Genomic DNA, 57,671 nt, shown 5'->3' on the forward strand with positions numbered 1-57,671 from the left:
TCCTACATCGTGGGCAACTTCATCCTGGCTCGCGGGGGTGATGATGCCTGGCGCTGGGTGCTGGCAAGCGCCGGTGTGCTGGGTGTTCTGCTGTTCATCATCCGCCTGAAAACGCCTGAATCGCCACGCTGGCTGATGAGCAAGGGCCGCTTCGATGAGGCCGAGCGCATCATCAAACAGGTGTACGGGCCGTCCTTCTCCCTGGCCAACATGCCTGAGCAGGTCGCGGAGCAGAAGGTGTCGCTAGGCGCGCTGCTGCGCTCGGGTTATGGCAAGCGCATGCTGTTTGTCGCGGTGTTCTGGAGCGCCGCGGTGGTGCCGATGTTTGCGGTGTACTCGTTTGCACCGGTGGTGTTGCAGGCACTCAACCTCAAAGGTGACTGGGCTTCCTACGGGTCGGTATTGATTACCTTGCTGTTCGTGGTCGGCTGCATTGTCGCCACACGCATGATCGACACCCTTGGCCGGCGCCCGCTGATCATCCACAGCTTCCTGTGGTCCACCCTGGCACTGTTGGGGCTGGGCGTATTCTCCAACGGCTCCGAGGTGCTGGTGCTGGTGCTGTTCGGTGCCTATGCGCTGTTCATCGGCGGGGCGCAAGTGCTGGAACTGGTGTACCCCAACGAACTGTTCCCTACCGAAATTCGTGCATTTGCGGTGGGCATGGGTTCGTCCATGTCGCGTATCGGCTCTGCCGCCGGTACCTGGCTGGTGCCCATTTCGTTGCAGAGCATTGGCATCGGCAACACCATGCTGGTCGCTGCGCTGGTCTCGCTTGCCGGGTTGGTCGTGTCGGTATGGCTGGCACCTGAAACGCGCGGCATGAGCCTGGAGGCCGCGTCTTCGCTGCAACGTTGATCTAACTCAACAAGCCCCCGCAGGCCTGCCTGCGGGGGCTTTTTTTCGCCCGTCAGAAAGCCCGGCAAGGGGCGATCAACACATAACTTTGCAATTCATTACATTTCCTGTTGACATTTTTTTGGCTCAATGCTGTAGAATTGACGCACTAAGTTGGTGCAAGTGTGCTGTTTGCCGTTTTTTTGACATGCGTCAGGAAAAGTCTGTCGCAATCGCGCATCATCTTTCGAATCCGTTTCAATTTTTAGAATTAGAGCCACTGTTTTGACGAATGGAATGCCGTTGTTGGCTATTTCCGGCATGGGTGCCGAAAGCAGCCAGCTTCATGTACAAGGACTGTACTGGCTGGCGTGTGATACCACCGAGGATGCCACTTTGCTGTGCCGTCAGGTGCTCGCGGGCATGCCCGAGCAGGTTCGGGCTGCCCTGATTGCCGACGCACAAACCCTGGGTGATGTGCCGGGTGCGCTCGATGCAGCGCAAGGGCCGGCCGAACTCGCCCTTTACCAAGCCAACCCACAATCCGCCCTGCGCCTGGTCGAAGACCTGCCGCACATCGACGCGCCTGGGCGCGCGCTGGTTCTGCTCATGCCCGCCGAAACCTGGGCGGCCGATAACGTCGCCCATTGGTGCGATACCCTGCGCCCGGCGTTGCTGGCCGAAGGCGCGCTGTTGCTGGTCATCAGCAGCGGGCAGGGTGCCGGGCTGGTCGAAAGCCTGCGCGCATCCAACCAGGGCGTGGATGGGCTGGCCCAGCTCTACCGGGGCAAAGGTGGGCTGCGGTACCTGCAGCATTTCTGGAGCAACCCGCTGGGCAAGTCCGGTACCCAAGACATTGAGTTGGCGCGCCTTGACGCGGGGTTTGCCGTTAACGGGGCGCTGCAGGTGCCGTCCGACGCCGGTGGCGACGAGTTGCTGTACCTGGCCCAACGCCCGGTACTGGAAGGCGCACCCGCTTTTTCCGAACACTGGCAAGTCAGCGAAAGCCTTGAAGAACTCAGTGCCAAGGCCAGCCGTGCGGTGTCGGCTACGGTGATTTTTGCCATGGATGGTGGGCAGCGCGTGGACAGCCTGGCGCGTGAGCTGCACCGCCTGCGCCAGTTGCGTGGCAATGCCTTGAAGCTGGTGGTGCGTGAAATGGCACCGACCCTGCGTTACCAGGACGAGCAACTGTTGCTGGCCTGCGGGGCCACGCAGATCGTGCCGTTCGGTGCCAGCCTGTCGCGTTTCCTGACCATGATCGAAAGCATCCAGGGTTACATCTGGCGCCGGCACCTGCCCGTCGACTTCGATGCCCTGCTTGCCCGGTTGCGGCCATTGGCCGTGTGCGGGCTGGTGGCGCCGCGTGTGTTTGCCGGCGCCGTACAGGCCATGTGGCACGGTGTGCGCAATGGCGAGATCGTCCACCAGTTGCTGGTGTTGCGCCCGGCCCCCGGCCTTACGCCATTGCAGGCGTGCTCGCGCACGGTGTTCCGCCGCGATGGCGACATTGCTTGTGTGGTGGGTGAGGTGCTGTTCCTGTTCCTGTTCGCCTGCCGGTCCGAAGGTATCGAGCAAGCCCTTGACCACATCTTCCAGTTGTCGTGGAAGGAGCTGTTCATCAGCCAGGAGGTGCTGGCCGGCGTCGACAGCCTGGGTACCCCGGCTTTCCTCGAAAGTGCTTCACCACAGCCGCCCCGGCTGGGTGCATTGGCGCAACAGCCTGAGCAATCGAGGTCGGCCCTCACGCCACGCCGGGTCGCTCTGGGCAAGCGGGCGGCCCCATGAACTTTGTACAACTGCTGCAAGTGATCGGCATGACCGCGCTGGTCACCACGGCCCTGGCACTGCTGGTGTTGCACCTGCGCAACGCGTTGCGCGGCTGGTTGCGCCGCCGCCTTCCTCCCCGTTACCTGAAACCGCTGGGCGTACGCCGTCGCGTTGTACGCCAGGAACCCCGCAATGACTAATACCACCGCCACCCTCCCGGTACTGGCCCGCTGGCCTGGACTGGGAGGGTGGAACCTCTATTTTCTGGCCAAGTTCCTGCTGGTCGCCCTTGGCATGCTCGACTTCCAGGCGCTGCCGAACCTGTTGTTCGCGGCGTTTCTGCTGGTGCCCCTGCCGGGCACATGGCTGCGTGTTGCACGGCAGCTGCTGGCGGTGCCGATCGGCGTTGCATTGTTCTATCAGGACACCTGGTTCCCACCCTTCAGCCGCCTGCTGGCACAGCCGGGGGTGCTCGACTTCTCGTGGGACTACCTGCTGGAGCTGCTGGGCCGCTTCATCAACTGGAACGTGCTGGGTGCATTGGCGCTGCTGCTGGTGGGGTATCTGTACCTGCGCCACTGGCTGCGCCTGAGCACCCTGAGCCTGCTGGGGCTGGTGTGGCTCGCTATCGGCAGCTTGCCGTTGCCGGGCGCGGGCCAAGTGCCCAGCGCAACCGCCAGGGTCACGGCCGAGCCGGTGCACGCCAGTGCCGACAATGCCACGCTCGACCGCTGGCTTGAGCAGTTCTTCACCCGCGAGCAGGCACGGGTAACGGCATTCCCGGCGCTTAAAGCCGATGAGCAACCGTTCGACCTGCTGGTGATCAACATCTGCTCGCTGGCCTGGGATGACCTGTCGGCCGTCGGGCTGCGTGACAATCCGCTGTTTTCACGGCTTGACGTGATCTTCGACCAGTTCAACTCGGCCACCTCGTACAGCGGGCCGGCGGCGATCCGTGTGCTGCGTGCCAGCTGCGGGCAGTCGTCCCACGCGGGCCTCTACCAAGGTGCGCCGGAACAGTGCCTGTTGTTCCAGAACCTGGCCAAGCTCGGTTTCCAGAGCAATACCTTGCTCAACCACAGTGGCCACTTCGACAACTTCATCGGCGACATCACCCGGCAGCAGATGCCGCAGCCCGGCATGCGCAACACCGACTTCCCGCGTGCACTGGTCGGCTTCGACGGCTCGCCGATTGCCAGCGACCTGGACGTACTGCGTCGTTGGTGGGGGCAGCGCAAAGGGAGCGCGGCCCAGCATGTGTCGCTGTTCTACAACAGCATCAGCCTGCATGACGGCAACCGTATCGTCACCGCCGATGGCGGTACCCGAGTGGCCGATTACGCCACCCGCGCCAACCGCCTGTTCGGCGAACTGGGCACCTTCCTCGACGAACTGGAGCGCAGTGGCCGCCGTGTGGTCGTGGCCATTGTTCCCGAACATGGCGCGGCATTGCATGGCGACCGCATGCAGCTTTCCGGCATGCGTGAAATCCCCACGCCGTCGATCACCCATGTACCGGTGGGCCTGAAGTTCATCGGCATGGGGCAACCTGCGCGCAGCGAGCCGCTGCGGGTCTCGGCACCCACCAGCTACCTGGCGCTGTCCGAACTCGTTTCACGCGTGTACGCCGGCCTGGGCCAGCAGCAGGTTCTGGATGTGCCCGGCCTGCTGACCGACCTGCCAACCACCGAACGGGTTGCGGAAACCTCCGGGGCACAGGTTGTGAACTATCAGGGGCGCAGCTACATGCGCCTGCAAGGCCAGCCCGACTGGCAGCCGATTCCCGAGGAGCGCCCATGAACACTGGCAAGGCAGACCCGTCCGACCGCAGCGACGATATCGCCCAGCTGCGTCAGCACCTGGCCATGCCAGACCTCAACTACCAGGACATTTCCATGCTGGTAGGGGTTCAGCAGGCGTTGCAGCGTTGGCCGTTGCTGGGTGAAAGCTGCCGGGCCAATACCCAGGGTACGTTGAACAAGGCCAGGCCCAAGCATGAAGGGGTATCGTCATGACCAGCCTGGCCCTGCACGGCGTACGCGGGGGGCTTGGACGCAGCGCCTTGCTGGCGGCGCTGGGCTATGCGTTGCAGGGCGTGGGCGAGCGCGTGCTGCTGATCGACCTGTGCCCAAGCAACTTGCTCGGGTTGCACTTCAACCTGCCGCTGGATGTGCGGGAGGGCTGGGCGCTGGCCGAGCGGGAAGGGCGGCCGTTTGGCGATGCCGTGTATGAAGTGCTCGATGGCTTGTGCCTGCTGCCGTTCGGCAACCTGCCCGGCGGCGTGCGGCTACCGATGCCTGACGCGCAGGCTTGGCGTGCGCGCCAGGCCGAGCTGGCCGAGCATTTCGACTGGTTGTTGTTCGACCTGCCGCAACTGCCGGCCGAGGTCGTTGGCCACGCTATCGAGACCGATGTGCAGGTACTGGTGGCCGAGGCCGAAATGGCCAGCCATCTGCTGCTCGGGCGCCAGCCAGTCGAGCGTTACGACATGCTGCTGGTCAACCGCTACGACCCGGCCAGTCGCCTGCAAAGCGACTTGCTGATGGTATGGCGCGACCTGTTCCGTGATCGCTTGCCGATCCAGGTGGTACACCGTGACGAAGCGTTTCTCGAAGCGCTGGCATGCAAGGCGCCGCTGGGGCACTACGCGCCACAGAGCCTGGCTTGCCGAGATGTACAGAGCCTGGCGGTGCGCTGCCTGACGAGGCGCCAGCCGTGAGCTTCAACCCCCTGTCGGTCTACTCCGGGTTCAGGGCGCACGGCGCGCGTCTGCCGGTCGCCTGGCTGTTTACCCTCGGCGTATGGTTGGCATTTCTGTTCCTGCGCCTGGAGTCGCCCGCCTGGCAGGCACTGTTGGCCGAGCGCCGCCGGTTGTACCCGCAACTGGCGGGCAAGCGCCCGAGCCTGGGGGACCCGGTACGGTTGTTGATCCAGAGCCTTTGGCTGCTACTGCGGCGGCAACCGGCGCAACGCCAACCAGGGTTGTTCCAGCGCGTCTCGGCCATCGTGCGTGATCAGCTGCGGCATGCGCGGCAGGTTGCAGGCCATTGCCGCAGCCTGTTGATCGGCAGTTTGCAGCGCGTGCCCGCGCAGTACCGTGGCAGTGCTTTCAGGCGTGCAGCCTCGGCACGCCTGCGTGGCTTGAGCGTGTTCGCCAGGCGCATCTTCTACAGCGTACTCACGCTCTGCGCGATCGGGCTGGCGCTTTTGTGTGTGACCGAGCCTTTTGGCTACATGGCGCAGCTGATGTTCATCTGCCTGCTGTTGGGCATCGCCATGCTGGTGCGGCACATGCCGGGGCGTTTCCCGACGCTGATGCTGATCGTGCTGTCGACCATCATCTCTTGCCGTTACCTGTGGTGGCGCTATACCGCCACCCTGAACTGGAACGACACCACCGACCTGGTGTGCGGGGTGATCCTTCTGGCGGCCGAAACCTACTCGTGGTTCGTGCTGATCCTGGGCTACATCCAGACCAGCTGGCCGCTGCAGCGCAAGCCGGCGAACCTGCCAGCCAACCCGCAGCACTGGCCGACCGTCGACCTGATGATTCCCACCTACAACGAGGATCTGTCGGTGGTACGTACCACGGTACTGGCGGCCCTGGGCCTGGACTGGCCACGCGAGTGCCTGCGCATCTATATCCTCGACGATGGCCGCCGAGACGCGTTCCGCGCGTTCGCCGACGAAGTAGGGGTGGGCTATATCGTGCGCCCCGACAGCAAGCACGCCAAGGCCGGCAACCTCAACCATGCGCTGGGCGTAACCGGCAGCGAGCTGATCGCGATTTTCGACTGCGACCACGTGCCGGTGCGTTCCTTCCTGCAAATGACGGTGGGCTGGTTCCTCAAGGACCCGAAGCTGGCGCTGGTGCAGACGCCGCACCATTTCTTCTCGCCCGACCCGTTCGAGCGCAACCTCGGTTCGTTCCGCCGTCGCCCCAATGAAGGGGAGTTGTTCTACGGCCTGATCCAGGACGGCAACGACATGTGGAACGCGGCGTTCTTCTGCGGCTCGTGTGCTGTGCTGCGCCGCACTGCGCTGGAAAGCATCGGCGGCTTTGCCGTGGAGACCGTCACCGAAGATGCCCACACCGCCTTGCGCATGCACCGTCAGGGATTGACGTCGGCCTACCTGAGCATCCCGCAGGCAGCGGGCCTGGCCACCGAGAGCTTGTCGGCGCACATTGGTCAGCGCATTCGCTGGGCCCGCGGCATGGTGCAGATCTTCCGCACCGACAACCCGCTGTTCGGCCGTGGGCTGAGCCTGTTCCAGCGGGTGTGCTATGCCAACGCGATGCTGCACTTCCTGGCCGGCCTGCCGCGCCTGGTGTTTCTCACTGCGCCCCTGGCGTTCCTGTTGCTGCATGCCTACATCATCTACGCGCCCGCGCTGATGATCCTGCTGTATGTGTTGCCGCACATGATCCACGCCAGCCTGACCAACTCGCGCATGCAGGGCAAGTACCGGCAAACCTTCTGGGGGGAGGTGTACGAGACCGTGCTGGCCTGGTACATCGCCCGCCCGACCACGGTCGCACTGTTCGCGCCGAAGAAGGGCAAGTTCAACGTCACCGCCAAGGGCGGCCTGATGGAGCAGGAGCAGTTCGACTGGCGTATCGCCCAGCCATACCTGTGGCTGGCGGCACTCAACGTGGCTGGCCTGGGCTTTGCGGCATGGCGCCTGTTCACCGGCCCGGCGGCAGAAATCGGCACGGTGATCGTCAGCTCGTTGTGGGTGATCTACAACCTGCTGATCATTGGCGCTGCCGTTGCCGTGGCCGCCGAGGTGCGCCAGGTGCGCCGCGCCCACCGGGTGCAGATGCGCCTGCCGGCAGGGCTGGTGCTGGCCAGCGGTCATGCCTACCCATGCACCCTGGTCGATTACTCCGATGGCGGTGTCGGCCTTCTGTTGCACGCAGGCCTTGCGCTGCAACCCGGGGAGCAGGTGCGCCTGCTGCTCAACCGTGGCCAGCGCGAATTCGCCTTCCAGGCCCGTGTCACCCGCACGGTTGGGCAGCACGTTGGCCTGGTGTTCCACGACCTCGGCCAGCAGCAGCGCATCGACCTGGTGCATTGCACCTTTGCCCGCGCCGACGCCTGGCTTGGCTGGAACGAGCAGCATGAGGTCGAGCGCCCGCTGCGCAGCCTGATCGATGTGCTGAAGCTGGGCGGTGTCGGTTACCTGCGCCTGGTCGAGCACATGCCGCCTTGGGTGCGCGCGTGGCTACGCCCACTGCGCACGCTGGCGCTCTGGCTGGCCAGCTACTGGCCCCGCACACCGCGGGCTGCCCCTTCCTTGAACCTTGTTGATCGAGACGCACAATGACTGGTTATTACGCGCGTACCTGGAGCCTGGCGATGGCGCTGCTGGCTGGCCTGTCGCAGAGCGCCACTGCCGCCTCTGTAGCCCCGCCTGCCGAGCCAGCCGTACCGAACTGGCCGGTGACGAAAACCTTCGAGCAGTTGGGGCATGCGTCCGACAGCCTGCTGCTGGGGGTGCGCAACAGTGAAAATATCGAGTTTGGCGTACGTCGCGACCGCCTGGCGACCGACGCCAGCCTGCAACTGGACTACACACCCTCGCCGGCATTGCTGCCGAACCTGTCGCACCTGCGCGTCTACCTCAATGACGAGTTGATGGGCGTGGTGCCTGTGGCGCAGGAGCAGCTCGGTCAGCGCGTGCGCCGTGAGCTGCCGCTGGACCCGAAGCTGCTCAGCGATTTCAACCGGGTACGCCTGGAGTTTGTCGGGCATTACACCGACATCTGCGAAGACCCGGCACACAGCGGCCTGTGGTTGAACCTGAACCGCAAGAGCCAGGTGCAGTTGCACGAGCAGGCGCTGGCGCTGGAAAACGACCTGGCGTACTTCCCGCTGCCGTTCTTCGATGCGCGTGACACCGGCAAGGTAGAGCTACCCGTGGTGTTCAGCGGCGTGCCGAGCCTGGGCGAGCAACGTGCGGCGGCGATCCTGGCGTCGTACTTCGGCAGCCAGGCCGGCTGGCGCAAGGCAAGCTTCCCGGTGCTGTACAACCGCCTGCCCGCGAGGGCGGGCACGCCACAACCAAGCATCGTGTTCGCCACCAACGACCGCCGCCCGGCCTTTCTCGCCGACCTGCAGCAGTTCCCGCCGGTCGACGGCCCGGTACTGCAGATGATCGACAACCCTGACGACCGCTGGAGCAAAGTGCTGCTGGTGCTGGGGCGCAACGACGAAGACCTGGTCAAGGCTGCGTCGGCGCTGGCAGTGGGCAACAACCTGTTCCGTGGTGCGCGGGTGAAAGTGAAGCAGATGACCGCCTTGCAACCGCGCAAGCCCTACGATGCACCCAACTGGACGCGCACCGACCGGCCAGTGCGCTTTGCCGAGTTGCTGGATTACCCCGAGCAGCTGCAAGTCAGTGGCTTGCAACCGCGGCCGGTGACGCTGGAGCTGAACCTGCCGCCTGACCTGTTCGTCTGGCGCAACCAGGGCATCCCGCTGCGCACCCTGTACCGCTACACGGCGCCGGCGGTAACCGACGAGTCGCGCCTGAGCATCAGTGTGAATGACCAGTACATCACCAGCATGCCACTAGTGGGCAATGACCGGCGCAGCGGCACCCTTGAAGAAATGCGCCTGGCGGTACTGTCTGGTGACAGCACTGCGTTGACCGAGAAGTCGCTGGTGCCAGCGTTGAAGATCGGCGACCGCAACCGCCTGCGCTTCGCTTTCAGCTTCGCCAGCACCTTGGGCAGTGCCCAGCGCGACCGTTGCCAGACCACCCTGCCGGTGGATGTGCGTGCGGCAATCGACGACAACTCCACCATCGACCTGTCCGGTTACCACCATTACATCGCCATGCCTGACCTGCGCGCATTCGCCCGCAGCGGCTTCCCGTTCAGCCGCATGGCCGACTTGTCCGAAACACTGGTGATCATGCCGGCCAAACCTACGCCAATGCAGGTGGGCACCTTGCTTGACACCATTGGCGGGGTTGCCGGGCAGGTGGGTTACCCGGCGCTGGGCCTGCAACTGGCGGATGACTGGAAGCAAGCCGCAGCAGCCGACGCCGATGTGTTGCTGATCGGCACTCTGCCAGAGGCCCTGAGCGATGCGCCCAACCTTGGGCTGCTGCTGAGCGCCCAGCGTGACTGGTTGCTGCAAGGCCGCAGCACAGGGCTGGCTGGCAACCCGCGTTTCGATACCGCGCCTGTAGCAGCCAGCAGCCGTGTCGCCGTCAGCGCGCAGGCGCCGATTGCGGCCATCACCGGTTTGAAATCGCCGTTCCACGAGCAGCGCAGCGTCGTTGCCCTGTTGGCCAGCAGCGACAGCGACTACGCCTTGCTGCGCGATACGCTCGGCGATGTGGGCAAGCTGGATGCGGTGGCCGGTTCGGTGACGCTGGTGCGCAGCAGTGGCGTGAGCAGCCAGTTCGTTGGCGAGCATTACTTCGTGGGGGCGTTGCCGTGGTGGTTGCTGTTGTGGTTCCACTTGTCCGAGCACCCTGTGCTGCTGGCGGCGATTGCAGCCGTTTGCGTGGTGCTGTTTGCCTTCCTGCTGTGGCGTGCGCTGCGCTGGGCAGGCAAGCGTCGCCTGGGTGAGGCGGGGTGATGATGCGCCAAATGCTGGTAGGGCTGGCCACCTTCGCGCTGCCCGTGCTTGCCACCGCTGCACCGGCCTGTGCGTGGCCCGCCTGGGACCGCTTCAAGGCCGAGCTGGTGAGTGTGGACGGCAGGGTCATCGACCCGAGCGACGAGCGCTTGATCACCACCTCGGAAGGGCAGAGCTATGGGTTGTTCTTCGCGTTGGTCGGCAATGACCGAAAGACCTTCGACCAGTTGCTGCGCTGGACTCGCAACAACCTTGCCGAGGGTGACCTGGCCCGCCACCTGCCTGCCTGGCTGTGGGGCCGTAAGGGCCAACAGCAATGGCAGGTGCTGGATGCCAACAACGCCAGCGATGCCGACCTGTGGATTGCCTACAGCCTGCTGGAGGCAGGGCGTTTGTGGCACGAACCGGCCTACACGCAACTGGGCCAACGCCTGCTGTGGCGCATCGCCGCGCAGACCGTGCGCAAGCTGCCTGGCCTGGGCGTCATGCTGCTGCCGGGTGACTACGGCTTCGAGAATGCCCAGGGCACGCGCTTGAACCCGAGCTATCTGCCGGTGCAACTGTTCGACCGTTTCAGCCTGGTGGACCCGCTGTGGGGGGAGCTGGCGGCCAATAGCCGGCGCTTGTGGCTGGTGTCGTCGCCAAAGGGCTTTGCCCCGGACTGGCTACTGTGGACGCAGGCGGGTGAACTGGCAGCGGACCCGCAACACGGCAGTGCCGGTGACTACGACGCCATCCGGGTTTACCTGTGGGTCGGCATGCTGGCCAACGACGCCCCCCAGCGTGCCGAGCTGGTGGCCCACTATGCCCCGATAGCGGCAATGACCACCCGTGACGGGCTGCCGCCAGAACGTGTGGATGCGCACAGCGGTGCTGCCAGTGGGCACGGCCACACAGGATTTTCCGCAGCCTTGCTGCCACTGCTGGCGGCTTCGCCGGAACACGCGGCGGGCCTGGCAACGCAGCGCCAGCGGCTGCAGGCGCAGCCCGTTGAGGCCAAGGCGTACTACAGCCAGGTGCTGGCATTGTTTGGCCAGGGCTGGGATCAGGGCCGATACCGGTTTGATGGGCACGGCCGCCTGTTACCCGCCTGGAGCGCGCCATGCAACGAATGATCGGCGTGCTGATGCTGGCGACGGTGGCTTGCCAGGCCGTCGCTCAACCCAAGGATGCCGGGGAGCAGCGCCAATGGTTGCTGGACCAGGTGCGCCGTGGCGAGGCGCTGCACCGTGACGACCTGGTGCGTGATGCACTGGGCCGCCTGCAATTGCTTGAGCCGCGTAACCCTGACGTGCTGCTGGCAGCCTTGAGCCTGGCACTGCGTGAAAAGAACAGCACCGAGGCCGGGCAGCTGGGCGCCAGGATCAACGCCTTGGCACCGGGTAGCCTGCCAGCGCGCCAAGCCACGCGGCTGCTCGCGTTGCAACAGCCGGAAGCGGTGCGGCGCTTGCAGCAGGCGCGCCTGCTGGCCGTTACCGGGCGTAATCAAGAGGCGCTGGCGGTGTATGAGCAACTGTTTGCCGCTGAGCCGCCCAGCCTTGAACTGGCCCTGGACTACTGGCGCGTGCGCGGCAACCTGCCAGGCCAGAGGCTTGAAGCGATCAGGCAGTTGCAGCAGCTGGACCAGCAATACCCCGGCAACGCTGGCCTGCGTCAGACCCTGGCCGGCTGGTTATTCGGTGAAAAACGTGACAGCGAAGCGCTGGCGCTGCTCGATCAGTTGGCGCGCGACCCCGGCGCACGTGATGCAGCCGCCCAGCGTGAGTTCGATTACCTGTCCGGGCAGGCAGTGAGCAGCGCCAGTGCGGCGGGTTGGCAAGCCTTCATCAAGCGCTACCCGGCTTCGCCGCTGTTGGCGCAGGCCGGCGCCAACCTGCAACAACAGCGAACGCTGTTGGCCGACCCGTCCTGGCAGGCGGGTCAGCGGGGCAAGGCATTGCTGGACAAAGGCCGGAATGCCGAAGCCGAAGCGCAACTGCGCCGGGCACTGCGCCGGTACCCGGAGGATGCCAGCCTGCACGGCGCTCTGGGCTATGCGCTGATGCGCCAGGGCCGCTATGAAAACGCCAATGCCGCGTTTCGTGCGGCGGGCACCAAGGAACAGGACACCTACTGGATCAGTCAGTGGAAGGACCTGGAATCTTCCAGCCAGTATTGGGCGAAGCTCGGCAAAGCTGAGCGCGCCTTGCAGGCCAACGACCTGCGCGGCGCCCGCGCACTTTACCTGCAGGCGCGTCAGCAACGGCCGAAAGATGAATACGCCTTGCTGGGCCTGGCCGATGTTTCGCTGGCCGAGGGCGATGCGGCCGCTGCAGAGCGGCAGTTCCTGCAAGTGAGGCGGATGGCGCCAGATAATGAAAGTGCCGTGCGTGGCCTGATGCGCGTGTACCAGGCGAAGTCGCCCGAGAAGGCGCAGGCGTACCTCGACAGCCTGCCGCCACGCCAGCAAGCACAGTTCGCCAGCCTGCGCCGCGGCCTGGAGCTTGCGCGCCTGCGCCAGCAAGGTGACGCCGCGCTGCAACGGCAAGACTGGCTGGCGGCCAGCAACGCGCTGGGCGAGGCCACTGCCTTGGCCCCCGATGAGCCTTGGCTGGTTTATCAGTTGGCCAGCAGCCTGCGCCACCAGGGCCGCACCGCCGAGGCCGACGCGGCATTCGCCAAGCTGGTGCAGCACCAGCCACAAGACCCGGCAACCCGCTATGCTCACGGCCTGTTCCTGGAGTCCAGCGACCGTGACGCCTTGGCCCTGGACAGCCTGGGCACCGTGCCGCAGGGGGCCTGGAACGTCGACATGCAGGCGCTTGCGCAGCGTATCCAGCGCCGCCTGGCCCTGGCCTCGGCGCAGCAGCTGCAGGCACAGGGCCGTAGTGCTGAAGCGACAGCCATGCTGGAAGCCAGCCTGGCGCGTGGCGAAGCCAGCCCCGACGAATTGAGGCTGTTGGCCGAGTGGGCGGCCGCACGCGGGGAAACTGACAAGGCGCAGGATTATTATCAGCGTGTGCTGGCCATGCAGCCCGACCGCCCTGATCCGCTGCTGCGCCGCGACCTCGCCCGCCTGCTCGTGCAGGACGACCCGCAAAAGGCGCTGGACCTCTACGCCGGCGCAATGGCCGATGCCCAGTTGCTGGACCGTGCCGCCGTAGCACCACGGGATGACCGCGCACTGAGCCTGGCCAGCCGAGAGCAGGCCACCGATGACTGGCTGGCGCGCAGCCTGCGCAGTGACGTCGATGCGCTGTATCGCCAGCACAATACCCATGTGACGCTGATGCACGACTACGGCTGGCGGCAGGACGACGGTACGCCCGGCACCTCCGAGCTGAGTACCCAGTCGACCCTGTTGCATGTCGATACCCCTTGGCAGGGCGGTACCGCCTTTGCACGGGTAGAGCGCATCGGCATGGATGCGGGGTCGTTCGAGCAGAACGACCAGGGGGGATACACCCCCGACTTCGGTAGCTGCCAGTTTGTCGGCCAGACCGCTGATGGCAAGTCGCTGCCTGCCTGCACAGGCGGCTCGCAGAGCGCTGACGGCAGCGTAATGGCGCTGGGTTGGCAGGGCAACCGTTGGGCATTCGACCTGGGCACCACCCAAGGGTATGCAATCAACAACTGGCTGGGTGGCGCAACGGTCAACGGCGACCTCGGCCAGGTTGGCTGGTCGCTGACTGCATCCCGGCGGCCGATGAGCAACTCGCTGTTGTCCTTCGCCGGGGCACGAGATCGCCCGACCGGTGTACGTTGGGGGGGCGTCACGGCCAATGGCGCCACGCTCGGCCTTAGCTGGGACCAGGGCGGCGACAACGGTGTCTGGGCCAGCCTGGGGCATCACTGGCTGTATGGCGAAAACGTTGCCGACAACCAGCGCACCCGGGCCATGGCTGGCTTTTACCACCGCGTGGTGGAAAAGGCCGACGAGCGCGTGCGCGTTGGCCTGACGCTGATGCACTGGCGCCACGACAAGGACCTGGGCGGTTACAGCCTGGGGCAGGGCGGCTACTACAGCCCGCAGCGCTATACCTCGGTTGGCGTGCCGGTTAGCTATGCCTGGCGCAATTACGACTGGTCGGTGTTGCTGGAAGGTTCGGTGAGTTGGTCCCAGGCCCACAGTGGCCGCAGTCGCTTGTACCCGGATGCGCACGTCAATCGCAAAGTGCTGGCGCAGTATGATCTCGAGTCCAACATCGATGCCATGAACGAAGCCAGCGACAGCCGCGGCCTGGGTTATCGGTTGCGTGGCCTGTTCGAACGGCGGTTGAGCGACCAGTGGGTGCTGGGTGCAGGGTTTGACTGGCAGCACAGTGACGACTATGCGCCTAGCCATGGCATGCTCTATTTGCGCTACCTGTTCGAGCCATGGCGCGGCAACCTGGCCTTGCCGGTAACGCCGCTGGAACCGTACAGCGAGTGGCGTTGAGAAGGTGACCTGGCAAGCGCGGCTCCCACAGGGGGCGGGCGGATGACCCCGCAAACACGCAGCTCCAGGTTGACAGCAGGTATGCCGGCCCACCATTATCCGGTCATACCTAAGCAACGGGCCTTCTCAAATGTCCACAACCAACCACGCTATCTCCGCTTCGGGCTTCATTGCCCAGGCAGGCGCGTGCGTTGCCGTTGCCAAGAAATCCAAGAAACAGCCGCTCATCTGACCGAGGCGCGCTGTCTCGTCAGGTGGGCTGACGAGACAGAAGGCGCCAGGTATCCCTGCCAGAACGCTTCGACTCTCCACCCTCTGACGCTGACTTTCGGTCAACATCAGGAGTTATTGAATGTCGAATTTCCGTGGTATCTGGATCGCCCTCGTCACCCCATTGCGCGCCAATGAAGTCGACTTTGACGCCCTGGAAACGCTGGTGAAGAAGCTGCTCGAAGACGGCGTGACCGGTTTTGTCGTGTGCGGTACCACGGGGGAGGCAGCGGCGCTGTCCAAGGCCGAGCAACTGGCTGTGCTGGATGCCGTTCTGGGCTGGGTGGAGCCGGGCAGGGTGGTGATGGGGCTGTCGGGTTACAACCTGCGCGAACTGTTGACGTTCCAGGCAGAAATCCAGCGGCGTGACGTGGGTGGGCTGCTGGTGCCGGCACCTTGCTACATTCGCCCATCACAGGCCGGCATTGAAGCCTTCTTCAACGCCGTGGCGGATGCCGCCAGCGTCCCTGTAATCGTGTACGACATTCCCTATCGCGCCGGCGTGCGGATTGAGCGCGAAACCCTGCGCCGGATTGTACGGCACCCGCGCATCGCGGCAGTCAAGGATTGCAGCGGCGACAGCGAAACCACCATGGCCCTGATCCAGGATGGCGATGCCCAGGTGCTGGCTGGGGAAGACCTGCAAATTTTCAACAACCTGTGCCTGGGTGGGGCAGGGGCCATTTCGGCCTCGGCGCATGTGCATGCCGACCTGTATGTACGCATGCTGCGGCAGGTCGACAGCGGCGACTGGGTGGCCGCACGTGGTACGTACTATCAGTTGCTGCCCTGGATCAGGATGGCGTTTGCCGAGCCTAACCCGGCGGTGGTCAAGGCGGCTTTGCAGTTGCAGGGGTTGATGACCGACGAGCTGCGTGAGCCCATGCAGCCTTGCACCGAAGCCACCCGAGGCAAGCTGGCGGCTGTATTGGCGCTGCGCGGTGGCTTGGAGTAGGGCTTGTACAAAACCTGAAAGCTGGCGCGACTACTGTGGGAGCGGGCGTGCCCGCGAAGCAGGCTGCGCGGAGGATGGCACGGGCTTCGCCCGTGTTCGCGGGCACGCCCGCTCCCACAGGGATTTGCGCCAGCTTTCAGAAATTGGGCAAGACAGTTGCTACCAAAGCGATCACGCTGGCTTTCCGGTCTGCGTTTCATCTGCCGGTTGAGGCAAGGACTCAGTTCACCATCACTGCATCCAAGGCCTGTTCCAGTGTGCTGACCGTGCGCTCGATATTGTGCAGTTTTTCGAGCCCGAACAGGCCGATGCGGAAGGTCTGGAAGTCTGCCGGCTCATCGCATTGCAACGGCACGCCGGCGGCGATCTGCAGGCCGTGGTCGGCAAATTTCTTACCATTCCTGATGTCGGCATCATCGGTGTAGCTCACCACTACGCCTGGGGCCTGAAAGCCGGCTGCGGCCACACTCTTGAACCCTTTGCCGGCAAGCATTGCGCGCACCTTGTCGCCAAGGGCCTGTTGTTCGCTGCGGACCTTGTCGAACCCGTAGGCTTGCATCTCGCTCATCGCGTCGTTGAACCGCGCGAGCGAATCGCTGGGCATGGTCGCATGGTAGGCATGCCCGCCCTGTTCATAGGCCTGCATGATCTGCAGCCACTTTTTCAGGTCGCAGGCAAAGCTGCTGCTTTGCGTCTGCCCGATGCGCTCGAGGGCCAACGCACTGAGCATCACCAGCGCACAGCAAGGGGAGGCGCTCCAACCTTTCTGCGGAGCGCTGATCAACAGGTCGATGGCGCACTTGTGCATATCCACCCACAGCGTGCCCGAGGCGATGCAGTCCAGTACGAACAGGCCGCCCACCGCATGCACGGCGTCGCCTATGGCCCGCAGGTAGTCGTCGGGCAGAATGATCCCTGATGAGGTTTCAACGTGCGGCGCGAACACAATCTGCGGCTTGTGTGCCTGAATGGCTGCCAGCACCTCGTCCAGCGGCGGTGGCGCGTATGCAGCCTGGCGGCCGGGGTCGACAGGTCGGGCTTTCAGCACCGTGGTGGCTGCCGGGATGTTGCCCATCTCAAGGATCTGGCTCCAGCGATAACTGAACCAGCCATTGCGTATCACCAGGCATTGCTGGCCGGTGGCAAACTGTCGTGCTACCGCCTCCATGCCGAACGTACCGCTACCGGGGACTACCGCAACAGCCTCGGCGTTGTAGACCTGCTTGAGGGTGCTGGAAATGTTCCTCATCACCCCTTGAAAGGTCTGCGACATGTGATTGAGCGAGCGGTCGGTGTAAACCACCGAGTACTCGACCAGCCCCTCAGGGTCAATACTGGGGTAGAGCTTTGACATGGGTGACTCCTTGGCAGAGATGTCCATGGTATCGACCCTGCCCTAAGCTTTGGTAAATGGCAAGATGGGGCGCGACTGATTGCAGGGAGATGGCCAGCCACCGAACGAATGCTGATCCCTTAAAGAGCATTGTCTTCGGCAGTAGATTGACTACGCTCTGTTTGGATAAGCAATAAGGACTGTTTAGATGGGAAGGAAGTTGAATGCCGCCGCAGTGCTCTTGCTGGCAATGGGTTTGAGCCCAATGTTGTTGGCCGATCCCGGAAAAGCGAAAGGTCATGACAAGGGAAGCCAACACAGCAACCAAGGGCATCAAGGCAACGGTAATGAGTGGCACAGTGGGCCTTCGGTCGACGTGGGCGGGGTGCGTGTCATCCTCAACGATAATCGCGGTTACTGGAACCCAGGCGCCTCTCTGCCTCCCGGCATTCAGAAGAATCTGGCGCGCGGCAAACCTCTCCCGCCCGGAATCGGCAAGAAACTGGACAGCAGGTTGATCGGACGACTTCCCCATTACGATGGCTATGAGTGGCAACAAGCCGGCGCTGACCTACTACTTGTGGCTATTGCCTCGGGTGTGATCTATGAGGTGCTGCACAATGTGCTGGATTGAAGTCGTCCGCTTGTCCTGCTATGAGTTACGCGCTGAACGGGCAGTTCCAAAGCGTTGAGGCATAACCATATACCCTTTAATTCTTTGTCGCCTGCGACCCTATGTTTTCAACTAGCGCCTTTTTGAGCGAGCGCTGTCCGTGGAGCACTGTGAAGTAGTCGTCATCGGTCTGGGCGCCATGGGCGCCGCCACCACGTATCAATTGGCCAAGGCGGGTGTCGATGTGGTGGGCATCGACCGCTTCCATCCCCCGCATACCTTTGGCTCAAGCCATGGTGATACGCGAATTACCCGATTGTCCGTTGGGGAAGGTGCGCAGTACGTGCCTATCGTGAAACGGGCCCAGCAGATCTGGCGAGACCTGGAAGCGCAGTCCGGCGAGTCATTGTTCGAACAGTCCGGCTTGCTCGCCCTGACTTCCAGCCCCGACTTCGACCCCGAGGATAAGACCGACTTCACCCTGCGCACCGTAGGGTTGGCCCAGACCTACGGGATCGAACACGAAGTGCTCGACGCCGAGCAGATCCGCCAGCGCTTCCCGCAATTCGCGAACGTAAACGACAACGCGATCGGTTACTTTGAGCCAGGGGGTGGTTTCGTGCGCCCTGAGCGCTGCATTGAGGTGCAGTTGCGTTTGGCAGTGCAGCACGGCGCGACCTTGCACACAGGCGAAACGGTTACCCAGATCAGCTCGGATGAACAGGGCGTGACGGTCACGACCGACCTGCGCACGGTGAAGGCCCGCAAGCTGGTGTTCAGCGCCGGGAACTGGGCCGGCGGGTTGTTGGGTGAGCCCTTCGACCGGTTGCTGAGTGTCTACCGGCAGAGGCTGTTCTGGTTTGAGCTTGAAGACGGCTCGGGCCTTGAGGGCGCGTCGCCCACGTTCATCCTCACCCATGGGCGGGGGGACGACAAAATCAACTACGGCTTCCCTGCGCAGCCCGGCGAGGGCAGCCTGAAAATCGCCACGGCCCAGTACCACACGGTCTCGCAGCCCGACCTGCTGGACCGCACTGTTTCTGCCGTGGAAGAACTCGAGATGTATCAGCAGCAGGTGCAGGGCCGCATTGCCGGGGTCACACACAAGGTCCTGAAGTCGGCCGTTTGCGCCTACACCGTCACCCCGGACCGGCATTTCATCATCGATCAACACCCCACGCTCAAGCACACCCTGGTGGTGTCCGCCTGCTCAGGCCACGGTTTCAAACACTCAGCGGCCCTGGGCGAGGCTTTCGCGCAGTGGTGCACACGCGGCACTACCGACCTTGATCTGTCCTCTTTCACCCTTGAACGATTCGAAGGAAAACATCTGTGAAACGTATTGCACTTTCCCTTGCCTTGCTGGCTGCCTCCCTCGGTGCTGCACAGGCCGAAACGCTCAAGATTGCCGTAGTGCCTGTGCCTCACGCCGAGATTCTGGAGTTTCTCAAACCTGAGCTGGCCAAGCAGGGCGTTGAGCTGGAGGTGAAGGTATTCACCGACTATATCCAGCCGGATCGTCAGGTTGACGAGGGGCGGTTGGATGCCAACTACTTCCAGAGCAAGCCGTATTACGAGGCCTACAAGAAAGACCGCCCGAGCAGCGACCAGGTACCGGTTGTAGCCGTTCACATCGAACCGTTCGGTGCTTACTCGAGCAAGGTCAAATCGGTCGCCGAGCTGAAAGATGGCGCGACCGTTGCCATTCCTAACGACCCCACCAACTCTGGGCGCGCATTGCTACTGATCGCCAAGCAGGGCCTGATCACGCTGAAAGACCCCAGCAACATCATGGCAACCGCCGCCGACATCACCAGCAACCCGAAGCACCTGAAGTTCAGGGAGCTTGAAGCGGCCATGCTGCCGCGCGTGCTGGGCCAGGTGGACATGGCGCTGATCAATGCCAACTACGCGCTGGAAGCCAAGCTGGTGCCGCACAAGGACGCGCTGTTCATCGAAAGCTCGGAGTCGCCGTACGCCAACTACCTGTACGTGCGCAGGGAAAAAGCCAGTGACCCGGCTGTGCAGAAGCTTGGGGCCTTGTTGAACTCGCCTCAGGTCAAGCAGTTCATCCTTGAGCGTTATCACGGCGATGTGGTGCCGGCGTTCTGATCGCTTGGCTAGACATCGCAGTGGATGGCACCGGCTCGGGAGCGCTACGCGCGCGTTGGTTTAGCCCTGAATGAAAAGACGCCTGCTGTTTCCAGCAGACGTCTTTGGCTGCTCAGTCGGCACCGTGCCCGACGGTGATCAATAGTTCCAGAACCCTGCGATCCAGCGGAACCCATCTCCGTCCACCGCCACACGCCCTACAGAGGGGAATGGCAAGTGTGTGGCAACGAACAACTCGCCACTCGCTGCGGCAGCTTGCAGCAGGGCCACTCGTACCCGTACCGACTCATCAGGATCGTGCTCGAAGCCGTTGTGCCAATCCGGGTGATCAAAGGCTACCGGGAATAGTGCATCGCCGGCGAATGTCAACCGCTCTGCGCCCGAGTTGAGATACACCACGCAATGCCCCGGGGTATGGCCGCCGGTAAGGCTGGCGACCACACCGGGCGCCACTTCATGCTGGCGTTCGAACGTGCGGATCCTGCTGCCATAGGTTTGCATGAACGCCGTGGCCGTGGACCGCAGCACGTCCGGCACCGGCTGTGGCATGTCTGTCTGCGAGAAATCCGGTGCGGCCCAGAAGGCGACCTCGGTCGCGGTGACATGAATTTTCACGTCCTCACGCAAGCGGTTTTTCACCTCATCCACCAGCAGGCCGCCGATATGGTCCATGTGCATGTGGGTAATGACGATATCGGTGATCGATTCCAGCGCGATGCCGGCAGCCGCCAGCCGTTTCGGAAACTGCCCGGCCCGCGGGAAGCCGGGGAACTGCCCACCCAGCCCTGCATCCACCAGGATCACCTGCTGACCGCTGCGCACCAGCAGGACGTTCAGGGCCCAGTCGAAGTTTTCCGGCCCCAGGAACATGTCCTTGAACCAGGCCGCGCGGGCAGCCGGGTCGGCGTTGGTCGACATGGTCTGGGTGGGCAATGGCAGTACACCGTCACTCACCACCAGCACATCGATGTCGCCGACTTTCACGGCATAGCGCGAGGGCACCAGTTCTTCAGTCTCGCTCGGGACGACAGTGTTCATTGGCATTGTCATGGTCGTTCTCCTGCTCGAATGGATAGGTTCATGCCACTGGAATCGACGGGTCGGCAGCGGCCAGGGCGGTGGCGCGTTCGGCGGCCGGTGGGTAGATCCATACGGTGTTGATCTGGGTCTTGAGTTCCTTGGCTTCGCCTTTCACCAGTTTCAACTGGCGGTCCCAGCCTTCGCTGTACACGGCGCCCCATGCACCCAGGTCCAGGCAGGTCACGTACTTGGGCTGGCGATAGGGAGTGGGAGCCACACCCAGCAGGTCGGCGGCGGCATTGTTGCCGGCATGGCGGCCGAGGCAGATGGCGTGCTGGCAGGACATCACCGCGAAGTTGCCGATATCGTCAGTGGCGGCATAGGCCACATCGCCCGCGGCGAATACATCGTCAAGGCCACGCACCTTGAGGTTGCCGTCCACATGCAGGCGGCCCTGGTGGTCGCGTGCGCTGGTCAGCTGTTCGGTCAGCGGGCTAGCGCGCATGCCGGCGGTCCAGACCACGGTCTGGCTTTCGATACGCCGGCCATCAGCCAGGGTTACGCCCTCGGCATCCACCGCCGCTACGGTGGCGCCGACGACCCATTCGATACCCAGTTCGTCCGAGGCTTCGATGATCGAAGGCCGGATACCTTCACCCAGGGCGGCGCCGATGCGCTCGCCACGGTCGATGAGCACCACCCGGGTCTTCTCGCCTTCGCCCAGTGCTGCACGCAGGCGCGCAGGCATTTCGGTCGCGGTCTCGATACCGGTGAAGCCGCCGCCGGACACCACCACGGTATTGCGGGCGGCGCTGGCGGGCCGTTGGCCCAGTGCCATCAGGTGCTGCTCCAGGCGCGCGGCCGACTCGATCTGGTCGACGTCGAAGCTGTGCTGGTTCAGGCCAGGCACAGGTGGCCGCGCCAGCTGGCTGCCGCTGGCCAGGATCAGCCGGTCGTAGGCCAGCTGCGCCGGTTGGCCCGCTTCGTCGCGGTAGCTGACGCGGCGGGCCTGTTCGTCGATGCTGTCGGCGCTGCCCTTGACGAAGTGTACGTCCACGGCATCGAACAGCGCCTTGAGCGGGGCGAACATGCTGTGCACATCGGCTTCGTAGAAGCGCGGGCGGATGCGCAGTTCGGCTTGCGGGGCCAGCACGGTGATCTGTACGTCCTGGCGGTCATGCATATCGAGCAGGCGCGCAGCGCTCAGGGCGCTCCAGAGGCCGGCGAAACCTGCACCAATAACCAGAAGTTGCTGTTTCATGATCGTGCTCCTGACGTGAACGGGTAAGGGTTCTGAACTTCAGCCTTGGCGAGACGCTGTAGGGCCAGTCGTTCGCTGTAGGTTGATGTTAAGCAGGGGCAGGGGCGGGCACACTTCTCCATGGGTGTGCAACGGATTACGCATGGGGCGTAAGAGGGTATACGAAGGTATCGAGGCAGCTGTTCAGTGGTGCAGGGCAGACGCGATGCAGTCCAGCAGTTGCTGGGCTTCGAATGGCTTGGGCAGGCAACTGACCACGCCCGGCATGCCCGGGGTGATGCGCGAGCGCTGGCCGGGGTGGGCGCTGATGAAGATCACCGGGATGTCGAACCCCCGTACCTGCAGTTGCGTCAGCAGTTCGACGCCGCACATGCCGGGCATCTGGATGTCGGAGATCAGGCAGCCCGCCTGACCAGGGCCATCAGAGGCGAGGAAATCACTGCCGCTGGCAAAGGTGCGGGCACGGTAACCGGTGGCACGCAACAGGCCGTCGAGCGCATCGCGCAGGGACTCGTCGTCGTCGACGACGGCAATCAGCGTTGCGGTGGGCTGCTTCATGCGCGCATGGCTCCTGGCGGCCTGTGCCATGGTATCCAACATACCCCGTCGTGCAGGCGGCAGAAGTATACCTTGGTATAACCGGGCAATACCTGCGTCTGGTATTGCAGTTTGCAGTGGCCAAACCGATGAAGCTTGCCCAACAATAGGCTAGATTTTTCATCTGCCAACGACGCGGCGTCATTGCTCAGGGAGTACACATGGCCTTACAGGGCACGCATAGCTCGAATGAGCCGATGGTGTATATCGTCGATGACGACGAGGCCATGCGCCTGGCCCTTGACGGGCTGTTCCGCTCAGTGGGTCTGCAGGTGCAAAGCTTCGGCTCCACCCAGGACTTTCTGGCCTTCCCGCGCAAGGCTGTACCCGGCTGCCTGGTGCTCGATGTGCGCCTGCGGGGTGAGAGCGGCCTGGCCTTTCAGGCGCAGATGGAGCAGGGCGGGGTGCGCATGCCGGTGGTGTTCATGACCGGGCATGGCGACATCGCCATGTCGGTGAAGGCGATGAAGGCTGGCGCGGTCGATTTTCTGGCCAAACCGTTCCGTGACCAGGACATGCTCGACGCGGTGGCCAGTGCCCTGGCGCGCGACCGCGAACGGCTGGCAGGCGAGCAGGCAAACCTGGCACTGCGCCGTGCTTTCGAAGCCCTCACGCCCAGGGAGCGCCAGGTGCTGGGCTTCGTGACCGCAGGCCTTATGAACAAGCAGATCGCCGCTGAGCTGAACCTCAGCGAGGTCACCGTGAAGGTACACCGCGGGCAGATGATGAAGAAGCTTGGCGCGCGTTCGGTTGCCGACCTGGTGCGCATGGCCGAAGCGCTGGGTGTCGAGCCGTTGCCGCGCACGGTCTGACACCGCCCGTACTCTTCCAACTCGAGGATGGGGCCCGGACCCATGCCAGGCAAACAGCAAGTATTGTGGAACGATGGGGATCGCCTGTTTTGCCGGCTGAAGCGCCCGGACGGCACCCGCATGCTGCTGATGCGGCCGGCCAACGAACAGCCATTGCCGGCCACCGTCGACCGCCTGGCCCATGAATACGGCCTGCGCGATCAGCTCGATGCTGGCTGGGCGCTGCACCCCCAAGCCTTGGAGCGGATCAACGGCAAGCCGCGCCTGGTGCTGGGTGACCCCGGAGGCCAACCCTTGTCGGCGCTGCTGGTGGCGCCGCTGGGCGTGGAAACCTGCCTTGAGCTGGCGATTGAAATCAGCGTTGCCTTGGGCCGCATGCACCTGGCCGGGCTGGTGCACCGGGACCTCAAACCCCACCATATTCTTGTCGGCTGCGACGATGGCAAGGTCCGCTTGACCGGTTTTGGCCTTGCTTCGCGCCTACCCCGCGAGCGGCATGCCCCCGAACCGCCGGAGACCATCGCCGGCACCCTGGCGTACATGGCGCCTGAGCAGACCGGTCGGATGAACCGCTCCATCGATTCACGCAGTGACCTCTATGCACTAGGGGTGAGCCTGTACCAGATGCTTACCGGCGCGTTGCCCTTCCACGCCACCGATCCCATGGAGTGGGTGCACTGCCACATTGCGCGCAAACCGTTGCCACCTTGCGAGCGTGTCGCTACCGTGCCGCCGCTGCTTTCCCAGCTGGTGATGAAGCTCCTGGCCAAGACCGCCGAAGATCGTTACCAGAGTGCCGCCGGCCTCGAGCACGACCTGCGCCGGTGCCTTGCCGAATGGCGGCAAAGCCGCAGCATCATGGCCTTCAGCCTGGATGAGCAAGGCACCCCCGACCGCCTGTTGATCCCGGAAAAACTCTACGGCCGTGAACGCGAAGTGCAGGTTCTTGAAGACGCCTTCACCCGTATGGTGCGCAGCAGCGTGCCGGAGTTGGTGTTGGTCTGCGGATACTCGGGCATTGGCAAGTCTTCGGTGGTCAATGAGTTGCACAAGATGCTGGTTCCGCCGCGTGGTTTGTTCGCCAGCGGCAAGTTCGACCAGTACAAGCGTGATATCCCCTATGCCACGCTGGTGCAGGCGTTCCAGGGGCTGGTGCGCACGCTGCTCGGCAAAAGCACCGAGGTTCTGACCGAATGGCGCTCGGCGTTGCTGGCGGCCTGCCAGCCCAACGCGCGGCTGTTGACCGACCTGATCCCGGAGCTGCGCTTGATCATCGGCGAGCCCGCGCCAGTGCCGGAGCTGGATCCGCAACAGGCGCAACGGCGTTTTCTGCTGGTATTGCGGCGTTTCATCTCGGTGTTCGCCCGCGCCGAGCATCCGCTGGCGCTGTTTCTGGACGACCTGCAATGGCTGGATGCGGCGACCCTCGACCTGCTCGAAGACCTGCTCACGCACCCGGAGCTGCACTACCTGATGGTGGTGGGCGCCTACCGCGACAACGAGGTGGATGCCCACCACCCGTTGACCGCCAGGCTCCAGGCAATTCGCAAGGCCGGGGCCCCGGTGCACGAGGTGCGCCTTGCGCCCCTGGCCCGGCCGCATATCGAACAGTTGATCGCCGAGGCGCTGCACTGCCCGGCGCCCAGTGTAATGGGCCTGGCCCAGTTGGTGCAGGACAAGACGGCCGGCAACCCGTTTTTCGTCATCCAGTTTCTCCAGGCCTTGGCCGAGGAATCGCTGCTGGCCTATGACCCTGTAGCCCGGCGCTGGCGTTGGGATTCGCAGCGCATCCATGCCAAGGGCTACACCGACAATGTGGTTGACTTGATGGTTGGCAAGCTGGCGCGCCTGCCGTTGGCCACCCGGCAGGCGCTTCAGCACTTGGCCTGCCTGGGGAACGTGGCGCAAACGCAAACCCTTGCCCTGGTACTCGGCCTGCCGCCCGAGCGTGTGCAGGCGGTGTTGTGGGCTGCAATCCGGCTGGAACTGGTGGCGCACCAGGACGGTACCTGCGCCTTCGTGCATGACCGCATCCATGAAGCTGCCTACTCGCTGATCGCCGACCAGGACCGCGCTGCGATGCACCTGCGCATCGGCCGCCTGTTGGCCGAACAGGTGTCGGCCCGGCACCGCGAGGAAGCCATTTTCGAGATTGTCGGGCAGCTCAACCGAGGCGTGGCGCTGATCGATGCCCATGCCGAACGCGAGCAATTGGCCGCCCTCAACCTGCTGGCCGGGCGCCGGGCCAAGGCCGCGTCGGCCTACGGTTCGGCGCTGGCCTATCTGAGGGTGGGCGAGCAATTGCTGGAGGGGCCTTGTGCAGCTCCTGCGCATGAGTTGAACTTTGCCTTGGCGCTGAACCTGGCTGAGTGCGAGTTTCTCACCGGCCAGCTCGGGCACGCCGACGAGCGCCTGATTGGCCTGGCACAGCGCGCCAGAACTGCGGCTGAAGGCGTTGCCGTGGCCTGCCTGCACATGGACGTGTGCCTGATGCTCGACCGCAGCGACCGTGCGGTGGCGGTTTGCCTGGCCTGGTTGCGCCAGGTGGGCATTCATTGGAGCGCGCAACCGGACGATGACCAGGTGCGTGGCGAATATGAGCAGATCGCGCTGCAGGTGGGCTCGCGCAGCATCGAGCAGTTGATCGACCTGCCGCTGATGAACGACGCGTCCACCCTGGCCACCCTGGATATCTTGTGCAAGCTGTTCGCCCCGGCCTTGCAAACCAATGCCAACCTGGCCTGCCTGACCATTTGCAAGGCCGTGAGCCTGAGCCTTGAGCATGGCAACTGCGACGCCTCGTGCATGCTCTACGCCAATATCGGGCGGGTCTCCCGGCGCTATGGCGACTACCAGACCGGCTACCGGTTCGGGCGCCTGGCTTGCGAGCTGGTCGAGCGGCGCGGCCTGCAACGCTTCGAAGCCAATACGTTCCTGTGTTTCTCGATGTTCGTGGTGCGCTGGACGCGGCCGGTCAGCGAGTGCCGCGAGTTGCTGCGGCGGGCCTTCGTTGCGGCCAACCGGGTCGGTGACCTGCCGTATGCCGCCTACGTCGGCAATGGGCTGATCTCCGATCAACTGTTCAGCGGCGAACCGCTGGGCAGCATGCAAACCGAGGCGGAGCAGGGCCTGGCTTACGCAGAAAAGGTGCATTTCGGGCTGGTGATAGACTTCATGCACACGCAGCTGGCGCTGATCCGCACGCTGCGCGGGCAAGCACCGGTGTTCGGTTGCCTGGACACCGAACACTTCAGCGAGGCGCGTTTCGAGCAACACCTGGACGCTATGCCGGGCCTGGCCTTGGCCGCGGGCAAGTACTGGGTGCGCAAGCTGCAGGCGCGTTACCTGGCCGGCGACCATGCGGCCGCTGAAGCCTGTGCTGTGCGGGCCAAGGCGCTGCTGTGGGTGATCGCCTCGTTCTTCGAAGAGGCGGAATACCACTTTTTCGCGGCGCTGACCCTGTCGGCCCGGCAGGATGCTGATGAGGCAACCTTGCAGGCGTTGGCCGAGCACCATGGGATGCTGCAGGTCTGGACACAGCAGTGCGCGGAAACCTTCGCCAGCAGGCAGGTACTGCTTGCGGCAGAGATCGCCCGCCTGGAGGGGCGCCTGCTCGAGGCCGAGCACCTCTATGAACAGGCTATCCAGCTAGCGCGTGACAGCGGTTTCGTGCAGGTAGAGGCGCTGGCCAACGAACTGGCATCGCGCTTCTATGCCAGCCGCGGGCTTGCCAGGATTGCCCGGGCCTACCTTCGTGATGCGCGTTATGGCTACCTGCGCTGGGGGGCCGACGGCAAGGTTCGCCAGCTGGACAGCCGTCATCGTTATCTGCGCAGTGCCGACCCGGAGCTGGGGCCCACGACCACCATCGCCACCCCGGTCGAGCATCTGGACCTTGCGACTGTGCTCAAGGTGTCTCAGGCCGTGTCGGGCGAAGTTGACCTGCACAAGCTGATCACCCAGGTGCTGCGCACGGCAATCGAGCAGGCCGGTGCCGAACGTGGCGTGCTGGTGCGTGCCCGAGGGGAAGCGCCGCGTATCGTTGCGCAGGCAAGTGTGGCGCAGGGCGAGGTGGTGCTCTGCGACGAGCCGGTGAGTGGCACGCTGCTGGCCCAATCCGTGCTTTACCAGGTACTGCGCACTGGGGAAAGTCTCTGCCTGGACGACGCCATCGTTGACGCTGCGTTCATGGCTGACGATTACATCCGCCGTTGCCGGGCCCGGTCCCTGCTGTGCCTGCCCCTGACCAATCAGGCGCGGTTGGTGGGGGCGCTGTACCTTGAGAACAACCTCAGTGCAGGTGTGTTCGACGCTGCGCGCATCGCGGTGCTGCGGCTGGTCGCGTCACAGGCCGCTATCTCGCTTGAAAACGCCAGGCTGTATCACGCGGTTGCCGAACGCGAAGCCAGGAATCGCCAGGTGCAGGCTGAACTGGCCCATGCCAACCGTGTCGCGACCATGGGCCAGCTGGCCGCCTCGATCGCCCACGAAGTCAACCAGCCGATCGCCGCCACGGTCACCAACGCCAACGCTGCCATCCGCTGGTTGGGTGCGCAACCCCCGCAGCTGGATGAAGTAGCGCTGGGGTTGGGGCGGATCATCAAGGATGCCAACCGCGCGGCGCAGGTGCTAGGCCGTATTCGCGAGATGATCCGCAAGGCTCCACCGCAGAGGCAGGCGGTGGACATCAATACCGTGGTGCTGGAAATGGTCGAATTCACCCATGGCGAGGCCGTAAGAGGGAGGGCAGAGGTGCGCACCGAACTCGCCGAGGGTTTGCCGAAGGTTCTGGCCGACCGGGTGGAGCTGCAGCAGGTGCTGCTGAATCTGATCCTCAACGCGCTGGAAGCCATGTCGGAGGTTGCACGCGCTCGCACGCTGCACATCAGCACGGCCATCGACCAGGACGGTGTGAGGGTGACCGTGGCAGACAGCGGGCCCGGATTCGAAGCGGAAAACGTACAGCAGGTTTTCGAGCCTTTCTACACCACCAAGGCGACCGGCCTGGGCATGGGGTTGTCGATCTGCAGCTCGATCATCGACAGCCACGGCGGCCGTTTCTGGGCCAGCGCCAGGCAGGGCCCTGGCGCCGAAGTGCAGTTCACCTTGCCGGCGCATCCCGCGCCGGGCGCGTACTAGTTTCGGTGTTTGACAACAGCACTGCATGTGATGGGGAAGTTGACCGAATTGGCGATAAAACACTCGTGGTGGGCATCGTCATGCAGCCGCCTGGCAAGATCCAGATTCGATTTGCTACAGATAATGACCTGGGGCCTTAACTCTGCGTCCTTGAAATGGCCTTTACGCTGGCCATCCCCTTCAAGCATTCGGGCCACTGGGTAATCGACGTATTCCAGCACGTTCACATTGCTGACTGCGCACAGATGAAGATACCAAAGCTTGTGGCAGGCCGAGATCGAGGCCAGCAACATGTCTTCAGGGTTCCAGCGTTCCGGGTTCCCTCGAAAGGCGGGGTCCGCAGAGCCAAGGATAGGTGCCTTGCCTGAAGCCTCTACGTTGAAGTCTCTCTGGTACGACGTGTAGCTGGTAGTACCTTCACCCGTGTTACCTGTCCAGTGTACGGTGACAGCGTAATGGTGTTCTTTCATGGTCACTCCTGTGTCGAAAGACGGCCGGTAAAATTGCCCACCGCTTGGGCGCGGTTATCTTGCTCTCGATGGAGGGCTCTGCACCAGCATCTATTCTTTGCAGCGATGCATGAGCAATCCCAGCCCATGCAATGCGCCGAACTGCGGATAGTCTGACTGCTGATGTCTAGAGTAACTCTTGTCTCGGCGTCAAACCTTGCCTTTCGCAGACGCCACCGCCCATGAACTGGAGAACAGATATGCCGGCTTGTCCCATACCGACTGACGAAACGGCGCGCCAGCGTACACTCGATGAAATGAATGTGTTGGATACACCGGCTGAGCATTACCTCGATACCCTGGTGCGACTCACTCAGGAAGTGGCGCATGTGGACACCGTGCTGATCAGCCTGATCGATCACGATCGGCAATGGTTCAAGGCCAGGATTGGGCTGGACGTAAGCGAGACCCCGCGCAATGTGTCCTTCTGCGGCTACGCCATCCTGGGGGACGACACCCTGCTGGTGGCAGACGCCGAGTGCGATTCGCGATTCGCCGATAATCCGCTGGTCACTGGCGCACCCTATATCCGCTTCTATGCCGGGCACCCCTTACGTGCAGGCAACGGCAAGGCGATCGGCACCTTATGCATGTTCGACCCTCGCCCACGCGTCCTGAGTGAGGCCCAACAGGCCAACTTCAGAGATCTGGCCACGCTGGCAGAGGGTTATCTACAACTGCGCAGTTTGATACAGGCCAACCAGGACTTGCGGCTCGAAATGGACCGTGAGCAGCGCAAGGCTTTGGTTGATCCGCTAACTCAACTATGGAACCGCGGCGCTTTGGCGGCCTTCAAGGAACGTGAACGCCGTTTGGCAACGGAAAAAGGTCTACGGCTGGGTGCTCTGTATGCGGACCTTGATCACTTCAAGGCTGTTAACGACAAGTATGGCCATGCTGACGGTGACAAGGTGCTCTGCGAGTGTGCGTGTCGCCTGCGAGCTGCGCTTCGCCCCGATGACTTGCTGGTACGCCAGGGCGGTGAAGAGTTCGTCGCATTGCTGCGTGTGAAGGACGATGACGAACTGGTGCGCATCGCGGAGCGCGTGCGCCTGCTCATCGGCAGCAGGCCGATGCAACTCTCTGGCGGCCCACTGAGGGTGAGCCTGAGTGTGGGATGTACTCTGGTTGCCGAAAGCGAGCAGATCGATGAAGCCTTGAGGCGCGCCGACAGCGCACTTTACACGGCAAAAAAGGGAGGGAGAGATCAAGTTGTCTACGTGCCGCCGCATAAATGAGGTATGTTCCTGCCCCTGAAAATCGCGGGCATTCATGGAGGAACACATGCGGATCTACATTACAGGCGCCTCATGTGCGGGTGTGACCACTCTGGGGCAAGGTCTTGCCTCGCGGTTCGGGCTCCGTCATGCGGATGTGGATGACTATTTCTGGATGCCCACAGACCCTCAGTTCACAACCAAGCGGCCGGTCAGCGAGCGGGTGCCGTTGCTCCAGCAAGCACTCGGTCAGGATGATTGGATACTGACCGGTTCATGCATGGTCTGGGGTGACGCTCTACTGGCGCATGTCGACCTGATCGTGTTCGTTGTGACGCCGACACCTGTGCGCCTTGAACGTCTGGCGGCTCGTGAAAAGGCTCGCTTTGGCGATCGCATCGCACCCGGTGGAGACATGTATGAAATACATGCAGGGTTCAGGGAATGGGCTTCGCAGTATGACAATCCAGACTTCTCTGGACGCAACCGAGCTTGGCATGAGCGGTGGTTATCAAAGCAGTCGTCGCCCATCCTGAACATTGACGGGACGATCACCACTGAAAAAATGGTATCGGAAGTCTCCCAGGCGTTGTCGCACCTAAGGCATTAACGCTCCAGCGGTGACGTCAGCGGGTCAACGTTGGCTATCTATATCGGGTCGAAAGCCGTCACTGGCGAGCAACTGACTTCGACCCATAGCGGACAGTCAGTTTTCCCGGGAGTTTGGCACCTGGGATTCACGCACGATTGGATCTTTCCTGATCTTGTAGTGGATGTAGACTTTGTCTACCAATCAAGGAAGCGAGTGCGCACAGACCATGACGCAAAAGGATTTCAACTACCAGCCGTTTCTGTCAGGACGCTCGTTAAGACTGGAGCCTCTCACCAAAGGCCATTTTGACGAGATGCTGGATGCAGCAAGCGACCCGAAAATCTGGGAAGGTCACCCGTCTACGGATCGCTTCAAGCGCGAGGTGTTCGAGCCCTATTTCGCAACGCTACTAGCCACTGGGAAGGCGCTTGCAGTGATAGATATTCAACAGCAGAAAGTGATCGGTGGATCAAGTTACTACTCACCACCCGATCAATGCGACAGCATTGCCATTGGCTTTACCTTTTTGGTGAGAGAGCACTGGGGAGGAGGGAGCAATCGCGAACTCAAGCGCTTGATGGTTGAGCACGCTTTCACGCTGTACGACAGGGTGTTCTTCCATATCGCGCCGACGAACATACGGTCTCAGAAAGCCACGATGAAATTGGGTGCCGAGCACCTCTATGACGCGGAGCTGAACCTTTCAAACGCTCCAAAGCTCTGGAAGTGCTATGCGCTTACGCGCGCTCGATGGCAGAACCCTTGAGTGTGGTGAGGAGTTGCGCTGAACCTGATGCTCAGGGGTAGCCTTCGACATTTACTGCCGCCGGTCACCACTGTCCGCTATCGACCCATTGCAGCCGGTGAGCCGAACAGCAATCTTTGTGGGAGCGGGCGCGCCCGCGAAGAATCCAATGCGGAGCCTGGCACCGGCTGCGCCGGTGTTCGCGGGCACGCCCGCTCCCACAGAGTGTGCTTCGTGCTCACGAACCCAGTAATTTTTCAGTGTCTGCCATGGGTTGAAAGCGCCGGTCGTTAATGACCGCTTTCGACCCATGGCGGACATTTGTATCTGGGGCCGCTTTGCCGCTCATCGCCGGCAAGCCCGGCTCCCACAGATACAGCGCAGGCCTGCACTCTGGTGACGATCCTGTAGGGGCAGGCAATGACAGCATTGCATGGGCGGTCTCTAGCTTGGTCGGGTCAATCGGCGCCAATGATATCCGCAGCGCAACTCTCAGTTCAGTGAGGTCCTGGATAGGTGAGCGCCTGGGCACGGGCTTACGATCTGGCCGACATTCATGCCCGCCGTTCCGCTTGGCATAGTCGTGTAAAACTTGACGCCCGACGCTACGATCATAGGCGCAACCTCACGTGTCACGTAGGGCTGGCCATTACTCAGCAGCATTTTGATCGCCTCTTCCCGATACCTGGCATTGTTCACCATCGGGGATCCAGGTACGTCGGTCAATGGCATGACCTGCACGGCCACTTGATCGGTGAAGACGTAGAAAATCTCACCGTTTCCCTCATGAATGCACCTCACATTTTCCGTTTTGATAACGTCCTTCTTGACGTATTTCCCCCATTGGTGGTCGACCAGAAGAAGACTATCCGGCGTGAGGACGCTGATACCTGGTGTGGCGTGGCAGCCCGCTGGCCCGCCGATGCGCATCCAGCAAAAACTCGTGAACGACGTGTCGGTAATCTCGGCCAGCTTGAGGTCTTCCTTGATGTGCTGCCTGGCCTCTGTCGTATTGTGCTGGATACTGCCGCAGGCGCTGAGAAGTGCGGCGACGAGAGCAATGGCGGTGCGCGAAAACATGGTCAGTCCTTTGATCGGGCATAAAAGTTGGTGGCATTTTCATGATCCTGACGACTACTGACAACTACCTGTAGTTCCCTCCCGACTCGTAGCTGACCACCACGTACGGCAGGCGAATGTTGCTGGTCGCTCAGTGAGTGCTGCTGTAAACGCCGTAACGCTGTAGTCATTTGGTAGTCATCCGCTTGCCAGGGCACTGTACTCATGTGCTCTATGAATCGATATACCGAAGGTCTGCTCAACTGCCAGTGCATGATCGCTTGGCATCAGCACTACCTGAGGCCTGGTAGTCGGCCCTGTCAGCCGCAATTGAGCATGAAGGCCGTTGGTGTCACCCAAAGTCGGTATGGCGTTGGCAAGGGATACGGCAAACGGTGGTTCAGAGGACTGATCGGGGTCATCCCACAGCTCATAGATACGTTCAAAATCTGGCTGCCTGAGTTCGACCCATACCCCAACGCTATAGGGCTCATCACGCTGCAATACAGGAAGAGGTAGCGTTGCCCGGATAAAGAATCGTTCGGCATTGAGAATGCACAAGTCGCTACTCTCTTGGACTTCAGCAGCCCTGATCTCAGCAGGGAGGGCTGCTACCAGGTCTGGGTGTAGAAAAACCAGCTCAATGTCATCGCTGGTGTGTTCCTTTCCGCATTCATTGCAGATCATCTTAAAAGCTCCTGTTGCATCTACCGGGCTTGGTGATGCCGACGCGGCGCCAGTATAAGGCTTCCCTGGAGGTGCGATATCAACGAAAGAGTCAGCCGGCAAGCATCGAAATCGTGGTCAATGCACAGACGGGTCATCAATAAGCGGCTGCATTGGGTCGATACCTGTCAGACGCGGATGAGCGCTAGTTTAATGGTGCACTTGATTGTCGAAAGAATACTTTGGTAAAAATGAGATGCGAAATATAGGGCAGTTAAAATCAGTCGTCCGAATTAGAATCGCATCAGTGCCAACTTTCTAAGCCTTGGTCGACCGTCTACCAAATTGAAAATTTTGATCATGATTATATAGTAGCACCCATTCCTCTGATTCTGGAAATACAACTAGATCATCCGAAGACGGATAGCAGAACTCCGGCCAGAAGGAGATGAACACCTCCCATGTTGTGCGCAAGGCTGTCTCGGCCTCCCAAGAAAGTGATACGGGCTGCTCTAGGTGTGGCTGGAGCTGTTTCAGCCAATTGGAGCACCTCTCTGGACCAGCCTGTTCTGCGTTGAATACTTCAGGACGTAGCTCGGTGCTCAAGCAGTGATTGTCCAAAAAATGTAGCGTTCGCTTGTGCAGCGCTCTCGCCTCATCGGGCAGCACTGCCTGCATTTGCGCAAGGATTTTTTGTGGCAACACGGCATACGCTGGGTCGATCCAGCGCCATGCTAATTTATGATTCTGGATACGCATTAACTGATGCACCTAATTTTAGTGAAATTTATGAGCAGTGCTTTCTGGGTTGATAGTTAAGCACTTTCGTTCATAGGCGTCTGCTTTTGACCGCTAGCTACCCTCTGACAAAGGCCGCTTTGGGTCGTAAGCGGCCTACCGCGACCGGCTGGTATCGACCCAAAACTGACTCTGGAAAGCACGACAGAATCTTCCGTGGCACGAAGATATTTGCATTCGATACCTGGAAAATCAGTACCTTCAGACGTCTATGTTGGGGTGGCCACTGAAAGGACTTGGGAGGACTGCGGGTGCGACTGAATAATTTGTTTGCGCTGCTATTACTGGGAGCGACATCTGCGCAGGCCGATCTTGAAATACAGAGCCAGGCAGATAACCCGCGTCAGGCTGAAATGGTGATGCGATTGCGGGCTGCAACTGCCGGGCGCCCGCCGTCAACAGCCAGTTTTCCGAGCCAAGAGCAGACCATTGCGAGTATCGAAAGGGCTAAGGGCATGAGGGGGCTTTTCGCGCATGCCCCCACGTTTCAGTCGCCTTCCAGGTCGGCGATAGAGCAGCTTGATTGCCAACTTTCCATCGAGGCGCCAGCAGGTGTCGAGCGCAAAGTGGGGGGACTCAATGGCGTCCAGTCCGTCTATGCGTGTGGCACAAGCTATGTTGTCACTTATGAGTACAACTACGCGGTTGCGCTTACGCAGCGGGTGCGGGTGATCGACGATGACTTCGCAAAACAAACCGACCTGCTCAATCCATTGATAAAGGTGGGGGCGGTTACCAAGGGCGAGACAAGAATGACCCACTTGCGCTGGCTGAGCCCTAAAAACGAGATCAGTTATGAGGTCTACACCGACGTTTCGCACGCTGACGGCAAGACGCTTGAGAAGGCGCTGGAATCGGTGCTGAAGGCCACTGCGCTGAGGTTGAGCAAGGCCGGAGACTCAGTGTCTGTCGAGTAGCGCTGATGAGATCTGCATACACCGAAGTGATACGAAAAGTATCCCTTGACGCCATTGTTTGCGATCGCCTGCTTTGGGGTCGATAGCTGCCGGCCGAGGATGACCGCTATCGACCCGAAACGGACGTTCAACTACAAGCAAAGGCTTCCCAAAATGAGTCCTGCACTGGACTGGGAACTGCAAATTATCCATCCTGATAATGAATGGGCATGAAGCGCACAGGAGAGGATGATCATGACTGGGCTTACGCGGGAAAACCCTACGACCATTGCCTTCGTATTGAATTGCTATCTGAGCAACGCGATCAGTACGCTGGAGCTACAAACGTGGGCGGCTGATGTTGCAGGATCAGGGGCAGCGCATCCCGACTACTTACTAGATTTGACTACTTTTGACGCTCCGCGCTTCCACGTTTATGAAACCTTGGGTTTTAGCCCTAGCCGAACATTTTCAACCGAAGAAAACCATGCGATTTATGGCATTGCATACCTCCGTGATCGCGAGGTATATGAATCCGTAGATAAAGCCCGAGCGTTACAGGCCTTGCATCAAACCCCGAGTGTTCGTACGGAATTTGCAGCCGTTTTTCCGTTCCTGCTTCGCGGGTAAACCCGCTCCCACAGCGTTCTCCCACAGCGTTCTTGTCAGCCTCGAAAATGAGCAAGAGCAGCACTTTCGCAATGGCAGCTATGGGTCGATTGCGGTCACTCGCGAGTGGCAGCAATCGACCCGAAGCGGACCTTGCTTGGTGTTGAGGACCCAGGCGAACTGAGTAAGGTCAGCTCGAAAACGGCCTGAGAATAAGCATCAAAAGGGACTGGACCGAGCATCGATACCTGCCTGTTTGGCCCGGGCGATCAGGCTTTCGACGGAATCCTGCTCAACTATGCAACCCACATAATCCGCACCGCCCGTGTCTACATGCACAAAGCGCTTTCCGAACCCGGTCAGCCATTGATCGAAGTCGACCAGCACCTGCGCCATTGTGGGCATCCCCTCCAGTGGGTAGGCATAGACCTGTTCAATACCGCTAGCTGAAACCAGTTTCGGTGCCAGGTACTCGAAATCATCGAAGCCGCGCACGTCTACAGCCATGAGTACCAGATGATCGAGTGACTGACCTTTCTCCGCGTCCAAAAGGCCATTGGCCAGCGCGGTGGCTGGCTCCTCACCCAGGTTGTAATAGCGCGATACCCTTCTGACGAGACGCGCGCGTTCTTCTTCAGGCAGGCGTGCCAATAGGGCATGAGTGAACATTTTAAGCTGCGCACCGAATGGATGAAGCTCACGCATTATCGCGGCGTCGCTCAGTCGTGGTTCATCGGGTGGCGGCTGTGTAAAGCGGCCACCAAACAATCGATCGAATAGGCCCATCGCCGTTTATGCTCCTTTGAGGGTGCGGTAGCTGTAGTGAGATTAACCCAGCGGTTCGACGACTAAGCCATGCCAAAGTGCCGCAGCGATCGCCCCATGGCTATCACTAATAACGGCGTGGCGAGGGCGTAACTTCATTTCCTCGACTAGATCTCCATCCTGTTCGCCCCGCAGCGTGACGATCGATGAGCACCTGAGCGCTGTAAGGCCGTGAAATCAGACACGGTGGGCCGTTTTCGACCCAAAGCAGAAGTTGAGGTCAAGCAGTGGATGCCACCGTCTACGCTGCTGGCTGATCGGCCAAGCATAGATGCAACTGCTCCCCAAGAACCTCAAACACCTGAACGATCCTGTTAATTTTGCGCAGGTCGTTGTGCATTGCGATCCACACGTCTACCTCAAAGCCGAAATCGTGTGGCAGCACATGTATGAGGTCGTGCGATTTCGCTATTTGCGTCGGGCAGAGTCCGAAGCCTAAGCCCGCTTTCAGAGCGGCCAGCTGAGCAAGGTGATGATCAGAGGCAATGGTGAAATGCTGGTCGGCATCGCACAGGCCGGCGTCGACAAGCCGACGCAAATCCGCTGAGCGTCTGTCCGGCCCGATCAGGGGCCGCTGGCGCAGCGACAGCAGGGAGCCTGGATTACCATAGCGCTCCAGGCACCCGGCACTGGCATGGATGCCAACCCGCAAACTGCCGACACGCCGCACCGTGATATCAGCTTCATTGGGCCGCACCAGTCGCACCGCGATATCCGATTGCAGCCTGGCGATGTCTTCAAGCGCGTCACTTATGCTCAACTCAAGTTTGAGCCCGGCGTGTTCGTAATGGAAAGGGCGCAGCAGGTCAGGCAAGACCTCGACGCCAAGCAACTCGCCACAGGTCAGCCGGACTGTACCGTAATCCATCGACGCTTCAGAGCTGGCCATACGGTTGAAGGTTTGCGCGGCCAGATCCATGGCCTCCACATGTTCGATCAGGCGCTGCGCTCCTGCAGTAGGTGTCAGCCCCTGAGGTGTGCGGGCGAACAGACTCACACCGAGCGCGTGTTCAAGGTGGTCGAGGCGCCGGCGCGCAGTGGCCTGGGCGATACCCAGCAACTTCGCCGCGCCGCTTAGGCTGCCAGAGCGCAACACGGCGAGAAATACACGCTGGCTTTCCCATTCAATACCGCTCATACATTCTTGGCCAACAGTTGCTCCTAAATTGATCTTCTGCCCGAGCCCGTGAAAAGCGATCATTCGCCCACATTTTTCCGGGCGTCATTGTAAGGAACCAACGCATGAGAATCACCGGTCAGTGCCGATGTGGGCAAGTCACCATCGAGATCGTGGCGCAGCAATTGCCGCCGCTGTATGCCTGCCACTGTTTGAACTGCCAACGCTGGAGCGGCAGTGCTTTTGGCCTACACATGCTGAGCGCGGCGTCGGCCGTTCAGGTGGTGGGCGAAACGGCGATCTTTGAGCATGAACACCAAGGTCAAACGTCCACCCAACATGCCTGCGGTACATGTCATACCCGGCTGTTCAACGAGACCACGGCTGCGCCCGGCATGCGAGTGGTACGGGCCGGCATCCTGGATGGCGCTGAGCGTTTCGAGCCAGTTGCGCATATCTGGACACGGCGCAAGCAGCCATGGCTGGTGCTGCCGGGGGCTATCGCGCAATGGCAGGAGAGCCCCACGCCCGAAGCATTCGCCGCCGCACTGGGGTAAAAGAGCTTGCTCCTTCATCAGTGAACGCCTGGCTCGCCGCTTGGCAAATTCCCGGAGTTGACTACTTCCGTTAGCGGCCGGCAGCAGCCATCCGCCATTGGCGTCTCCCTCACCGGCTGCGCCGAACCACCTCCAGGATGCTCAGCCGCAACTCCTGCTTTGCCGCCTGCTCAGTGATGTCGCCAGACACCGCAGCATCCGACAGTGCATCTGCAGCCCCCAACATTGCCCAAAGGCTGGCCTGGGTCATGCCACCGGGCCCGGCGAAGGGCGTGAATATTCCGGCGCATTTTTCGAGCAGCGCCTTTTGATACCGGCGCTTGACGAGGTTCAATTGCGGCGAGCCGCCAAGGGCAGCCAGCACCCCGGGGATCTCACGCCCCTGGGTGCTTACGCAATCGACATAGGCGTCGGCGAAAACCCTAGCCTTGTCCGGCAACGAGGGCTCGGCAGCTGCGACAGCAGTATCGAAGCGTTCGGTCTGGCGAACGTCGAAGTCTTCATACAGTGCCGCCAACAAACCCTCTCGGGCACCGAAGTGATCGTAGACCACCGGTTTGGTGACACCTGCGGCCTCGGCCAGCCGACCGAGCGTGAGCGCATCGGTGCCTTCATCGTTTATCAGTGTCCAGGCGACTTCGAGCAACTGGCGAGCGCGCGCTTCTCTGCTGAGGCGCTGGCGCGATGGCGGGTGATGTGGCGACTTCATGCGCAGGTTTGCCGCTGCGTGGTGGCGGGTTGAGGTGCGAAGATGCTAGCGCCGATCTTGTGTGCCGTGTCCAGATGGGCCGCAGCAGAGTCCGCATCCGCGGGCAGCAGCAGACAGGAGCTGTGCACCTCTGCACCGCAGTAGTCGAAGATGCCGTGGTCGATCTGGGCCTTCATGGCGGGTGCATAGCCGTGGCGCATGTATGTACCCTCATTGGCACCGCCAATGCCTACCAGGTGCACTCGCAAGTGGCGCAATTTCTTCACCACCTTGGCGTCGCTGGTTTCTTCATAGGCCCAGCCCTGCGCAAAAACGCGGTCGATCCAGCCCTTGAGCAGGGCCGGGAAGGACCACCAGTAGACCGGGTAGACGATGACCAGGGCCTGCGCACGATCAATTCGTTGTTGTTCTAACGCCACGTCAGCCGGCGCAGCAGCCTGCTTCAGAAACAACGCTTGATCCGCCATGGTGAAGCGCGGGTCGAAGCCCTCGGCAACCAAGTCAGCCAGCTCGGCGCTGTGCCCGGAGCCCGAAGCGGTGATGCCTTGTGCTATACGCTGGGCGACGGCGTGGGTCAATGAACCGGGGTCGGGGTGGGCGACGACAATCAAGCTGTGCATGGTTGGCTCTCCAGATGTGAGGTGAGCAGCTCGCCTTTCAACAGAGCCGCTCTCTATATACCGAAAGTAACCTACCAAAAGTAACTTGTCCAGTTGCGGGCTGGCGACGCCTGAGGCCAGGCGCTTCAGGCATACCCAGAACTCAAGCCCGACATGCGCGGCTGGCTCAAGGCCGATCCTTGAGCGTTTCAAACGCTTTCACCCGTTTGATCAAGCTTTTCTTGCTAGCCGAACTGGCACCGTTGAACAGGAACGAGAAGTCCGAAGCCAACGATGGGCTACCCGCAATCGTCGCGTACTGATGACACTGGTTACAGCCATCCCCCTGCACATAGGTCTCCATGGTGGTGTTGGCCACCGGCACATTGCCCTGGCTGATAAACGGCCCATACGACAGCGGTACTGTTGCGTTGAAGCCAGGTTCCGGGCTGGGCGGGTTGGGGGCGAGGGTCCACAGTACGTTGATCAGCTTGTAGTACTGGAACACCGATTGCCCCTGGCTGTGCTGCGCGAAGTTGGCTTGCACCGCGCTGTTAAGGGCTTGCAGGTCATTGGGCACGGGGTGTTCGCGGGTAGTCTGTACCGGCTGGTCGCGGGGGAAGAGGTCGGTGCAGTCCCTGTCAGGGTTGTGTTGCTTGCACTGGATACGGGCCACATTCGGCTTGCACTCGGGGCCGGTGCCGCAGTCGGGGTTGTTGAAGGCGAAGCCGTTCGGCGGGGTTTGTTGTGGCGGCACCTGGTCCGGTTCGGGCACGTTGTCCACCTGCTCGAAAGTGGTCCAGATGAAGTTGGGCGAAGCCTGGGTCTTGTTGATGATGTGCAGGCCCACCAGGCCCACCACTTCCTGGGTGCACTCCAGCGTGTCGGGGCGTTTAAGCCAGGCGACGGTGGTGAGGTAACGCCCGAACAGTTCGGGTTTGCCGGTCAGCACCCGCCAGGCAGCCTTCAGCTCGATCGCCCCCAGTTGCTCCTGCGGTACCGGGTTTGGCGGCAGTGAGCGCATCGGTTCACCGATGGGCAGCGAGAGCCCCTCCGGTGTCGTGCCGTCCTGGTTCTGCGCCACCTTCAACTGGTTCGCTGCGTCGTAAAGCCCCTTGTCGACGATATAGTCGAACTCGGCTTTGCCCACCTTGCGCTCAAAGAACACCAGGTTGCCTGCCTGGTCCGTCAGCCAGCCGCCGGACGCTTCCATGACCGAGTCGGGCATGGCAGCGAGCGTCCCGGTGGACAGGTGAAAACCGTGCAAGGCGTTGATCGCGCCTTCCGAGGTGGCGTTCATGAATTTGCGTGCCCCCACCTTGACTGCCTTCAGGCTGCCCTGGGTGCTGCAACCGGACGGCACCAGGGTTTGCACGCCCCAGCCGGTGGGTGTGGGCGCGCCGGGCAGGAAAATGTCGTTGGCGTCCTTGTAGCTGGCCCAAACCGGCGCCACGCTCATGGGCTGGCCGGGCGCGGAGGGCACGCCGAACTGCGCCAGGGTGCTGTTCATGTCGGGTTCGCCCGCCAGGCTGGCGGTGGCCGGCCAACCGGGGTTCACAGGCCAGTTCAAGGCAATGAACAACTGCCAGCCAAAGCAGTTCATGAATGCCTGGCTGGTGGCATTGAAGTTGTTGACCGGCAGGAACCCACCGCTGGCCGGGTTGAACACCAGTTGCTGCTGTACACAGGCATCAGCGTCCGAAGTCGTGGCCGCAGCGGCCGGTTGCAGGGTCGACAGGCACAGCAGCACGCCGCTCAGCAGCGAGAGAACACTCAAGCGTAACCTGGCCATTATTGCGCTCCTTGCACGGGGTGAAGCCGCACCCGAAGGTGCGGCGTTGAAGCGGCGCGGGTCAGGCGCCGGGCACCAGCGCCAGGCCGGATTCCCAAGGGTGGTCGGCTGCGGTCACGTTCACGTCTTCGCCCGGGTTCAGCGCGCGCACGGTCACCAGGCCGGGTGCTGCGGTGGGGCTGACCGTGATGCTCAGAATGTAGGCCTGGGTGCCGCCAGAGTTGGTCTGGCCGGGAATGGCCGAGGCGTCGGGCAGGTATTCGGTAACCTGCGCCGTAACCCCAGGGTTGGAGAATTGCACCCTTGCATTCTGCGTGGTGGTGTCCGTGGAGGCACCTTGCACCACCAGCACGAACTGGTTGCTGCTGCCGGGCGCAAGCCAGGCGGGCAGGTCGGTGGGGGACTGGCCGTAGAACAGGTCCAGCGGCAGCAGTTGCACCGGCCAGGGTTGCAGGCCGTTCACCCGGCTCTGTACGCACGGGAAGGACGCAGGCTCAGTGGCAAGCGGCTTGACGGTGACGCTCAGGCCCACCAGCAGTTGCTGGGCGATGACCCACACATAGTCAACGGGTTGGTTGTTGATGGTGATGTCATTGATCGAGAAACCGGCGCTTTCCGGCACCTCGAACACTGCCTGCAGGATCTGGTCGGAGCCATTGGCGGCCGACTTGGCAGTGCCGCGCGTGATGCGCCAGTACTGGCTCACGTCCTGGCCTTGCGGGCCTTTCCAGCCGCTGAAGTCGGTAGGTTGTTGCAGGTACAGGCCAATGGGGTTGGTCAGTGACAACCGGTTGTTCACCGCCGTGAAGTTGGCCATGAAGCCGATGTGCGGGTCGGAGTTACGATAGTTCTGCCCATACTGCGCACAGCAGATCAGCGACTGGGCATTCTGGCTGCTGCCCACCGGGCGCAGGATGGTGGCCGCGGCGGCCAGGTACACTTCGGCGCTGAGGGTGTTGGGGCCGGAGGTCAGGTGCATCGCCCCACCGTACTGGCCGGGCACACAGGCCGTGCCGGCGTTCCATTTGTTGACCGTGTCATAGGCCGGCTTGCCAGTGGTGGGGTCCATGACCGGGTCGCCGGCCTTGCCGGTCGGGCAGTCGACGGTATAGCGCAGGTACAGGTCTTCGAGCTGCACGTTCGCATCGATGTAGTCGCGATACAGGCCCAGTACCGCGTTCGGGTCGATCCGCCACATGGCCAGGAAATACGCGGGGTTTTCGCAGGTGAAGGTAATCTTGCGCATGTTGCCGTTGGTATCGCGCACGATGGACCACTCACAGTACTCGTCAAGCCAGCCCCGTGGGCCGGAAGGCGAGAACGCCGTGTACTTGCCGTTCCAGTCGATGCTCGGGCAGCGTTTGGCAGGCAGTTGCAGCAAGGTGCCTTTCTGTTCGGGGTCGTAAAGCGTGTACAGCGTGTTGTTGATGGTGATCTGGCCGTGGTCGGTCAACTCCATCACCTGGTCCAGGCTCATGGCCTTGTTGCCCAGTTGGGGAATGACCGCCGCACCGTTATTGTAGAAGAACGTCCAGAGCCGGTTGGGGAAGGGCGCCCAGGTGATTGCAGGGGCGGTCACATCACCGAAACCTTCCACCAGCGGGTTGTAGTAACCCGAGCGCGGGGCGTCGTACAGGCCAGACCAGGGGTTGCCGATGATGGACGACTCGGTCCAGCCGGTGAGGTCGTTGTTCCAGTCGGTTTCAAACTGTGGCAACTGGTCTTCCAGGCCCAGCTTGTTGTAGTCCTTGGGGGCTTGGCCAGCGGGCGAGGTGAACTGCTTGAAGGGCGTGCTCATGTCGGTTCTCCAGGTGTGCGAGGGGTGGAGGTGGAGCAGCAGCCGGCGACCGGGGGCGGACCGGCGAAGGTCTGGCGTGGGTCGTCCCACACCAGTTGGGCGGTGAAACCAGGCAGGGCGGTATACGCGTCAGGCGTGAGCTGGCGGCCGCTGTCGAGGTGGGTCACCACCAGCGACAACTGCACGGCATCGTCGGGGGCCAGGCCAAGCGCGCCAGCATTGCGGGCTGCATTCAGTGCGCGGGACACGCCGTGGGTGATGCAGCGGCCCTTGTCATCCACCAGCCCCATGCCGATACGGCTGAAGCGCCCCACGTAGTGGGGGTTGTCGGCGCTAACGTGCTGCGCGGTGGCATCGGGCTGGTTGAGAAAGACGTCGATCAGGTAGGTGTCATGGGTGCAGCGCACATGGTCGAACACCACCCAAGGCCCAGGCCCGGCGGCGTTTTGCGCGACAGGCTCGGTTTTGGCGCTGTGCTTGCAGCACGCAGTGCTGCTGGCCTTGGGGGCGCCAAACTGCGGGGCCACCGGCACGCCGTAGTCGTAGCCGATGTGCCGGCTGTCCTGGGCCATGTCGCCCAGGGTGGTGTAGCGCCAGGCGTCGGCGCTGGTGAAGGTGAGCTGCGTGGCGTCACGGCCGGCGAACGGCTGCAGCAGGCACTGTGTGGTGTATTGCGCCCCGGGGTGGGCCCTGATCCACACTTCGAGCATACGGTCGATGTTGGCGTGGTAGGAGCAGAACACCGGGTCGAACGCGGTGTAGGCGTTGTCGGCCATGTCGCCGCCGATCCAGCCGTGATAGTTGTCGTGAGGTTGCTCGTACAGGCCATCGAAGTTGAGGGCGCGGTTGGGGTACAGGTTGTCTTGCTGGGGTGGGTCGAACACCGGGATGTTGGCCCACGGATAACCAGGCACACCCTGTGGCTGGCTGAAGGTGGTGAACTTCAGGGCGTCGACCACCTGCTGCTGGAAAATCTGGCTCATGCCGTACAGGCGCGTGCGTTCAAAGCGCGACTCGTCGCCATGGGTGTAGAACAGCGGGTCACGCTGCACGTACCGGCAGTCCACCCCGTTGCCCGCGCCACTGGCGCACACTTTGGAGCAACCGTCTTTGGCGGCTGCGTAGCGCAAGGGGTTGGGACGGGTTTCACCTGACTGCGGGTGCACATAGGTTTCATCCAGAAACGCCTGGGGCAGGCCGGCCTGCGGGCTGCCGTCAACGCTGGCGTCTTCGGCCATCCAGTCCCAGTAGGGAATGGCGCAGTCGATCAGTTCTTCCAGGTAAAGCAGGTAGGCCCGGTGCCAGAGGGCAAACGCCTCTTGATAATGCAGGCACCAGTTGGTGTGGATGTAGGCATAGCGCTGCCAGGGCGAACCGCTGTCGGGGTCGCCCACCTGCATCACGTCATCCAGGCGGGCGCGGTAAAGGTTCAGCTCCTCAAGGCTCAGGGCACGGATGTCTTGCCTTACCCGCTTGACCTGTTGGGGCAGGTCCGGTGGCGGGATGCGCTCGGCCAGGTCAAAGGGCGAACTGGCATCGAGCCGCCAGCCTTGGTTGACCCACAACCTGAAGGTTTCCAGCGCATCGATCGGCCAGAACTGCTGCTGGTCCAGGGTCAGCGGCATGTTGCGCGAGGCCAGGTGCTGGTAGATGGTTTCTGACCAGGTCCTGACCGAATCCGGGTCGTCCAGGTACACGAAGTAGGCGTTCATGCACCCGGCCCACGAGGCTGCCACAGCCGCCCGCTGCGCGGCGGGTATCCAGTAGGGGGCAGTGAAAAGGCCGTGGATGTCCGCGGTCCATGTCGGTTTGGCAACGATCATAAGGTCCCTCTCATGCGCCCCGAAGGCCATCTCTGGCCGGGCTGCTAAGCTCAGATGATGGTAAAGATCCGGCGCGCAGGAATCGTGCAAATTGGCCCGCCCTTGCGGCGAATTCATTGCAGTTTTTCAAGGAAGACACGCGGAAAATGACAGACGCCATGGATCTTAAAATTCTGGGAAAGCTGCAAAAGGATTGCAGCCAGAATCTGGAGTTGCTCAGCGACAGCGTCGGGCTGTCTTCCACCAGTTGCTACCGGCGGATCAGGCGGCTGGAGAGCGCAGGCATCATCAAGGCCAAGGTCGCGATACTGGACGAGCGCAAGCTGGGCATTCAGGTGACCGCTTTTTTTCTGGTCAAGCTGGACCGCGACAGCTACGACATCGACCGCAAGATGCAGCACATCCTGGCCGGCCACCCGGAGATCCAGGACTGCTACCTGATGACTGGCGAGTTCGATTTCGTGATGGTTGCCAAGTTTCGTGATGCCACCGAGTACACGGACTACATCTACCGGTTTCTCGATACGTACCGGGACATACCTATTCGCACTTACTCCTCCACGCTGGTGGTGCGTACGGTGAAGAAGTCTTATGAACTGCCGCTGGAGGGAGGATTGCAGCGGGTTGCCGATGCGTGAGAGGGCCAGATTTTGCGAGGCTGACGCGAACCCTGTGGGAGATTGCCCAGCCCATTGGGCTGCGCTGTCGCGTAGAGAACCGATGCTGGGCACTCCGCGTACCCTGTGGGAGCGGGCGCGCCCGCGAAGAATCCAACGCGGTGCATGGCACCGGCTGCGCCGGTGTTCGCGGCGGTTCGACGCCTCGACATGCCCGCTCCCACAGGGAATCGCGCCAGCTTCAAGGCAGTTGCGCCCACAAAGATTGCTGCCGGGCTCAACGGCAGCTGCGGCCACGCACAATCAAACGCTGCGTGTTAACCCACCATCGACCTTGATGTTTTGCCCCGTGATGTAGGCCGCGCCTTCGCTAGCGAGAAACGCAATGGTCGCAGCGATCTCTTCGCTGGTGCCATAGCGCTTGAGTGGCACCATGTCGCGGCGCTGCTCGGTGGCCGGCAAACTGTCGATCCAGCCTGGCAAAACATTGTTGATACGCACGTTATCCCCGGCGAAATTGTCGGCGAAGATCTTGGTGAACGCGGCGAGGCCTGAGCGGAATACAGCAGAGGTGGGGAACAGCTCGCTGGGTTCAAATGCCCAGGCAGTAGAGATGTTGATGATCACGCCGCTCTTCTGCCGCTGCATGTAAGGGGTTACCAGGCGAGTTGGGCGAATGACATTGAGCAGGTAAGTGTCCATGCCCTTGTGCCAGTCTTCGTCGCTGATTTCCAGGATTGGCGCGCGCGGGCCATGGCCGGCGCTATTGACCAGCACGTCAATGCGGCCCCACTTTTCCACCACCGCGTCGACCAGGCGTTGCAGGTCTGCAACCGACTGGTTGCTGCCGGTTACACCTATCCCGCCAAGTTCGGCAGCCAACGCTTCACCCTTGCCCGAAGAGGAAAGGATACCCACCTTGAAACCATCGGCGGCCAGGCGGCGCGCTGCCGCGGCTCCCATGCCGCTGCCACCTGCCGTGATAATCGCAACTTTTTCTACTGACATATTGCCTCCAGGTCTCTCAATACGGATTGCTCGGGTGCATTCACCTTAGCAGTAGTCCCAGTGGCGAGGGAGGCAGCTGAGCTTCACTTTAACAGTAGATTAACTATCGATAGCTTGTTGCTTGAGCCAGTGCAGGACAACGCTCAGTGACTGCGCCTGCTTCATCTTGCGCGGCCAAACCAGGTAAAACGACTTGTCGAGCCTGAGCTGGTGGGTGAACACCTGCATCAGCCGGCCTGCGGCGATGTCTTCGCCGACAAATGCGAGGCTGGCCAACGCAATGCCCTGACTGTTGATTGCCGCATCAATGGCCAGCGAGGTCTGATTGAAGCGCACGTTTCTGGCCGTCGGTTGCGCATGCTGCGGAAATACATCTGCAAGAAACCCAGGCCAGAAGTTATGGGCATCGTGAAGCATGACGAAGTCCTGAAGCCGCTCGAAGCTGACGGGAGCCTCGCAGCCTTCAAACAACCTCGGGCTGGCCACGGCAACGATGCGTTGCTCCATCAACAGTTCACTGTTCAGGCCCGCGCCGAACTCGGGCTTGCCATAACGCACAGCGATATCCACGCCATCGGTACTGAAGTGAGACAGCCGATCGGTTGCCAGCACGCGCAAATCGATGTCGGGGTGGCTCTGCGCAAAGTTGCCGAGCCTGGGAATCAGCCATTTCGAGGCAAAGGTAGGGGTAACGCTGACCGTCAGGTGAGTTGCCTGTGGCCTGAGCAGGCGCGTTGCCTCGTCGATCATCGCCAGTGCACTGCGAATGCTTGCGCTGTAACCCTGGCCGGCATCGGTCAACGCCAGGCCACGGGGTAGTCGTTCAAACAAACGCAGGTCCAGGCTGGCTTCCAGCCCGCGTATCTGCTGGGCAACTGCCGCCTGGGTCACGCCCAGTTCCTGTGCAGCCACACGGAAGTTCAAGTGGCGAGCCACCACTTCAAACACCCGCAGCGCGTTGAGCGAGGGCAAATCAGGAAAACCGTCGGGCATGGCAATGGAAGTTCTATCGGATGGCGAGGGAGACCGCAAAGGGTGAGGTTGCCTGTTGCAACCTTACCCTGTAAACCTGCATTGATCGACAAGCACATGCGTGTGCAGGGGTTCAAGCAGCCCTTGCCTGCGCCGAGCCGGGTTCACCTATCAGGATGTCTTCAAAAAACGCCCCGACCGGCTCAGTGGGGTGGCACAGCTGTATTTCCAGTACCCACACCACCTCGCTCGGGACGATTTCCACGTCGGCCAGTTTTTCCTGCCCATACAGCACATGCGGGAAGTCGGCGATACGATGCCCAGCCAGGTTTCGCTCCAGTTGCCAGCCTTTGGCCTGGGCGCTGCGCTCGGCGAAGTCGTACAGCTCTCGCCCGGTCAGGCCGCGGCCCCAGGCATCGCGGGTTTCATCGAATACCTCGTGCAGCGCCTTGACGCACGCGTGGTGCAGCTCGCGCTGGCCGAACACGAAGGTGTCGCCATAGTCGCCTTCGTAGCCATCCCAGACCGGGCCGACGTCGACCACGACAATGTCTGTGCTACGTAATACGCGTTGCAGGTCGATACCTTGCCGCGGCGTGCGCACGGTGTCGTCGCCGAAACGGATGTAGGTGGGGTGCCAGGTGTGTGACGCGCCCATTGCCTGCAAGGTTTGCGCGGCCATCTCCAGTGCTTGGGCGGTGGTCATGCCGACACGCAGTTGGCTGGCGATCGCGGCCACCGACCGTACCGACTGCTCGCGTGCGGCGAGCATGCCATCCAGCGAAAAACGAGGGCCGACTTTTTCCAGTTCCGGGTGGCGTGTATTGGTTGCAGAAGGCTGTGGCGTCATTGCACCGCTGGCGACAAAGGCCTCCGCGACAAAACGGTGGGGTTGTACGCCTGCGGCCAGGCATTGTTCGCGGGCCTGGGTGATCATCGCGGCATTGCCGCAGGCATAGACCTGGGTGTCTGCCCACTGATGGGCCTGGCCCAGCGCCACCTGCTGTACGCGTGCCAGGGCTGAAAGAACCGGGTGCCAGCAAAAGTGCGGGTATGCACGGCTGGCCTGGTCAAGAAAGTCGCGGTCATAAAAGTCTGCCGTCGATGAACCACCCCAGTACAGCGTGACATCGGTATTGCGGGCCAGGGCAGTCAGCAGCAAGGGCTTGATGCCGGCGTAGCCTGTGCCGGTGGCGAGCAGCACCAGTGGGCGTTGGTCCTCATGTTGCCAGGTACATGCGCCCAACGGCCCCTCAAGCGTCAGCGTGTCACCCGCTTGCAGGGTACTCAGCAGGCCTTCGGTGAACAACCCACCGCTAACCTTGCGGATATGAAACACCAGTTGCCCCTGGTCCTGGGCGGGCAGGTTGGCGATGGAGAAACAGCGGCTGTCGCCGTTGCCCAGCTGGAACCTCACGTACTGGCCAGCCCGCACTTCCAGCGGCTGATCAGGCTGTAGCACCAGCTCGACGATGTCTGCACTCAGCGCTCGCTTGCTGTGAACCTGCGCTTGAAATGCCAGTGTCGGGGCGTCGAGGGACCAGCCGGGGATCTCCAGGCGCATGTCGCTGCAGGCGTGACTCTGGCACAGCAGCATCTCGTCAGGGGCCAACGGGTAGGACGGTGCGGGGGTGTCCGCATCGCGCTGCTTGTCCTGATAGAGCCCCGACACCACCTTGACCTTGCAGGACCCGCACGCGCCGCGGCGACAGGAGAAAGGGACCGGCAGGCCGCTGGCAAGCATGGCATCGAGCAGCAGACCCTGGCTGGCTTCGAAGGTTTTGCCCGAAGGCGACAACTCAATGACGTGGCGGCTTTGCATGAACACCTCGGGCGCAATGGGAGGTTCGATTGTTGCTATAGTCCAGGACCAGCAGAACCTCCAGATTTGGATAATTCATATGGTCCAGCTTCGCAAATGGCAGCCGTTGCTCAAGCTTGATGGGGCGCAGGCATCGTACCGGCAAATCGTCGAGGGGCTGGTGGCCGCGATCAGCGAGGGCCGCCTGCGCCCTGGCACGCCGTTACCGGGCACGCGGGAGATGGCGAAGCAGCTGAACGTCAACCGCAAGACGGTGATCCTGGCCTATGAGGAAGCCGAAACCAAAGGCTGGCTGCAAAGCGTGCAGCGCCGGGGCACCTTTGTCAGCCAGCAGCTGGCGGGTGTAACACTTGCCAAGCCCGATACCGCGCGGCCTTTTGCCCTGGCGCTGCCAGAGGAACCTGCCGTTCCCTACTTCACGGCGAACGAACAGGCTGCCGCACAGCAAGGGCGCCCGGGTGCCTTGTTTTTCGACAATGGCGCCTGTGACCATCGCCTGTTGCCGCAGGCGGTGCTGCATCGCTATTACCGCAATGCCTTGCGCAGCAGCTTTGCCAGCAACAGCGTTCGCCATGGCAGCGAATGCAGCAGCCTTTACCTGCGCGCCGCCTTGGCTGACATGCTGCGGCACAATCGCAGCCTGAACATTGGCGCCGAGCAGGTTTGCCTGACCCAAGGTGTGCAGATGTCACTGTTCCTCGTCGCCAGTGTGTTGCTCAAGCCAGGTGATGTGGTGCTGGTCGAGCGGCTGAGCTATCCGCCTGCGTGGGAGATTTTCCGCCAGTTGGGTGCCCGCCTGGTTACCGTGGAACTGGACCATGAGGGGTGCCGGGTTGATCAGATCGATGCCCTGTGCCGGCGGCACAAGGTGCGGATGATGTACATCACCCCTCATCACCAGTTCCCGACTACCGTCAGCCTGCCGGCCGGGCGCCGGCAGCAGCTGCTGGAGCTGGCGCGCCAGCACGACTTTTGCCTGGTGGAGGAGGACTACGACTACGAATACCACTTCTCTGGGCGGCCCTATCTGCCTTTGGCCAGCGACCGCCAGCAGCGGCATGTGATCTACATCGGCACGTTGTCCAAGCCCTTGGGCAGCACGTTCCGTTGCAGCTATATCGTGGCACCGGTGGAGGTCATTGCCGTGCTGGAGCGCAGGGCAACGCTGACCCTGGGGCAGGGTGATGCGGTGATGCAGCGCATGCTGGCGGACTTGATCAATGAGGGCGAGCTGAAAAAGCACTTGCGCCGGGTCAACCGCGACTACCGTCGGCGCCGGGAGACCCTGTTGGCATGCTTGCGCGCTGGGTTCGGCGAGCAGATTAGCGTACAGGAACCGGAAGGCGGGCTGGCGCTGTGGGTGCGGTTTGGTGATGTGATCAATGTGGATCAGTTGGTCGACAAGGCGCTGGAACTGGACCTGGTGGTACGCAGCGGTCGCCATTTCTCGCCGTTTGGGCATGCGGAGAATGCCCTGCGCCTGGGGTTTGCTTCGCTCGATGTAGATGAAATCCAATTGGCCACCGAGCGCCTGGTTCAAGCAGCGAAGGCAATATCCACGGGCTGAAAAGGAAAAATTCGCCCGGATGTAATCCTGTGGGAGCGGGCGTGCCCGCGAAGAATCCTACGCGGTGCATGGCACCGGCTGCGCCGGTGTTCGCGGCGGTTCGACGCCTCGACACGCCCGCTCCCACAATGGCTCGCGAAGATGCTGGCGCCAGTGCCAGGCCTACGAAAGCATCAGCGCCGCCACACCTCACCTTGTTCGCTGACCACCCAAGGCCTGTCAGCCGCATCCACCAACACCCCGCCAACCCAACGCGGCGCAGGGTTGCAATCAAGCCAGTGCACCTTCCCGGCAAGCACCTGCTCGGCAAGCGGCGTCAACCGCAGCAGCCGCTGAGCCCAGGCGTTTCCCGGGCCTTCCTGCAGCAGCGGTTGCGGCCCATGGATCAAGGGCTGCAGCAACACATGGAACATCATGTCACCCAGGTAAGGCAGGGGATCATCCTGCATCATCAACTGGCCAAACACGCGCCCGGCCGCCAGCTCGCCGCGTGACGCCAGTACGCGCAGCAGCAGGCGTTCGGTAAGGCTCAAGCCATCATCTGCTCCCGGCAGTTCCTGAAGCTGGCGCGCCAATGCACGGCCCAGCAACGGCAAGGCCTCGTGCTGGCGGCCAGCCAGGTTTGCCCAGGCCTGCGGATCCGTTGCGGTGTAAGCCGCCCAGGCCTTGCGCGCAAGGGCCAGTGCATCCTCACCCAGTGCGCGACGTTGTGGCCACAGCCAGGCCAGCAGGTCGGGGGCCAGTTGCCCGATGCCGATGAAGCGTTGAATACCGGGCACCTGGTCAATTTCGATCAGTTCCAGCCGCCGCGGCAGGCCGGGCAGGCTGGCGAGCACACGAATCAGGAACAGCTGGTCGTAAGCGTCGGCTTCGCACCATAGCACAATCTTGCTGTCTGGGTTCAGTTCGGCCAATGCGCTGCGCTGTGCCGCCTGGCGCTGTTCAAGGTCTGGGGTGCTCAGCTTGAACGCCTGTTGTACGTAGGTGCTGCGAACCTGCCAGTACTGGTCTTCGGGCAGTGCTGGCACAGGCCCCATTACCATGGGGTCGTCGAACATCTGGAAGGCGCCGGTAAACCCGGCGGTGCGCAAGCTGTGGGCGATGTCGTTACCGCAGCGCCAATGCTGCACGGCGGCCTCGTCATCGGCGCGAAAGTTGGGGTGGCGTGCCGCGAAAGTCACGGCATCGGCATGGGCCTTGAGCTTTGGCCAGCTGGCAAAGCCAGCCTCGCGGGCCACCAGCCATTGGGTGTCGGCAAGCCGGTAGTCGGGGCCGGGCAGGCCGAGCGTGCGCAATTGCTCGCGGGCGTCGTCGGCTTCGTGGTTTTCAAGTGCGCTCAGCAAGCGCTTGGCGCGTTTGCGCAAGGCAGGCAGGTCGAGCAGGCCGTGGTGGCGGGAAGCATTGATGGCGGGCATGCCAACTCCTTTGGGGCTCGGTCCGCCGACAAGCCGGGAGCTGGTATGGGAATGTGATGCCACAAGGCTCGGGCAACCCCTTCGCGCGGACCGCAGGCGCAGCCAGCGCCCAGGCCACGACTTTAACGGTGCAGGGCACCCGGTTGCAAACGATAGTTTTCCTGTATGTTGCCATGCGCTTTATAGTGGCGGGCTCTACTCGGTTGAAGTCAAAGGAATGCCAACCATGCGCCTACGTACGCTGCTTGCGGCAATCGGCACCAGCCTGTCGCTGACCTCGGCACTGGCCGCACCAAGCCAGCCAGCGCCCCCTGCGGATAAACGTATTTCGGTAACGGTCGAGGGGGCCGGGCCAGACGTCATCCTGATTCCCGGGCTGGCCTCATCCCGTGAGGTATGGGCAGGGCTCGCCAGCGCCCTGCGCCAACAGCACCGCCTGCACCTGGTGCAGGTTGCAGGCTTTGCCGGTTCGCCTGCCGTGGCTGCGGGGGATGGGCGCGTAGCCGCACCGGTGGCCGAAGCGGTCGCAGACTATATCCGCAGCCAGCACCTTGCAGCGCCGGCCATCATTGGCCACTCGCTGGGCGGCGAGGTTGCGTTGATGCTCGGGGCGCGCTTTCCCGAACAGGTAGGGCGGCTGATGGTGGTAGACGCGATGCCGTTCTACACCTTGCTGATCGACCCCACTGCCACCGCCGAAGCGGCCGTGCCGCAGGCTGCGGCCTTGCGCGATGCGACGCTGGCGGCCCCGGCGGAGCAGGCCGAAGCCATGCAGCGCAGCGCCATCGCCCGGCTGGTCAAGACCGAGTCGGCCAGGCCGGCACTGGCCGAAACGGCGCTGCGCTCGGACCGCAACACGGTAGCCAACGCCACCTATGAGCTGATGACCACCGACCTGCGCCCGGAACTCGCCCGCATTCGGGCGCCATTGGAGGTTGTGTATGCCTATGACCCGCTGTTCGGCATTCCCGTTGAGTGGGTTGATGGCACCTTCCGCAACGCCTACGCCAGCGCACCCGGCGCCAGCTTCAAACGTATCGATGGCAGCTTCCATTTCGTCATGCTGGACCAGCCCCAGGCATTCGCCACGGCAGTCATCGACTTCCTTGGCCGCTGAGGTGCGGTGACGAGTGGGTGGAGGCTTCAATGCGTTGCCGTTGGCAACATCTGTTCGGTTACCGCCCATAACCACCACTTGGCGCCTCAAGCCTGCGCCGGCACCTCCGATAGCAGCACACCCACCGTCGAATCAGCGACCAGAAGTGGTGCCAACAAGGAGTACTGCCCGCATGCTTGCCAACCTGAAGATACGTACCGGAATGTTCTGGGTGCTGTCATTGTTCAGCCTGACCCTGCTGTTCTCCACCGTCAGTGCCTGGCGGGCTGCCGTGGGCAGCGACCAGCAGATCACCGAACTGGACCAGACTGCGCACCAGTCGGACCGGTTGAACAACGCGCTGTTGATGGCAATTCGCGCCAGCGCCAACGTGTCGTCAGGCTTTATCGAGCAGTTGGGCGGCCATGACGAGAGCGCTGGCAAGCGCATGGCCTTGTCGGTGGAGTTGAACGACAAGAGCCAGAAGCTGGTAGACGCATTCGTCGAAAACGCCCGTGAACCCGCCCAGCATGCACTGGCCACCGAACTGCAGGCCACCTTTGCCGAGTACGCCAAGGCAGTCGCCGGGCAGCGTGAGGCGACCCGCCAGCGTTCGCTGGAGCAGTACTTCAAGGTCAACACCGACGCCGGCAACGCCATGGGGCGGTTGCAGGCGCTGCGCCAGCAACTGGTCGGCGCCTTGAGCGAACGCGGCCAGCAGATCATGCTGGAATCCGACCGTCGCCTGGCCCGCGCCCAACTGCTGAGCCTTGGGCTGCTGGGCGTTACATTGCTGCTGGCGGTGTTGTGCTGGGCGTTCATTGCCCAGCGCGTGCTGCACCCACTGCGTGAAGCCGGTCGGCATTTTCAGCGCATTGCCGGTGGTGATCTGAGCGTGCCGGTACAAGGGCAGGGTACTAACGAGATCGGCCAGCTGTTTCACGAACTGCAACGCATGCAACAGAGCCAGCGTGACACCCTGGGGCAGATCAGCAACTGTGCCGGGCAGCTGGACGCAGCCGCCACGGCGTTGAACGCGGTTACCGAACAAAGCGCCAACAACCTGCGCCAGCAGGGCCAGGAACTGGAGCAGGCTGCCACCGCTGTTACAGAAATGACCACGGCCGTGGAAGAAGTTGCGCGCAACGCCATCACCACCTCGCAAACCACCAGTGAGTCCAACCAGCTGGCCGCGCAAAGCCGCCGGCAAGTCAGCGACAACATTGACGGCACCGAGGCCATGACCCGCGAGATCCAGACCAGCAGCGCGCACCTGGAGCAACTGGTTGGGCAAGTGCGGGACATCGGCAAGGTGCTGGAAGTGATCCGCTCGGTGTCCGAACAAACCAACCTGCTGGCGCTCAATGCCGCCATCGAAGCGGCCCGCGCGGGTGAGGCCGGCCGCGGTTTTGCTGTGGTGGCGGACGAGGTACGCACGTTGGCCTACCGTACGCAGCAGTCGACCCAGGAAATCGAACAGATGATCGGCCGTGTGCAGGCTGGCACCGAAGCGGCGGTGGCCTCGATGCAGGCCAGCACCAACCGCGCCCAGTCGACGCTGGACGTAACCCTGGCCTCGGGGCAGGTGCTGGAGGGTATCTACAGTGCGATTGGCGAAATCAACGAGCGTAACCTGGTGATTGCCAGTGCGGCCGAAGAGCAGGCCCAGGTGGCGCGGGAGGTGGACCGCAACCTGCTGAACATTCGCGAGCTGTCGGATCAGTCGGCGGCGGGGGCGCAGCAGACCAGCGAGGCGAGCAAGGCAATGGCGGGGTTGGTAGGGGAAATGACGGCGCTGGTGGCGCGGTTCAGGGTCTGAGCCGCACGGCATGCACTGGGCGTGTAGGAGCGGCCTTGTGTCGCGAAAGGGCCGCAGCGCGGCCCCGGCAACTCATGCGGCGACGCTGAGATTGCGGGGGCGCTTCGCACCCCTTTCGCGACACAAGGCCGCTCCTACAGGTATTACGCTGCCTTTTCGGTGGGCAACCTCAACCCGGCTGCGCCGCCAGGCTATTGCTCACGTTACGGCCCAATACCAGCACCGTGACAAATCCACAGCCCACCAGCGCCGTGGCCAGGCTCAACAGCACGGCCGTGCCCATATGGTCGACCACCTGCCCGCCGAAGAACGAACCCACAGCGATGATCACCTGGAACATGGCCACGAACAGCGGCATGCCACGTTCCACATCCTTGGGCGCCACCACGAACATCCAGATGTTGGCGCAGGCCGGGAAGGCACCAAAGGCGAAGCCCCACAGGGCGATCAGCATCGCCGCGCCAGTCATGCTGGTGGCGAAGTGCGGGAACAGGGCGGTACTGACGGCAATCATGAACGCGACCAGCATCAAAGTGTGCCGCACGCTGCGGTTGGCAGCAAAGCCGGCGAAGATGTTACCCATGAAGCCCGCCACGCCATACAGCAGCAGCAACGAACCAATGGTAGGCCCGTCAAAGCCGGCATTCTGCTTGAAGAACGGCGCCACATAGGTATACGCGGCAAAGTGCGCCAGGCCGATCAGCAGCACGGCAATCAAGCCGACGCGTGCTTGCGGGTTGATGAACAACGCCGGCAGGTCGCTGACGCGAATGGCCTTTTCCGGCATCAGCCGTGGCAGCAGGAACACCTGTGCCAGCAGTACCGGCACGCCCACCAGTGCGGTAACCAGGAAGGTCATGCGCCAGCCCATCAGGCCACTCAGCCAGGTGCCCACCGGCACGCCCACCACGGTCGCCAGGGTTACGCCGGCCATGATGATCGAGTTGGCCTTGGCCACACCCATGCCATCAGGTGCCAGGCGGCCGCTGAGTGCGATGGCGGTGGCCCAGAAGCCGCCGATGCTCACACCTAGCAGCACGCGGCCGACCAGCAGCAGGTTGAAGTCGCCGGCATAGGCGACGATGGTATTGGCGATGATCATGATCAGCGTCAGGCCGATCAGCAGGTAGCGCCGGTCCAGCGCACCAACACCCACGGAAATGATCGGGGCGGCCAGCGCGGCCATGATGCCGGGCAGGGTTACCATCAAGCCGGCCAGGCCGGCACTGATACCCAGGTCACTGGCCACGTCGTTGAGTACGCCCACCGGCAGGAACTCGCTGGTGACCAGGGCAAAGGCGCCGACGGCGACCGAGAGAATCGCCAGCCACTGCTGGGTGACGCTCTGTTGATTGTGTTCGGGGACGGCCCGAGGGGCCTGGCTGGCACTTGGCATGGTGTCGGATTCCAAGGAGGGATGTCGCCTGTAGCAGGCGCAAGAGGGGGGATTCGGCGGCGATTATAGGGGGCACGCCTGCCAGGCAGACAGGCGGCTCGGGTGATAGTAATCATCAGCGCAATCGATGAAACGCCTTGCGCAGAGCGGCCGCTATCGGCCGCGCCCCAACAGCGCCGCCCCCGCGCAGGCCATGGCAATGGCGGCAATGCCCAGCCACTGGGTCAACGTCAGCACTTCGTTGAGGATCAGCCAGCCGGCGATTGCCCCTGCTGCCGGCGAAGCGCTGAGCAGCACGCCAAAAATGCTTGGCGGCAGGTGGCGCATTGCGTACATATCGAGCAAAAACGGCACTGTACTGGAAAGCAGGGCCACGCCCAACCCTACCATGAGCACCCACGGGGCCAGCAGCTCAACCCCGGCGTGGTTGACGCCAAGCGGTACCCCCAGCAGCGCCGCGAACAACATGCCGGTGGCGACAGACTGCTTGCCATGAACCGCGACTTTGCTGCCCAGCACCACATACAACCCCCACGCCAAGGCGGCAGCGAGCGAGTACATCACCCCACGCGGGTCCAGGCCCTGGCTGTCCGTCCCCCAAGGCAGCAAGGTAAGCCCGGCGCCCGACAAGGCGATCCACAGCAAGTCGATCCGCCGCCGCGAAGACAGCAAGGCCGCCCCAAGCGGGCCGATGACTTCGATGGAAACCGCAATACCCACCGGGATATACAGGAAGGCGCGATAGATCAGGATGTTCATCAGGCCCATCATCAGGCCATAGCCCAGCAGGTGCAGCATGTTGGCCTGGCGCCAGATGCGCCAAGGGCGCAGAAGCGCCAGCAAGATCAGCGCCGACAGGCCCAGCCGCAAGGCGACCACGCCCTCGGGCCCAACCAGTGGAAACAGGGTCTTGGCCA

General features: G+C 62.4%; 47 protein-coding genes (2 of these 47 cut by a window edge). 26 read left to right on the plus strand and 21 right to left on the minus strand.

Annotated elements, in window-relative coordinates:
- From ACQKPZ_RS12405 to dapA, 11 genes are all read left to right on the plus strand, one after another.
- Positions 1-858, plus strand: the 3' portion of a protein-coding gene (locus ACQKPZ_RS12405; RefSeq protein ID WP_427538278.1) for an MFS transporter. It extends 474 nt beyond the left edge of the window; 858 of the gene's 1,332 nt are visible here — the last part of the coding sequence; its start codon lies beyond the left edge, outside the window; it ends in the stop codon at positions 856-858.
- A 276-nt stretch (positions 859-1,134) separates the two neighbouring features.
- Positions 1,135-2,625 (plus strand): BcsE family c-di-GMP-binding protein, encoded by a 1,491-nt coding sequence (locus ACQKPZ_RS12410; RefSeq protein WP_427538281.1) that lies wholly within the window; start codon positions 1,135-1,137, stop codon positions 2,623-2,625.
- Positions 2,622-2,807: a cellulose biosynthesis protein BcsF gene (gene bcsF / locus ACQKPZ_RS12415; protein WP_427538285.1), complete on the plus strand. Its 186-nt coding sequence runs from the start codon at positions 2,622-2,624 to the stop codon at positions 2,805-2,807. Before ACQKPZ_RS12410 ends, bcsF begins: the two co-directional genes overlap by 4 nt.
- On the plus strand, positions 2,800-4,407 hold the full coding sequence (bcsG, locus tag ACQKPZ_RS12420) for a cellulose biosynthesis protein BcsG (protein WP_427538288.1): 1,608 nt from the start codon (positions 2,800-2,802) through the stop codon (positions 4,405-4,407). The genes bcsF and bcsG overlap by 8 nt, the downstream gene beginning before the upstream one ends.
- The gene (gene bcsR / locus ACQKPZ_RS12425; protein WP_427538291.1) at positions 4,404-4,622 is read left to right on the plus strand and encodes a cellulose biosynthesis protein BcsR; all 219 of its coding nucleotides are present in this window, start codon (positions 4,404-4,406) and stop codon (positions 4,620-4,622) included. The genes bcsG and bcsR overlap by 4 nt, the downstream gene beginning before the upstream one ends.
- Positions 4,619-5,326, plus strand: a complete 708-nt coding sequence (bcsQ, locus tag ACQKPZ_RS12430; RefSeq protein ID WP_427538294.1) for a cellulose biosynthesis protein BcsQ — start codon at positions 4,619-4,621, stop codon at positions 5,324-5,326. The genes bcsR and bcsQ overlap by 4 nt, the downstream gene beginning before the upstream one ends.
- Positions 5,323-7,935 (plus strand): UDP-forming cellulose synthase catalytic subunit, encoded by a 2,613-nt coding sequence (gene bcsA, locus ACQKPZ_RS12435; protein ID WP_427538297.1) that lies wholly within the window; start codon positions 5,323-5,325, stop codon positions 7,933-7,935. The genes bcsQ and bcsA overlap by 4 nt, the downstream gene beginning before the upstream one ends.
- Positions 7,932-10,202 carry a cellulose biosynthesis cyclic di-GMP-binding regulatory protein BcsB gene (bcsB, locus tag ACQKPZ_RS12440; protein WP_427538300.1) on the plus strand — a complete coding sequence of 757 codons (2,271 nt, stop codon included), beginning with the start codon at positions 7,932-7,934 and terminating at the stop codon, positions 10,200-10,202. The genes bcsA and bcsB overlap by 4 nt, the downstream gene beginning before the upstream one ends.
- A complete protein-coding gene (gene bcsZ / locus ACQKPZ_RS12445) occupies positions 10,202-11,317 on the plus strand; it encodes a cellulose synthase complex periplasmic endoglucanase BcsZ (RefSeq protein ID WP_427538303.1) in 1,116 nt (371 codons plus the stop codon). Before bcsB ends, bcsZ begins: the two co-directional genes overlap by 1 nt.
- Entirely contained in the window at positions 11,305-14,619 is a 3,315-nt protein-coding gene (locus tag ACQKPZ_RS12450) for a cellulose synthase subunit BcsC-related outer membrane protein (protein ID WP_427538306.1), read from the plus strand. Before bcsZ ends, ACQKPZ_RS12450 begins: the two co-directional genes overlap by 13 nt.
- A gap of 352 nt (positions 14,620-14,971) precedes the next feature.
- Positions 14,972-15,844, plus strand: a complete 873-nt coding sequence (dapA, locus tag ACQKPZ_RS12455) for a 4-hydroxy-tetrahydrodipicolinate synthase (RefSeq protein ID WP_427538309.1) — start codon at positions 14,972-14,974, stop codon at positions 15,842-15,844.
- Between the two features lie 220 nt (positions 15,845-16,064).
- Here the strand turns inward: dapA and ACQKPZ_RS12460 are convergent, their stop codons facing one another.
- A complete protein-coding gene (locus ACQKPZ_RS12460) occupies positions 16,065-17,198 on the minus strand; it encodes an aminotransferase class V-fold PLP-dependent enzyme (protein ID WP_427538312.1) in 1,134 nt (377 codons plus the stop codon).
- 187 nt (positions 17,199-17,385) lie between these two features.
- Here ACQKPZ_RS12460 and ACQKPZ_RS12465 point away from each other — a divergent pair, with 187 nt between their 5' ends.
- The 3 genes from ACQKPZ_RS12465 to ACQKPZ_RS12475 all read left to right on the plus strand — a co-directional run bounded on the left by ACQKPZ_RS12465 (position 17,386) and on the right by ACQKPZ_RS12475 (position 19,902).
- Positions 17,386-17,811 carry an anti-virulence regulator CigR family protein gene (locus tag ACQKPZ_RS12465; protein ID WP_427538315.1) on the plus strand — a complete coding sequence of 142 codons (426 nt, stop codon included), beginning with the start codon at positions 17,386-17,388 and terminating at the stop codon, positions 17,809-17,811.
- A gap of 139 nt (positions 17,812-17,950) precedes the next feature.
- Positions 17,951-19,126, plus strand: a complete 1,176-nt coding sequence (gene solA / locus ACQKPZ_RS12470; RefSeq protein ID WP_427538318.1) for an N-methyl-L-tryptophan oxidase — start codon at positions 17,951-17,953, stop codon at positions 19,124-19,126.
- Positions 19,123-19,902 carry a MetQ/NlpA family ABC transporter substrate-binding protein gene (locus ACQKPZ_RS12475; RefSeq protein ID WP_427538321.1) on the plus strand — a complete coding sequence of 260 codons (780 nt, stop codon included), beginning with the start codon at positions 19,123-19,125 and terminating at the stop codon, positions 19,900-19,902. Before solA ends, ACQKPZ_RS12475 begins: the two co-directional genes overlap by 4 nt.
- Positions 19,903-20,040: 138 nt before the next feature.
- Here ACQKPZ_RS12475 and ACQKPZ_RS12480 read toward each other — a convergent pair whose 3' ends face one another.
- The 3 genes from ACQKPZ_RS12480 to ACQKPZ_RS12490 form a co-directional block, all read right to left on the minus strand.
- Positions 20,041-20,952: an MBL fold metallo-hydrolase gene (locus ACQKPZ_RS12480; RefSeq protein ID WP_391134482.1), complete on the minus strand. Its 912-nt coding sequence runs from the start codon at positions 20,950-20,952 to the stop codon at positions 20,041-20,043.
- A 28-nt stretch (positions 20,953-20,980) separates the two neighbouring features.
- Positions 20,981-22,183 (minus strand): NAD(P)/FAD-dependent oxidoreductase, encoded by a 1,203-nt coding sequence (locus ACQKPZ_RS12485; protein ID WP_391134479.1) that lies wholly within the window; start codon positions 22,181-22,183, stop codon positions 20,981-20,983.
- Between the two features lie 183 nt (positions 22,184-22,366).
- Positions 22,367-22,741: a response regulator transcription factor gene (locus ACQKPZ_RS12490; protein WP_427538324.1), complete on the minus strand. Its 375-nt coding sequence runs from the start codon at positions 22,739-22,741 to the stop codon at positions 22,367-22,369.
- 200 nt (positions 22,742-22,941) lie between these two features.
- Between ACQKPZ_RS12490 and ACQKPZ_RS12495 the strand changes: the two genes are divergently transcribed.
- Positions 22,942-23,592 (plus strand): response regulator transcription factor, encoded by a 651-nt coding sequence (locus tag ACQKPZ_RS12495; RefSeq protein WP_391134473.1) that lies wholly within the window; start codon positions 22,942-22,944, stop codon positions 23,590-23,592.
- A gap of 42 nt (positions 23,593-23,634) precedes the next feature.
- Positions 23,635-28,731 (plus strand): trifunctional serine/threonine-protein kinase/ATP-binding protein/sensor histidine kinase, encoded by a 5,097-nt coding sequence (locus ACQKPZ_RS12500; protein ID WP_427538327.1) that lies wholly within the window; start codon positions 23,635-23,637, stop codon positions 28,729-28,731.
- Here ACQKPZ_RS12500 and ACQKPZ_RS12505 read toward each other — a convergent pair.
- On the minus strand, positions 28,728-29,201 hold the full coding sequence (locus ACQKPZ_RS12505; protein ID WP_427538330.1) for an OsmC family protein: 474 nt from the start codon (positions 29,199-29,201) through the stop codon (positions 28,728-28,730). The genes ACQKPZ_RS12500 and ACQKPZ_RS12505 overlap by 4 nt on opposite strands.
- A gap of 239 nt (positions 29,202-29,440) precedes the next feature.
- Here ACQKPZ_RS12505 and ACQKPZ_RS12510 point away from each other — a divergent pair, with 239 nt between their 5' ends.
- The 3 genes from ACQKPZ_RS12510 to ACQKPZ_RS12520 all read left to right on the plus strand — a co-directional run bounded on the left by ACQKPZ_RS12510 (position 29,441) and on the right by ACQKPZ_RS12520 (position 31,815).
- The gene (locus tag ACQKPZ_RS12510) at positions 29,441-30,478 is read left to right on the plus strand and encodes a sensor domain-containing diguanylate cyclase (protein WP_427538333.1); all 1,038 of its coding nucleotides are present in this window, start codon (positions 29,441-29,443) and stop codon (positions 30,476-30,478) included.
- A gap of 46 nt (positions 30,479-30,524) precedes the next feature.
- Positions 30,525-31,067, plus strand: a complete 543-nt coding sequence (locus ACQKPZ_RS12515) for an adenylate kinase (RefSeq protein WP_427538337.1) — start codon at positions 30,525-30,527, stop codon at positions 31,065-31,067.
- Between the two features lie 172 nt (positions 31,068-31,239).
- On the plus strand, positions 31,240-31,815 hold the full coding sequence (locus tag ACQKPZ_RS12520) for a GNAT family N-acetyltransferase (protein WP_427538340.1): 576 nt from the start codon (positions 31,240-31,242) through the stop codon (positions 31,813-31,815).
- Between the two features lie 471 nt (positions 31,816-32,286).
- On the opposite strand, the gene ACQKPZ_RS12525 is transcribed toward ACQKPZ_RS12520, so the two are convergent.
- From ACQKPZ_RS12525 to ACQKPZ_RS12535, 3 genes are all read right to left on the minus strand, one after another.
- Positions 32,287-32,874 (minus strand): hypothetical protein, encoded by a 588-nt coding sequence (locus tag ACQKPZ_RS12525; RefSeq protein ID WP_427538343.1) that lies wholly within the window; start codon positions 32,872-32,874, stop codon positions 32,287-32,289.
- Between the two features lie 177 nt (positions 32,875-33,051).
- Entirely contained in the window at positions 33,052-33,540 is a 489-nt protein-coding gene (locus ACQKPZ_RS12530; protein WP_427538346.1) for a DUF2199 domain-containing protein, read from the minus strand.
- Between the two features lie 297 nt (positions 33,541-33,837).
- Positions 33,838-34,278, minus strand: a complete 441-nt coding sequence (locus ACQKPZ_RS12535; protein WP_427538349.1) for a hypothetical protein — start codon at positions 34,276-34,278, stop codon at positions 33,838-33,840.
- Positions 34,279-34,568: 290 nt separating this feature from the next.
- Here ACQKPZ_RS12535 and ACQKPZ_RS12540 point away from each other — a divergent pair, with 290 nt between their 5' ends.
- Together ACQKPZ_RS12540 and ACQKPZ_RS12545 are read left to right on the plus strand one after the other, a co-directional pair.
- Entirely contained in the window at positions 34,569-35,234 is a 666-nt protein-coding gene (locus ACQKPZ_RS12540) for a hypothetical protein (protein WP_427538352.1), read from the plus strand.
- 234 nt (positions 35,235-35,468) lie between these two features.
- Positions 35,469-35,843, plus strand: coding sequence for a hypothetical protein (locus ACQKPZ_RS12545; protein WP_427538355.1), 375 nt, complete (start codon positions 35,469-35,471; stop codon positions 35,841-35,843).
- Between the two features lie 198 nt (positions 35,844-36,041).
- Here the strand turns inward: ACQKPZ_RS12545 and ACQKPZ_RS12550 are convergent, their stop codons facing one another.
- Together ACQKPZ_RS12550 and ACQKPZ_RS12555 are read right to left on the minus strand one after the other, a co-directional pair.
- On the minus strand, positions 36,042-36,608 hold the full coding sequence (locus tag ACQKPZ_RS12550) for a DUF6630 family protein (protein WP_427538358.1): 567 nt from the start codon (positions 36,606-36,608) through the stop codon (positions 36,042-36,044).
- A gap of 280 nt (positions 36,609-36,888) precedes the next feature.
- Complete coding sequence (locus ACQKPZ_RS12555) at positions 36,889-37,848, minus strand: LysR family transcriptional regulator (RefSeq protein WP_427538361.1); 960 nt, start codon at positions 37,846-37,848, stop codon at positions 36,889-36,891.
- Positions 37,849-37,889: 41 nt separating this feature from the next.
- On the opposite strand from ACQKPZ_RS12555, the gene ACQKPZ_RS12560 reads away from it, so the two are divergent.
- The gene (locus tag ACQKPZ_RS12560) at positions 37,890-38,321 is read left to right on the plus strand and encodes a GFA family protein (protein WP_427538364.1); all 432 of its coding nucleotides are present in this window, start codon (positions 37,890-37,892) and stop codon (positions 38,319-38,321) included.
- Positions 38,322-38,430: 109 nt separating this feature from the next.
- On the opposite strand, the gene ACQKPZ_RS12565 is transcribed toward ACQKPZ_RS12560, so the two are convergent.
- The 5 genes from ACQKPZ_RS12565 to ACQKPZ_RS12585 form a co-directional block, all read right to left on the minus strand.
- The gene (locus ACQKPZ_RS12565; protein ID WP_427538367.1) at positions 38,431-39,030 is read right to left on the minus strand and encodes a TetR/AcrR family transcriptional regulator; all 600 of its coding nucleotides are present in this window, start codon (positions 39,028-39,030) and stop codon (positions 38,431-38,433) included.
- The gene (locus tag ACQKPZ_RS12570) at positions 39,027-39,650 is read right to left on the minus strand and encodes an NAD(P)H-dependent oxidoreductase (protein ID WP_427538370.1); all 624 of its coding nucleotides are present in this window, start codon (positions 39,648-39,650) and stop codon (positions 39,027-39,029) included. Before ACQKPZ_RS12570 ends, ACQKPZ_RS12565 begins: the two co-directional genes overlap by 4 nt.
- Positions 39,651-39,816: 166 nt before the next feature.
- A complete protein-coding gene (locus ACQKPZ_RS12575; protein WP_427538373.1) occupies positions 39,817-41,421 on the minus strand; it encodes a hypothetical protein in 1,605 nt (534 codons plus the stop codon).
- A 61-nt stretch (positions 41,422-41,482) separates the two neighbouring features.
- Positions 41,483-43,219, minus strand: a complete 1,737-nt coding sequence (locus ACQKPZ_RS12580) for a hypothetical protein (RefSeq protein ID WP_427538376.1) — start codon at positions 43,217-43,219, stop codon at positions 41,483-41,485.
- Positions 43,216-45,042, minus strand: coding sequence for a tyrosinase family protein (locus ACQKPZ_RS12585; protein WP_427538379.1), 1,827 nt, complete (start codon positions 45,040-45,042; stop codon positions 43,216-43,218). The genes ACQKPZ_RS12580 and ACQKPZ_RS12585 overlap by 4 nt, the downstream gene beginning before the upstream one ends.
- Positions 45,043-45,200: 158 nt before the next feature.
- Here ACQKPZ_RS12585 and ACQKPZ_RS12590 point away from each other — a divergent pair, with 158 nt between their 5' ends.
- Positions 45,201-45,680 carry an Lrp/AsnC family transcriptional regulator gene (locus ACQKPZ_RS12590; RefSeq protein WP_391134420.1) on the plus strand — a complete coding sequence of 160 codons (480 nt, stop codon included), beginning with the start codon at positions 45,201-45,203 and terminating at the stop codon, positions 45,678-45,680.
- A gap of 282 nt (positions 45,681-45,962) precedes the next feature.
- Here the strand turns inward: ACQKPZ_RS12590 and ACQKPZ_RS12595 are convergent, their stop codons facing one another.
- The 3 genes from ACQKPZ_RS12595 to ACQKPZ_RS12605 form a co-directional block, all read right to left on the minus strand.
- A complete protein-coding gene (locus ACQKPZ_RS12595) occupies positions 45,963-46,667 on the minus strand; it encodes an SDR family oxidoreductase (RefSeq protein WP_427538382.1) in 705 nt (234 codons plus the stop codon).
- 99 nt (positions 46,668-46,766) lie between these two features.
- Positions 46,767-47,660: a LysR substrate-binding domain-containing protein gene (locus tag ACQKPZ_RS12600; protein WP_427538385.1), complete on the minus strand. Its 894-nt coding sequence runs from the start codon at positions 47,658-47,660 to the stop codon at positions 46,767-46,769.
- A gap of 112 nt (positions 47,661-47,772) precedes the next feature.
- A complete protein-coding gene (locus ACQKPZ_RS12605) occupies positions 47,773-49,461 on the minus strand; it encodes a M24 family metallopeptidase (RefSeq protein ID WP_427538388.1) in 1,689 nt (562 codons plus the stop codon).
- 79 nt (positions 49,462-49,540) lie between these two features.
- On the opposite strand from ACQKPZ_RS12605, the gene ACQKPZ_RS12610 reads away from it, so the two are divergent.
- Positions 49,541-51,028 carry a PLP-dependent aminotransferase family protein gene (locus ACQKPZ_RS12610; RefSeq protein ID WP_427538391.1) on the plus strand — a complete coding sequence of 496 codons (1,488 nt, stop codon included), beginning with the start codon at positions 49,541-49,543 and terminating at the stop codon, positions 51,026-51,028.
- A gap of 173 nt (positions 51,029-51,201) precedes the next feature.
- On the opposite strand, the gene ACQKPZ_RS12615 is transcribed toward ACQKPZ_RS12610, so the two are convergent.
- Positions 51,202-52,443 carry a DUF1835 domain-containing protein gene (locus ACQKPZ_RS12615; RefSeq protein WP_427538394.1) on the minus strand — a complete coding sequence of 414 codons (1,242 nt, stop codon included), beginning with the start codon at positions 52,441-52,443 and terminating at the stop codon, positions 51,202-51,204.
- 226 nt (positions 52,444-52,669) lie between these two features.
- Here ACQKPZ_RS12615 and ACQKPZ_RS12620 point away from each other — a divergent pair, with 226 nt between their 5' ends.
- Positions 52,670-53,560: an alpha/beta fold hydrolase gene (locus ACQKPZ_RS12620; RefSeq protein WP_427538397.1), complete on the plus strand. Its 891-nt coding sequence runs from the start codon at positions 52,670-52,672 to the stop codon at positions 53,558-53,560.
- Between the two features lie 172 nt (positions 53,561-53,732).
- A complete protein-coding gene (locus ACQKPZ_RS12625) occupies positions 53,733-55,358 on the plus strand; it encodes a methyl-accepting chemotaxis protein (RefSeq protein ID WP_427538400.1) in 1,626 nt (541 codons plus the stop codon).
- Positions 55,359-55,527: 169 nt separating this feature from the next.
- Here the strand turns inward: ACQKPZ_RS12625 and ACQKPZ_RS12630 are convergent, their stop codons facing one another.
- Together ACQKPZ_RS12630 and ACQKPZ_RS12635 are read right to left on the minus strand one after the other, a co-directional pair.
- Positions 55,528-56,754 (minus strand): MFS transporter, encoded by a 1,227-nt coding sequence (locus ACQKPZ_RS12630; protein ID WP_427538403.1) that lies wholly within the window; start codon positions 56,752-56,754, stop codon positions 55,528-55,530.
- A gap of 153 nt (positions 56,755-56,907) precedes the next feature.
- On the minus strand, positions 56,908-57,671 hold the 3' portion of the coding sequence (locus tag ACQKPZ_RS12635; RefSeq protein ID WP_427538406.1) for an EamA family transporter. 82 nt of this gene lie beyond the right edge of the window; 764 of the gene's 846 nt are visible here — the last part of the coding sequence; the start codon falls outside the window, past its right edge — the gene reads right to left on this strand; the stop codon is at positions 56,908-56,910.

Source organism: Pseudomonas sp. NPDC089547 (genome assembly GCF_050280665.1).
Lineage (GTDB): Bacteria > Pseudomonadota > Gammaproteobacteria > Pseudomonadales > Pseudomonadaceae > Aquipseudomonas.

Bases quoted from the DNA above. Each gene is read 5' to 3' on its own strand.
- ACQKPZ_RS12625 (WP_427538400.1), top strand. From the start codon at position 53,733: ATGCTTGCCAACCTGAAGATACGTACCGGAATGTTCTGGGTGCTGTCA.
- bcsB (WP_427538300.1), top strand. From the start codon at position 7,932: ATGACTGGTTATTACGCGCGTACCTGGAGCCTGGCGATGGCGCTGCTG.
- ACQKPZ_RS12495 (WP_391134473.1), top strand. From the start codon at position 22,942: ATGGCCTTACAGGGCACGCATAGCTCGAATGAGCCGATGGTGTATATC.
- ACQKPZ_RS12595 (WP_427538382.1), bottom strand. From the start codon at position 46,667: ATGTCAGTAGAAAAAGTTGCGATTATCACGGCAGGTGGCAGCGGCATG.
- ACQKPZ_RS12545 (WP_427538355.1), top strand. From the start codon at position 35,469: ATGACTGGGCTTACGCGGGAAAACCCTACGACCATTGCCTTCGTATTG.
- ACQKPZ_RS12620 (WP_427538397.1), top strand. From the start codon at position 52,670: ATGCGCCTACGTACGCTGCTTGCGGCAATCGGCACCAGCCTGTCGCTG.
- ACQKPZ_RS12465 (WP_427538315.1), top strand. From the start codon at position 17,386: ATGGGAAGGAAGTTGAATGCCGCCGCAGTGCTCTTGCTGGCAATGGGT.
- ACQKPZ_RS12555 (WP_427538361.1), bottom strand. From the start codon at position 37,848: ATGATCGCTTTTCACGGGCTCGGGCAGAAGATCAATTTAGGAGCAACT.
- ACQKPZ_RS12630 (WP_427538403.1), bottom strand. From the start codon at position 56,754: ATGCCAAGTGCCAGCCAGGCCCCTCGGGCCGTCCCCGAACACAATCAA.
- ACQKPZ_RS12535 (WP_427538349.1), bottom strand. From the start codon at position 34,278: ATGCGTATCCAGAATCATAAATTAGCATGGCGCTGGATCGACCCAGCG.
- ACQKPZ_RS12530 (WP_427538346.1), bottom strand. From the start codon at position 33,540: ATGATCTGCAATGAATGCGGAAAGGAACACACCAGCGATGACATTGAG.
- ACQKPZ_RS12485 (WP_391134479.1), bottom strand. From the start codon at position 22,183: ATGAAACAGCAACTTCTGGTTATTGGTGCAGGTTTCGCCGGCCTCTGG.
- ACQKPZ_RS12575 (WP_427538373.1), bottom strand. From the start codon at position 41,421: ATGGCCAGGTTACGCTTGAGTGTTCTCTCGCTGCTGAGCGGCGTGCTG.
- ACQKPZ_RS12615 (WP_427538394.1), bottom strand. From the start codon at position 52,443: ATGCCCGCCATCAATGCTTCCCGCCACCACGGCCTGCTCGACCTGCCT.
- ACQKPZ_RS12525 (WP_427538343.1), bottom strand. From the start codon at position 32,874: ATGTTTTCGCGCACCGCCATTGCTCTCGTCGCCGCACTTCTCAGCGCC.
- ACQKPZ_RS12480 (WP_391134482.1), bottom strand. From the start codon at position 20,952: ATGACAATGCCAATGAACACTGTCGTCCCGAGCGAGACTGAAGAACTG.
- ACQKPZ_RS12605 (WP_427538388.1), bottom strand. From the start codon at position 49,461: ATGCAAAGCCGCCACGTCATTGAGTTGTCGCCTTCGGGCAAAACCTTC.
- ACQKPZ_RS12590 (WP_391134420.1), top strand. From the start codon at position 45,201: ATGGATCTTAAAATTCTGGGAAAGCTGCAAAAGGATTGCAGCCAGAAT.
- ACQKPZ_RS12450 (WP_427538306.1), top strand. From the start codon at position 11,305: ATGCAACGAATGATCGGCGTGCTGATGCTGGCGACGGTGGCTTGCCAG.
- ACQKPZ_RS12410 (WP_427538281.1), top strand. From the start codon at position 1,135: ATGCCGTTGTTGGCTATTTCCGGCATGGGTGCCGAAAGCAGCCAGCTT.
- ACQKPZ_RS12585 (WP_427538379.1), bottom strand. From the start codon at position 45,042: ATGATCGTTGCCAAACCGACATGGACCGCGGACATCCACGGCCTTTTC.
- bcsQ (WP_427538294.1), top strand. From the start codon at position 4,619: ATGACCAGCCTGGCCCTGCACGGCGTACGCGGGGGGCTTGGACGCAGC.
- ACQKPZ_RS12550 (WP_427538358.1), bottom strand. From the start codon at position 36,608: ATGGGCCTATTCGATCGATTGTTTGGTGGCCGCTTTACACAGCCGCCA.
- ACQKPZ_RS12570 (WP_427538370.1), bottom strand. From the start codon at position 39,650: ATGCACAGCTTGATTGTCGTCGCCCACCCCGACCCCGGTTCATTGACC.
- ACQKPZ_RS12460 (WP_427538312.1), bottom strand. From the start codon at position 17,198: ATGTCAAAGCTCTACCCCAGTATTGACCCTGAGGGGCTGGTCGAGTAC.
- ACQKPZ_RS12610 (WP_427538391.1), top strand. From the start codon at position 49,541: ATGGTCCAGCTTCGCAAATGGCAGCCGTTGCTCAAGCTTGATGGGGCG.
- dapA (WP_427538309.1), top strand. From the start codon at position 14,972: ATGTCGAATTTCCGTGGTATCTGGATCGCCCTCGTCACCCCATTGCGC.
- bcsR (WP_427538291.1), top strand. From the start codon at position 4,404: ATGAACACTGGCAAGGCAGACCCGTCCGACCGCAGCGACGATATCGCC.
- ACQKPZ_RS12560 (WP_427538364.1), top strand. From the start codon at position 37,890: ATGAGAATCACCGGTCAGTGCCGATGTGGGCAAGTCACCATCGAGATC.
- bcsZ (WP_427538303.1), top strand. From the start codon at position 10,202: ATGATGCGCCAAATGCTGGTAGGGCTGGCCACCTTCGCGCTGCCCGTG.
- ACQKPZ_RS12580 (WP_427538376.1), bottom strand. From the start codon at position 43,219: ATGAGCACGCCCTTCAAGCAGTTCACCTCGCCCGCTGGCCAAGCCCCC.
- bcsG (WP_427538288.1), top strand. From the start codon at position 2,800: ATGACTAATACCACCGCCACCCTCCCGGTACTGGCCCGCTGGCCTGGA.
- ACQKPZ_RS12565 (WP_427538367.1), bottom strand. From the start codon at position 39,030: ATGAAGTCGCCACATCACCCGCCATCGCGCCAGCGCCTCAGCAGAGAA.
- ACQKPZ_RS12510 (WP_427538333.1), top strand. From the start codon at position 29,441: ATGCCGGCTTGTCCCATACCGACTGACGAAACGGCGCGCCAGCGTACA.
- ACQKPZ_RS12600 (WP_427538385.1), bottom strand. From the start codon at position 47,660: ATGCCCGACGGTTTTCCTGATTTGCCCTCGCTCAACGCGCTGCGGGTG.
- ACQKPZ_RS12500 (WP_427538327.1), top strand. From the start codon at position 23,635: ATGCCAGGCAAACAGCAAGTATTGTGGAACGATGGGGATCGCCTGTTT.
- bcsF (WP_427538285.1), top strand. From the start codon at position 2,622: ATGAACTTTGTACAACTGCTGCAAGTGATCGGCATGACCGCGCTGGTC.
- ACQKPZ_RS12505 (WP_427538330.1), bottom strand. From the start codon at position 29,201: ATGAAAGAACACCATTACGCTGTCACCGTACACTGGACAGGTAACACG.
- ACQKPZ_RS12515 (WP_427538337.1), top strand. From the start codon at position 30,525: ATGCGGATCTACATTACAGGCGCCTCATGTGCGGGTGTGACCACTCTG.
- ACQKPZ_RS12490 (WP_427538324.1), bottom strand. From the start codon at position 22,741: ATGAAGCAGCCCACCGCAACGCTGATTGCCGTCGTCGACGACGACGAG.